Genomic DNA, 57671 nt, shown 5'->3' on the forward strand with positions numbered 1-57671 from the left:
TTTGCGGTGGACAGCCTGAACGCTGATTGGAACGAGCAGGCGGCGAAGTCCGCAGCACAGTACCTCAGCATCCAGGGCTTCTCGTGCAAGGGCTTGATCGAGCAGCTTTCCTCGAGCGCCGGTGACAAGTACACCGTGAGCGAGGCGACCTCTGGCGCACACAAGGCCGGCGCTTGCAGCTGATCTGAAGAAACAGAGTCAATGACGAGAAAGGGTCAGAGCCGGATTTCCGCTCTGGCCCTTTTCTTTCCCGCGAGTAAAAGCCCCGTCGCCTTGCTCGTCGCAGAGACATCCTGGTCCGTGCCCGCTGGTTACAATCCTGCTCCCCGACGCGCGCCACATCCGCGAAGAATCGGGACATCGCATGGGTTGATCAGGACAGGGAATGAAGCGTCGAATTGTTGGTGTATCTGTGTTGGCACTTCTGCTTGCGGGGTGCGAGCAGGTATCTGATGCGCGCGGAGATACGGCTGCGGTGCCTGCGGCGGCCGTCGAGGCAGCAGCGGAGCCCGCGTCCGCAATGGCGACCACGGTCCCGGACGATGTGGAGGCCGGCGTGGACCCATCCGTGTGGGACAACGAGGGCGAGCCGGAGGGGGAAACGCCCGGCGCTGAGATCAGCTGTGAACAGGAGCCGCTGGCGACGCACTTCTTCACCCTGGTGGGCGGGAACTCGGTGGACAACTGCGGTCGTGCTGATCCCAAGGCGCTTGCTGCGTTTGATGCATTGATGGCCGGGACATCAAAGGCCGAATCGCCGGATACGGAAGTTCCACCGTTGCGCGATCGCCTGCTCAGTGGCCCCAGCGCGCCGGGCCAGCCGATGGAAGTGGATGGAAAGACGTGGTGGTACTACTCCGCGTGCCAGGCCCATCAGTGCAATACGAACCAGTTGGTGATGCTCTACGAGCCGACGCAGTCGAAGATGGTGGGCCGCCTGCTGACGCAGTGCAAAGTGTGGTGGCTGGGTGAGCCGACCGCCGCGCAACGCGCTTTGCTGGATACCCGATCGCCGGTCGATCCTGCGCTGCTGAGTGACGCATTGCCCTGCGAATGAAGGGCTGGGCTGAGCCGAGCCGGATTTCCCCCGGCTTGCATCGAAATCCAGACGTTGAAGTGATCGAGAAAGGCTGAGCGGATGCTCGGCCTTTCTGTTTTAGCTCCCCTGCATTCGCCGAGGCTGGCATTTCGGGTCAAACATCGAGCGCTTATCATTCGCGCTTAGAGACAAGGAAGTGCAGCGTGATCAAACCGAAATCAGGCTTCTCCCTGTCGAGGAGCAACACGCCATGAAGGGGATTGTGGTCTTGGTTCTTCTGCTTGCCCAGATGGTGGGCAACGCGTTCGCTGGCACCCCGGATAATGTCGGCGGTGCGCCGGTGAATGTCCTGCAAACCCCGTTGCGCGTGGCAACCATCGTTGTGCCGCCGGAAGACGCCGCGACACTCTTCGAGCAGGAAATGCACCGGGCGGAGGAAAAGAACGCCAGCCTTTTGATCCTGGGTCTTGTGGTGGTGCTCCTGCTTATCTTCTTTCTGCTCGGATGGCTGACAAAGCGCTCATCGCGAAGCAAGCAGCTCGCGCAGCCGAAGGCACTGCCGCGTGTGCCGGTACAGATGCATTGGTATGACGGCACCCAGCTGCCCATCGCCGACTGGGAACGGATCAGCCAGGACGCACCGGCAGAAATGAATGCCGAGGCGGTGCATGTCTACCGGACGTCGGCGGCGCGGGAGTGGCTGGAAGCGCTCAATCAGCAGCTCGGCGAGCATTACCGGATCAACGAGTCCGCCGATTTCCTGCTGCTGTCGAACCTGCAGGATCGGCCTGCCGTGGTGGTGCTGGAAACCTGCCAGCGCATGCTGTCGCGCATCAGCCGCAGCCTCGGTGAGCTTGCCGTTGAACAGGGCATGGGCAAGTACGTGGTGATGGTGTTCGCGGACACTGAGGATTACTACGCCTATGTGTCGCACTACTACCCCGAAGACGGCGAGTACGCGATGTCTTCGGGCATGTTCATCAAGGCCGGGTATGGTCACTTCGTGATGCCACTGGAAATCCTCGATGCGATGGAACCGGTGATCGCACACGAACTCACGCATTGCCTGCTGCAGCATCTGCCGATTCCGGCCTGGTTGAACGAGGGCTTGGCGGTGAATACCGAACACACCCTGTTTCCGCAGTTGGCCGCACCCAGCGCGCAGATGTACTTCCCACATGAGATTGCCGCCCAGCATGCGGCTTATTGGAATGAGGAAAGCATCCAGACGTTCTGGTCAGGCAAGTCATTCCTGGCGATGGACGATGGCAACCGACTCTCCTACGATCTGGCCAAGAAGATCACCTCGCTGGCAGCGGGGGATGAGCGTGCGTTCCGCGCATTCGTGGCAGCGGCACAGATGAGCGACGGTGGCCTGTCTGCGGAACAGAACCTTGGCTTTCCCCTCCACAACCTGCTTGAAGCGGTGCTCGGTGAAGGTGAGTGGACGCCGCGACCGGATGCCTGGATGCAGGGCACAGAGCGCGGTCAGTTCTGAGTTCAGCAGGACGCCGAATGCCTGCGATGATCGAGGCAACGTTGTCGCCGCCAGTCTCACTTGAGGTAACCGAATCATGATGGATGCCAACGGAGCGGAGCGATGAGTCGTTACCCCTGGTCGGTGATCGTCCGCGCGCTTGTGTTCTTCCTGCCGCTGCTGGTGTTGTATCTGTTCTCGCGTTGGTCAGCGCTGCAAGCGGCCGGCCAGGCACATCGCGGGGATGGTGCGTTGGGCATCGCGGTACTGCTCGGTGCGATGACACTGCTGATGTTGCTGGGCTTCTGTGTTGATTTCGTTGTGCAGCTTGCACGACGACGGACATTCAACTGGCTGATGGATGGTTTGCTGATTGCCTTGTTGATGACGCCATTCGGGTGGTTTGCCTGCAACTGGTTCGGCGGCAGGGACTACGGGGTTTGCCAGATACCGATGGCGCTGTTTGGAAGAGTGCTTGAAGGACTGGGCCTGTGATCTGAAGTGACGGGCGGCGCCGCTGTCCCGCAGGCCGCTCCCACGGCCAGGACTCACAGAGGTTTCACCAGAACGGAGGCAGGCTGACGCCGAATCGGACGTCGGGTGTGCCCGTACCGTATCAACAGGATCAAGCCAGTTGCACTTGAGCGGAGGGATGCATACGTGAAAATGTTGCTTATGGGTCTGGTAGCGGCCTCGTTGGTCGGCTGCGCCACGCAGCCGTCAGACGGGGCGGTCACCGAACGTCGGGTCAGTTACAGCTGCGAAGGCGGGCCGGATCTGACCGTTGTCTATGCCGGGAATGTGGCGCGGGTCGTGCAGCCCGATGGCAGCACGGTGGAGCTGCCTGAGCAGGTCACCGGTTCTGGCTTTGCCTATGGAACACCGATGCACAGCTTGCGCGGCAAGGGTAGCGAGCTGACCTATACGGTCGGTCGAATGGTGCCGCGGCAATGCCGCGAGAAGTAAGGGGCCGGGGCCAGAGTGGGTTTTGCGCTCTGGCTCTTTTTCTGCAGAAACAGGTTGAGCAGGTCCGCGGGTAACAACGGGAGGCGCAGAGTCGGTAAGGGCGTCGTCGGCTTGCCCCGCTGCTGCAAGGACGTGGTCGGATTGCCCGGCTTTCACACGCTGATGCTGCTTCTTAACAGCGCCGCGCGCATTGTGCTGGTGACGCATCCACGATGAAGGGAGTCGGCCATGAAGCGCAATCGCATTCTTTCCAAACGCGGAATCATCATCATCGGCGCGTTGGTGATCGCGCTGGCGTTGATCGTCAGCTTTGCGCCTTGGTGATGACCGAAGCCGATCTGTCCTGACCATGGAAACCCGGGTGTGCTCGCGGCCACCCGGGCTGCCGATCCGCCGTTGAGCGCGCTCAGGCCTGCGCCAGCTTGCGCAGACGTTTGCGTTCCTTGCGCCGGCCACGCCAACTGCGCCAGTGCTGCTGCAGGCACGAGAAGATCACGTACAGCGCCGGCGTGCTCAACAAGGTCAGGCTTTGCGAGATCAGCAGGCCGCCGATCATCGCGATGCCGAGCGGGCGGCGCAGCTCCGAACCTTCGCCCAGGCCGATGGCCAGCGGCAGTGCCGCGAGAATGGCCACCATCGTGGTCATCATGATCGGACGGAAACGTACGATGCAGGCCTCGCGTACAGCATCCGCCGGCGACTTGCCATGTTCGCGCTGCGCCACCAGCGCGAAGTCGATCATCATGATCGCGTTCTTCTTGACGATGCCGATCAGCAATACCAGCGCAATCATCGAGATCACCGATAGATCGGTGTTGGTCATCCACAACGCCAGCAATGCACCCATGCCCGCCGCTGGCAGTGTCGACAGGATGGTGACCGGGTGCACCAGGTTTTCGTACAGCATGCCCAGCACGATGTAGACCGTGGCGATGGCGGCGATGACCAGCATCAGCATCGCGCTCGGGTCCATGGCACGGCCGAAACCACCACGCTCGGCCTGGCGGATGTCACCGGGCATGCGCAGGCCGTTGATCGCCGCCTGCACGATGGCATCGCCTTCTCCGCTGCTGACGCCCGGCGCCAGGTTGTAGCTCAGGTCCATCACCGTGTACTGGTTCTGGTGCGTCACCTGTGACGGTGCCAGCCCCGGTTCCTGATGCGCGATGGCGGTGAGCGGAATCATCTGCCCGCTGCTGGAGCGCACGTACAGGTCTTCGATGGCGGCCGGGCTGGCGGTCTGCCCGGGCAATGCATTGACCACAACGCCATACTGGTTGAGGTCGGCGTAGATGGTGGAGATCTGGCGTTGGCCGAAGGCGCCGTACAGCGCACCGTCGATGGCGCCGATGCTGACGCCCAGGCGCGAGGCCTTGTCGCGGTCGATGACGATCTTCTGCATCAGGCCGCCCTTGTCCACGTCCGAGCCCACGTCACGCAGCTTGGGATTCTGCTTGAGCACTTCCACCAGTCTGGGCAGCCATTCGGCCAGTTGCCCGGCATCGTTGCCCTGCAGGGTCACGCGGTTCTGCGCGCCCTGCGAGCCACCACCGCCGCCATCGGAGGGCAGATCCTGGATGGCACGCAGGCGGACATCCAGATCCGGGAACTGCGCGGCTTTGGCACTGAGGCGGGTGACAACGACATTGGTCGGCTCCTTGCGGCCTTCCTGCTGCGTGCGCAACTCGATGTTGAACTGCGCGCTGCTGCCCTGGCGGCTGGAACCCAGGCGCGAGCCAACCATCTTCACCGCCGGGTCGGCCAGGAACATGTCACTGAGGCGACGCTGGCGCTCGCTCATTTCCTGGAACGACACCGTCGCGCTGGAACTGGCGCGTCCCCACACCAGGCCGGTGTCCTGTTCGGGGAAGGAACCCTTGCTCACCGAACCGGCCAGATAGAAGGTAGCGACGATCAACAGCAACGGTGTCAGTGACAGGATCAGGCAATGGCGCAGCGAGAAATCCAGTGCCACCGTATAGAACCGCAGCATGCCGGCATGCATCCGATCCAGCAGTGGGCCAATGGGCGAAGGCTTCACCTGCACCGAATGCGGTTGCAGGAAGCGTGCGCACAGCGCGGGCGTCAGCGTCAGCGAGACGATCGCCGAGACCACGATCGCCGCCACCAGGGTCAGGGTGAACTCTCGGAAGAACGCACCGATCATGCCCTGCGCGAAAATGATCGGCAGGAACACCGCGATCAACGAGGCGGTGATCGAGACGATGGTGAAGCCGATCTCGCGCGCACCGGCCATGGCTGCCTGTTTGCGTGGCACGCCCTCGTCGAGGTGCCGCATGATGTTCTCGATCACCACGATGGCATCGTCAACGACAAAACCAATCGCCACCACCAGCGCCAGCAGGGTGAGGTTGTTGAGGGTGAAGCCCAGCATGGTCATCACCACGGCGGCACCGGCCAGCGACAGCGGTACCGTCACTGCGGCGATCAAGGTCGGTGCCAGGCGGCGCAGGAACAGCGCCATGGTCAGGATCACCATCGCCAGGCTGATCATCAACGTGATCTGTACCTCGGCCAGCGAGGCGCGGATGGTCGGGGTGCGGTCGAAGTAGGGCGTCAGCGTGGTGCCGGCGTCCAGGTAATTGGACAACGCGGGGACGGCGTCCTTCACGCGGTCCACGGTGGCCACCAGGTTGGCGCCGCTGCGCAGGTACACATACATCAGCACGCCGCGCTTGCCGTTGAACCAGGCCGCTTGATAGGCGTCCTGCTGGCCGTCATAGACGGTGGCGATGTCCTTCAGCCGCACCACCGCACCGTCATGGGTGGAGATGGCGACGTTGGCGAAATCCGGCGCCTTGCGGATCTGGTCGTTGAGCACGATGGCGGTCTGGCTGCTGCCGTCGCTCAGAAAGCCCAGTGGCGAGGCCACGTTGGCCGCACGCATCGCATTGCGCAGGTCATCCGGGCTCAGCCCTAGCGCGTTCATCGCACGCAGGTTGAGGTCGATACGCACCGCCGGTGTGGACGCACCGGCGATATCCACCTGGGATACGCCGGGCAGCTGACGCAGCCGCTGTGCCAGCAGCGAGTCCGCCATGTTGTACAGCTCGGCCACCGACTGGGTGTCGGATGTCAGCGCCAGCGCGATCACCGGATCGTCGTTGGGGTTGGCTTTCTGGTAAGTCGGTGTACCGATGCCTGCCGGCAGGTCGGCCATGGCGGCGTTGATCGCGGCCTGCACGTCCTGCGCTGCCGAGTCGATGTCGCGGCTGGTGTTGAACATCAAGAACACCATGCTGCGGCCGTCGCTGCTGCTCGAACGCATGGTGTCGATGCCCGGCACCTGGCCAAGATGGCGTTCCAGTGGCGCGGTCACCGTTGCGGCCATGGTGTTGGCGTCGGCGCCGATGTTCGACGCCTGCACGAAGATCACCGGGATGGTCAGGTTGGGCAGGGCGGCAACGCCCAGCCGCAGGTAGCAGACCAGTCCGGCGAAGAACAGGCCGATGGCCAGCAGGCCGATGCCGATGGGGCGTTTGATGAAAGGCGCGGAGATATTCATGCCGGTGCGTTACCGGGCCGTCTGCAGGCGTGCGGCCGCGCGTTGTTCACGACGCTTGGCGGCCCATTCGGACAGGCGCTCGAAATACAGGTAGATCACCGGCGTGGTGTACAGCGTGACCAGCTGCGACAGCAGCAGGCCGCCGACGATGGCCACGCCCAGTGGCCGCCGCAGTTCCGAGCCGATGCCGGTGCCCAGCGCCAGTGGCAGCGCGCCGAGCATGGCCGCTGCCGTGGTCATCATGATCGGGCGGAAGCGCAGCAGGCAGGCACGGCGGATGGCGTCGTAGGCGTTGGCACCGGAACGCTGCGCGTCGAGTGCGAAGTCGATCATCATGATCGCGTTCTTCTTGACGATGCCGATCAGCAGGATGATGCCGACAATGCCGTCCACCGACAGGCTCATGCCGCACAGGTACAGTGCCAGCAGCGCGCCGACACCGGCCGGCGGCAAGGTGGAGATGATGGTCAACGGGTGGATGTAGCTTTCGTACAGCACACCCAGCACGATGTAGATCACCGCGATGGCGGCCAGCAGCAACAGCACCACGTCGGTCTGGCTGCTGGAGAACTCCGCGGCGGTACCGACGAACTGCGCCTGCATCTGCTGCGGCAGTTCCAGTTTGGCGACGGCAGCGTTGATCGCATCCACGCCTTCGGACAACGAATAGCCCGGTGCCAGATTGAACGAGATGGTGGCCGACGGCAGTTGCTGCTGGTGGCTGACGATCAACGGCGCGGTGCCCGGGATGGCGGTGGCGATGGCCGACAACGGAATGCTGCCGCCGGCGCCCAGCGCGATGCCGGTGTTGCTGTTGCCGATGCCGGTGGCGGTGGATGAGTTGCTCGATGTCACCTGGCCCAGCGAGGTGGCGTTGCTGCCGGTCAGCGTGCCGCTGCCGTTGCTGCCAATGGCCAGCTGGTTCATCAGCGCATCGCTGTTGCGGAACTCCGGCGCCACTTCCAGCACCACGCGGTACTGGTTGAGCTGGGTGAAGATGGTGGAGATCTGGCGCTGGCCGTACGCGTCGTACAGCGTGTCGTCGATGGTCTGCATCGGCACGCCGTAGCGGGCCGCCTTGTCGCGATCCACTTCCACATGCAGGGCGCGGCCGTGATTGGCCAGGTTGTTGTCGACGTCGGCCAGTTCCGGCAGATGGCGCAGTGCCTCGGTGACGCGCTCGGTCTGCGCGGCCAGCTCTTTGCTGTCCATGTCCGACAACGAGAACTGGTAGGCGGTGGCGGCCACGCGCGTATCCAGGGTCACGTCCTGCACCGGCTTGAGATACAGCGCCACGCCCGGGATATGCGCGGCGGCGGCCTGCAGGCGCGGCAGCAGCACATCCAGTCCGTCACGATCGCCACGGTCCTTGAGCACGATGCTCAGCTGGCCCTGGTTGAGCGTGGGGTTCATGGTGCCGGCGCCGATGTAGGCGGCCACGCCGCTCACCGCTTCGTCCTTCTGCAATGCCGCTGCCACCGCCTGGGTGCGCTGCTGCATCTGGTCGAAGGCCACATTCTGGTCGGCCAGCACCACGCCGGTGATCATGCCGGTGTCCTGGTCGGGCAGCAGGCCCTTGGGGATTACCATGTACAGCAGCACCGTCAGCGCGACCGAGGCCAGCGCGATGCCCAGCGTCAGCGGCTGGTGGCGCAGCACCCAGTCCAGGCTGCGCTCGTAGGCGTGCACCAGCCGCGACCAGGCGGTGACCTTGCCTTCGGCGGCCGCACGCTCGTGTGCGTCGTCACCTTCGGGCAGCGCATCCGGCTTGAGCAGGTAGGCGCACATCATCGGTGTCAGCGTCAGTGAGATCAGCATCGAGATCGACACCGCGATCGTCAGCACCCACGCAAATTCATGGAACAGGCGCCCGGTGACGCCGGGCATCAGGATCAACGGTAGGAACACCGCCACCAGCGACACGGTCAGCGACAGCACGGTGAAGCCGATTTCCTTGGAGCCAACCTCCGCCGCCTCCTGGCCGTCCTTGCCTTGTTCGATGTAACGCACGATGTTTTCGATCATCACGATCGCATCGTCGACCACGAAGCCGGTGGCCACGGTCAGTGCCATCAGCGACAGGTTGTCCAGCGACATGCCGGCAAATGCCATCACGCCGAACGTGCCCATCAACGAAAGCGGTACCGCCACCGAGGGAATCACCGTGGCCCACAGGCGGCGCAGGAACACGAAGATCACCGCCACCACCAGGCAGATGGTGAGGATGAGGGTGAACTGCACGTCATGCACCGAGGCGCGGATGGTGACGGTACGGTCGGAGAACACGTCCAGCTTCACGTCGGCGGGCAGCATGGCCTGCAGGCTGGGCAGGATCTGGCGGATGTTCTCCACCGTCTTGACGATGTTGGCGCCGGGCTGACGGCGCACTTCCAGCAGCACCGCCGGCTTGCCGTCGGCCCACGCGGCGATCTGGTCGTTCTCCACGCCATCGACCACCTTGGCCACGTCGCGCAGATGCACCGGCGCGCCGTTCTGGTAGCGGATGATGATGTCGTTGTAGTCGGCCGCGTCGCTGAGCTGGTCGTTGGTGGACAGCGTGTAGCTCTGCGTCTTGCCGTTGAGCGAGCCCTTGGGCGCATTGACGTTGGCCTGCGTCAGCGCGCTGCGCAGGTCCTCCATGGTCATGCCCATGTTGGCCAACTGCGCCGGGTTGGCCTGGATGCGCACCGCAGGGCGCACGTTGCCGGCAATGGACACCAGGCCCACGCCGTCGACCTGCGACATGCGCTGGGCCAGCACCGAATCGGCCAGGTCGTTGACCTCGCGCAGCGGTCGCGTGTCGGAGGCGAGCTTGAGGGTGAGGATCGGCGCGTCGGCCGGGTTTACCCGGTTGTAGACCGGTTGGTAGGGCAGCGAGCTGGGCAGGGTGGCCTGGCGGATCGCGGCCTGCACATCCTGCGCGGCGGTGTTGATGTCCCGTTCCATCGAGAACTGCAGCACGATGCTGGACAGACCGGCCGAGGAGTCGGAGGTCATCATGTCCAGGCCGGAAATCTGGCCCAGCTGCCGCTCCAGCGGCGTGGTCACCAGCGACGCCATGGTCTGCGCGCTGGCACCGGGGTACTGCGTGGTCACCACCAGGCTGGGGGCTTCGATCTCGGGCAATGCGGCTACCGGCAGGCGTTGGTAGCCGAGGATGCCCAGCAGCATCAGGCCGACCATCAACAACGAAGTAGCGATCGGACGGCGGATGAAAATAGTCGAGAAGCCCACGGGCGATTCCTGGTGCGGGGGAAGAGGGCGGGGTGGCGTGCGGCGCGTCAGCGCGGCGGGCCACTCCGTCCACCACGGCCCTTCTGGCTGGCCGCCTTGAGCTGATCTTCAGTGGGTTCCGGCGGCGCCTGGCCCGGTGCCAGCTGGGTGACCTTGCTGCCTTCCTTGAGCCGGAACTGGCCTTCGGTGACCACCTTGTCGCCCGCCTGCAGGCCCTTGCTGATGACCACGTGGCTGTCGTCGACCTGACCGCCCTGCACCACATCGCGCAGGGTGACCGTGCTGTCGGGTTTGATCAGGTAGACGAAATCACTGGAGCTGCTGCGTTGCACGGCTTCGGCCGGCACTACCACCGCGTCGGGCAGCTCGTTGAGCTGCATGCGCACGTTGACGAACTGGCCCGGCCACAACGCGCTTTGGGCATTGGGGAACTCGGCGCGCAGGCGGAAGGTGCCGCTGTTGCTGCTGATCTGGTTGTCCACCACCTGCAGCTTGCCGTCGGCATTGACCACCGCACCGCCTTCACGGTCGAGCGTGGAGGTCTGCAGCGGGCCTTCCTGCTGCGCGGTGCGCACGGCATCGAGCTGCTGCTCGGGCAGGTTGAACATCACATAGACCGGCTGCAGCTGGGTCACGGTGACGATCTGGGTGCCGGCACTGACCACGTTGCCCGGGTCCACCGCGCGGATGCCGGTGACGCCGCTGATCGGCGAGAGGATGCGGGTGTAGTCCAGCTGCACCTTGGCCTGGTCGGCCGAGGCCTGCGAGGCAGCCACGGCGGCCTGGTACTGCGCCACCTGGTTGCGCAACGTGGTCAGGTCGGTCTGGGCGACGAACTGGCGGTACTCCGGTGAATTGGAGCGCTCGAAGTTGGACTGCGCGGTTGCCAGCAGGGCCTGGTTCTGGCGCTTGCTGGCGACAGCCTGATCGTACTGGGCCTGGAAGGTGCGTGGATCAATCTGCGCCAGCAAGTCGCCTTTCTTGACCGGCTGGCCTTCGCGGAAATTCACGCTCAGCAGCTCTCCGCCCACCTGCGGGCTCACCGCCACGGTGTTGTAGGCGGCCACGGTGCCCTGGGCGGTCACGTAGACCGGCACGTTCTTGCGCTCGGCGGTGACCACGGTGACCGGCACCGGGGCGCTGTCCCGGCCGTCGCCACTGCCCTGTCCCATGCCTGCTTCCGCGGCCGGTGCCTTCTGCTTGCCGCCGCCCATCACCCGGTAGCCGATACCGACCACGAGCAGCACTGCGATGACCAGCAGCACAATCTTCCAGAAACGCGACATGCGAAAACTCCTGAGGAACCGGTAGGGGAAGTGGAACGGCGAAGCTACAGAGGATACCGCTGGGGTGTGCCGGACTGGTTCGTGACCGATGGGCCACGCGTTCAGACCGCGATAAGTGATGAACGTTCCACGGCGGGATTGGTTGACGTGGGTTTAGTGGGGTTCGGGAGAGGGGAAAGGTGCCCGTGGTGCCGAGCCATGCTCGGCAGAGGCGTTGCCGGCAATGCTCCAGCGGAGCATGGCTTTGCTCTACCGCCAGCAGTCGCAGGCATCCCCCTGACATCCGCTCCGCTCCCAACTGGCCTACAGTCAACGCATCACCCCGTCCCAAGGAGAGTTGCCGATGGCCCGCAAGACCGTGTTGTTGTCCGCGCTGTTATGCGCGCTGTCACCGTTGGTTGCCCACGCAGACGTAGCGCAGCGCCCGGAAGTGGCCGCTGCCGCCAAGCGCCTGCAACAGCAGGTGGTGGACTGGCGCCGTGACTTCCATGCGCACCCGGAGCTGTCCAACCGCGAGGAGCGCACCGCCGCCAAGGTCGCCGAGCGACTGCGCGCGATGGGCCTGCAGCCGCAGACCGGCGTGGCCGTGCATGGCGTCGTGGCGATCATCAAGGGCGGCTTGCCCGGCCCGAAGATCGCCCTGCGCGCGGACATGGACGCGCTGCCGGTCACCGAACAAACGGGGCTGCCGTTCGCCTCCAAGGTCAAGGCCGAGTATCGCGGCGAGCAGGTGGGGGTGATGCATGCCTGCGGTCACGACGCCCACACCGCCACCCTGCTGGGCGTGGCCGATGCGCTGGTGGCGATGCGCGACACGCTGCCCGGCGAAGTCATGCTGATCTTCCAGCCGGCCGAGGAAGGCGCGCCGCCGCCGGAGCAGGGCGGCGCCGACCTGATGCTCAAGGAAGGCCTGTTCAAGGACTTCAAGCCCGAGGCGGTGTTCGGCCTGCATGTGTTCTCCAGCGTCCAGGCCGGGCAGATCGCAGTGCGCGGTGGCCCGCTGATGGCGGCCTCGGATCGTTTCTCGATCACCGTCAATGGCCGCCAGACCCATGGCTCGGCACCGTGGAACGGCATCGATCCGATTGTCGCGGCGTCGGACCTGATCGGCACCGCGCAGACCATCGTCAGCCGCCGCACCAACCTGTCCAAGCAGCCGGCTGTGGTCACCTTCGGCGCGATCAAGGGTGGCATCCGTTACAACATCATTCCCGACTCGGTGGAGATGGTCGGCACCATCCGCACCTTCGATCCGGACATGCGCCAGCAGATCTTCGCCGACCTGCGCAACGTTGCCGAACACACCGCCGCCGCGCACGGTGCCACCGCCACCACGGACATCTATGAGAAGGATGGCAACCCGGCCACGGTCAACAACCCGGCGCTGACCGCACGCATGCTGCCCAGCCTGCAGGCAGTGGTGGGCAGCAGCAACGTCTATGAGCCGCCGCTGCAGATGGGTTCGGAGGATTTCTCGTTGTATGCGTTGCAGGTGCCGTCGATGTTCTTCTTCGTCGGTTCCACCTCGGAGGGCATCGATCCGGCTACCGCGCCGAGCAACCACTCGCCCAAATTCCTGCTCGATGAAAAGGCGCTGGACGTGGGCCTGCGCGCGCTGTTGCAGGTGTCGTTGGATTACCTGCACGGCGGCACTCAGCAATAACGTCAACGCCGAGTCATGCTCGGCACAAGCGCTGTCGACGACGCCACAGTACGTACGGCTGCGCTCTGCAGCAACAAAAAACCCGGCAATCATGCCGGGTTTTCTGTTTGCAGCGTTCCGGCGTTTTAGGCCTTCATGCTGCCGGTGTCGATGTAGCGCTGGTGCCAGGACAAGGCTTCCGGCAACAGGTGCGGCGTGTGCTTGCCATAGCTGTCGCGGCATGCGCGGTCGAAGTAGTCGTTGAGCTGGTCGCGGAAATCCGGGTGCGCGCAGTTGTCGATCACGACGCGTGCGCGGGCACGCGGCGGCAGGCCGCGTAGATCGGCTAGGCCCTGCTCGGTGACGATGATCGCCACGTCGTGTTCGGTGTGATCCACGTGGCTGACCATCGGCACGATCGAGGAGATGGCGCCGTTCTTGGCGGTGGACGGGCTCAGGAAGGTGGACAGGAAACCGTTGCGGGTGAAGTCACCCGAACCGCCGATGCCGTTCATGATGCGGCTGCCCATCACGTGCGTGGAATTGACGTTGCCGTAGAGGTCCACTTCCAGCATGCCGTTCATGCCGATGCAGCCCAGGCGACGCACCAGCTCCGGATGATTGGAGATCTCCTGGGTGCGCATGATGATGCGCTCGCGGTAGAACGCGATGTCGCGCTTGAACGTCTCGTTGGCCTCCGGGCTCAGCGCGAAACCGGTGCACGAGGCGTACTCCAGCACGCCGGACTTGAGCAGATCCAGCATGCCGTCCTGGATCACTTCGGTGAAGGAGGTCAGCCCGCGCAGGCCGCTTTCGGCCAGACCGGCAAGCACCGCATTTGGAATGTTGCCCACGCCCGACTGCAGCGGCAGCAGGTTCGGCGGCAGGCGGCCCTTGCCGATTTCATGCTTGAAGAACTCGATCAGATGGCCGGCGATGAGCTTGCTTTCATCGTCGATCGGCTTGAACGGGCTGTTGCGGTCCGGGCCATTGGTGCGCACCACCGCAACGATCTTGTCCGGATCGACGTTGAGCGTGGTCTGGCCAATGCGGTCGTTGGCATGGATCAGCGGGATCGGCTTGCGGTGCGGCGGCAAGGCGGTGCCGTAGTAGATGTCGTGCATGCCCTCGATGCCTTCGGGCTGCCACTCATTGACCTCGATGATCACCTTCTTGGCAAGGTCGAGCCAGGTCTTGTTGTTGCCCACCGACGTGGACGGCACCAGCGCGCCATCTTCGCGGATGGCCGACACCTCGATCACCGCGGTGTCGATGTCGCCGTAAAAACCGAACCAGACGTGCTGCGCGACGTGGGAAAGGTGGATGTCGATGTAATCCAGCTTGCCTTCGTTGATGCGCTTGCGTGCATCCGGGTCACTCTGGAACGGCATGCGCATCGCGATGCCGTCGGCCTTGGCCAACGCGCCATCCAGCTCCGGTGCGGTGGAGGCACCGGTCAGCAACTTGATCTGGAATGGCAAGCCCTGTTCATGCACCTGCTCGATGCGCTGCGCCAGCGCCAGCGGCACCGCCTTGGGATAGCCGGAACCGGTGAAACCGCTCATGGCGACGGTTTCGCCCGGCTGGATGAAAGCTGCCGCTTGTTCGGCGGAAACGATGCGGTCGCGCAGGCGCGGGTCCAGGATGCGTTCGACAGACATGACGACCAGGAATTCTTGTGGGGATGGCCGATTATCGCGGATCACCGTGAACACGGGTGTTCTACCTTGGTGGGATGGTCTTTGCTGATCAGGGGCTCTTGTACCGGCAAGTACTGTTTTGCACTGCAGCGTGCAAGTTGTTCGCGCACCCCGCAGGATCGCCCTGCATCCCGACGTGGGGGAGGGAGCAAAGCCCGCTGACAGTTCGCTGTCAGCGGGCTTTTTTAATGCCCGTTCGCCGGACATGGCGACCGCGGCCATGGCCAGATGCCAGAATCGGCAGCATGAATCTGCCCGCCCCCGCCTTTCCTGAATCTGTCGCGCCGGTCGTCGACCGGGCCATTGCCCGCCTCAAGTTGGCCGTGCCGGACCCGGCACACTGGCCGCAGACCCCCGATTTCGAGGCAGGCCTGCGTCAGCTGGCCGTGACCAGCGATTTCGCCATCGACACCCTGTGCCGGCAGCCGGAGCTGCTGGCATTGCTGGGCCAGCCGGACCCGGCTCCGGTAACTGCGCCTGAGCTCGACCCGCTGCAGCCCAGCGCCTGGCCGACCCAACTGCGCCGCTATCGCGCGGCGGCCTCCACCCGGCTGATCTGGCGCGACCTCAGTGGCGCCGACGACGTCGATGCGACCCTGGCCGGGGCCACGGCGCTGGCCGAGGACTGCCTGCAGCTGGCGTTGGTCGCGCTGGAGCAGGAATTCGCCAGTCGCCACGGCGTGGTGCGTGATGCCGAAGGCGAAGCCCAGCGGCTGGTGGTGTTTGGACTGGGCAAGCTGGGCGGCGGCGAGCTGAACTTCTCCTCCGACATCGACCTGGTCTACGCCTACCCGAACGGTGGCGGCTTTCAACAACCGGATGGCTGGTCCTCCGACGGCGCCCGCCCGTTGGCCGCGGAGGAGTACTTCGCCCGGCTCGGCCAGCGCCTGGCGCGGCTGCTCGATGAAACCACCGCCGAAGGCTTCTGCCACCGCGTCGATCTGCGCCTGCGCCCGTTCGGTACGGCCGGGCGGGTGGCGCTGTCCTTCGCCGGCATGGACCAGTACTTCCAGCGCGAGGGCCGCGACTGGGAGCGCTATGCGTGGATCAAGGCGCGCGCCGTGGCGGGCGACATCACCGCCGGTGAAGCGTGGCTGGAGACCTTGCGGCCGTTCGTCTACCGCCGCTACCTGGATTTCACCGCGCTGGACGGCCTGCGCGAGATGAAGGCGGCCATCACTGCCGAGGTCGCCCGCAAGGACCGGCTGGACGACATCAAGCGTGGCCCCGGTGGTATCCGCGAGATCGAATTCCTTGCACAGGCCTTGCAGCTGATCCGCGGCGGCCGCGAGGCTGCGCTGCGCGAACGCCGCCTGCTGCCGGCGCTGCGCGCGCTGGTCGAGGCCGGGCAGATGGCTGCCACCGATGGTGATGACCTGACCACCGCCTATCGTTTCCTGCGCCGGGTGGAAAACCGCCTGCAGATGCTGCGTGACGCGCAGACCCACTGCCTGCCGACCGATCCGCTGGATCGCGCACGCATCGCACTGGGCCTGGGCTACACCGACTGGGATGCGCTGCTGCATGCCCTCGATGAGCAGCGCCACCGCGTGAGCACTGAATTCGGTGCGCTGCTGGCGCCCCGGCAGGGCCAGGCCGCCCCCGACGCGTTGGCCAGTTACTGGCGCGGGCTGCCAGCCAGCGGCAATGCCGAGGTGCTGGCCGAGGCCGGGTTCGCCGACGCCAACGGTGCCGACCAGGCGCTGCGGGAGTTTGCCCAGTCGCTGGGCGTGAAGTCGCTGTCGGACAACGCCCGTGCGCGGCTGGACCGGGTGCTGCCGGCCCTGCTGCTGGCCGCCACCCGCTCACCGCAACCGGACGCGGCGCTGCGCCGGGTGCTGGGGCTGCTGCAGGCGATCCTGCGCCGCACCAGCTACCTTGCCCTGCTCGACGAACAACCCAGCGCGCTTACCCGTCTGGTCAACGTGCTGGCGCGCAGTGCGCTGTTGTCCGAACGGCTGGTCGCGTTCCCGTTGCTGCTGGACGAGCTGCTGGACACGCGTGTGGCCGGGCCCATGCCTGAAGCGCAGGAAATGCACGACGCCTGTGCCACCGCGCTGGCCATCGATGATCCGGAAGTGGCGCTGCGCGCGCTCAACGAAGTGCGTCTGGCGCTGAGTTTCCGCATGGCGTTGGCCTTCCACGACGGTCGCCAACGTGCGGTGGACTGCACCCAGCAACTTGCCCAGCTCGCCGACGCGGTGGTGGTGACCGTGCTTGAAATGGCGCGTGCGGACATGGTCCGCGCGCATGGCGAAGTCGCTGGGGGACGTTTTGCAATCATCGGCTACGGCAGCCTGGGCGGATTGGAACTGGGCTTCGGTTCCGACCTGGATCTGGTGTTCCTGTACGCACATCCGCCCGAAGCCGAGGCCAGCGATGGCCCGCGGCCGCTGGAAAGCGGCCGCTGGTTCGCGCGCCTGGCGCAGAAGGTGATGGCATTGCTGGCGGCGGTCACTGCTGCCGGTCGCCTGTACGACATCGACGTGCGCCTGCGCCCGGATGGCGGCAAGGGCGCGCTGGTGTCGTCGCTGGCCAGTTACACCGAATACCAGCGTGAGCGCGCCTGGACCTGGGAACACCAGGCGCTGGTGCGCGCACGCGGCGTGGCCGGTGATCCGTCGTTGCTGGCCGATTTCGAGCAGGTACGCACCGCCACCCTGGGCCGCGAACGCGATCACGACACGCTGTTTGGCGACGTATTGAAGATGCGTGCCCGCATGCGCGCCGAGCTGGACCGCAGCGATGCGGCGCGGCTGGATCTCAAGCAGGGTGCCGGTGGTCTGGTTGACCTGGAGTTCGTGCTGCAGACCGGTGTGCTGGCTGGCGCCTCGCGGAACCCGGCACTGTCCGAGCCTCGCGAAACACCGCGGCTGATCGCCGCACTGACAGCCTCGGGTTGGCTGCCCAACGACACCGCGATCGCACTGCACGACGCACATGCCACGCTGCTGGATGCCGGACTGTCCTGCACGTTGGACCGACGCGCGCGCATGGCCGTACCGACGCCGGAGATCGAAGCGGCCTGCGCGGCGATCACCGCGGCGGCCATCGCCAAGGAGTTGCCTTTTGAACCCGGCAAGCATGCCTAGCCGTCAGGGGAGCATCCCGCGCCGCAGGCGGCGCTGAGAAGGGTCAGCGCGCAGGCGCCATCTTCCACAACAGGGCGCGGAACGGTGCCAGCAGGCAGACACCGATGGCCAGCTTCACGGCCAGATCGCCCAGTGCCCAGCTGACCCATGGCAGTGACGAACCGGCGAAGGCGATGGACCAGAAAATCGCGGTGTCCACGGTGGCACTGCAGGTGGTGGCCACCATCGGCGCACGCCACCAGTTGCCAGCGCGCAGCCGGTCGAACACGGTGATGTCGAGCAGCTGCGCGACGATGAACGCCGAGCATGACGCCACCGCGATACGCGGTGTGGCGATCCAGATCGACAGCACCACCGCCACCGCGAAACCGGCCCAGGCCACGCGCCGCGCGGCTTGCGGGCCGAAACGACGGTTGATCAGATTGCTGACCAGGAACGCGATGGGATAACTGAAGGCACCCCAGGTCAGCCAGTCGTTGATCGGATACTGCACCAGCACGTTCGAGCCGAGCACGACGGCACCCATCGCCAGCACGGCGAGCAGCAGCGAGGTGGGGGTAAGCGGTGCGAAGCGAATGGACGGATGCGAAGACATGAATGGCATTGGCAGCACCGCAAGGCGCTACAGAAAAAGAGAGAAAGAAGGGCAGCCAAGCCGGAACCGGCAGGCGCGCAGGGCGAGATTGTACCTGTCCAAGCCCGCTGGGCATGTCAACGCGGGGGAACAGCGCGTTCCGTGAGCACCGTGATGTGGGCGCAATGCCCCCTGATCCGCCCTTTGGATACCTGTATCCGGTACATCTGTGCCTCACCCTTCGGGCGGCTTGGTCATGCAACCCGGCAGTCCTGCCAAGTTGTCGCCGCGCAGGCGGGAGCAGGGAGCAATGAGCTCTCTGCGATCTCAAAGCCCCTCTCCCCTAGCAGCAGAGGGATTGGGGAGAGGGGGGCGTGCGAAGTCTCATGGACAAACCGCAGTGAGGGCTTCCGCCCCGAATCCTCATCAGCCCTGCGGGCACCTTCTCCCCGGGGAAGAAGGGAGCAATCAGCCTCGCGGGTGATCTCACAACGTCGAGGTACGGCTCTCGTCGATTGCCTCGGCCGTCGGCACGAACGTCAGCACCGCGCCGTCCTCGGCGCGCAGCATCCAGCCTGCACCCTGCGGGCTGGGCGTGAAGGCCACGGTCTGGCCCACAACGAAGTTCGCTGCCGGATTGTCCTCACGCTGCGGCCACTGCAGCTGGGCGGTGTTCTCGGCATTGGCCGGATCTTCCAGCGCCACGCTGCGGCCACCTTCGGCGGTATTGCTGATCGACTTCACCTGCATGTCCGGCAGCGGGCCAGCGCTGATCCGGCGCCGCTTGTCGTCCCGGCGCTCGGTCGATGCCTTGGAGGCATCGACGGTCTTGCCCACGCCGGCCGCCGACAGGAACAACGGGCCGGAGACCACCATGGCGACGCTTGCGCTGGTCACCAGTACCGAAATTTCCGAACCATTGAGGTTGCCTTCGCCGGCGTGCGCATCGCGTGGCGCCAGGGACACGCCAAGACAGGCGGTGAGCGCCAGTGCCAGGGCGCCGTGGTGGAGGAACTGTTTCATGGTCTGACTCCTTTCATTGAACAGGGGGTTGCACGCCCGTAGCTGCGACTGCGGGTACCGGCGTTTGATGGGGAATGGACAGCTCACGCTCCAGTGCACCACTGCGATGCAGGAAATCGAATACCGACTCCACCGTCACCACTGAATAGTTGCCGGAAATGCGCTCACTGGCGGGGTGGTCGGTAACGGCCACGTTGTCGGCGAAGAAGCGTGCACCCAGCCGTTTGCCGATGCCGATATGCATGCGGGTAGGCGTGTAACCCTGCTGCTTGAGCCAATCCAGCGCGGCGGTGCGGTTCGCCAGCGCAGTGCCACCGGCCGACTGCACCATCGCAGCGGCAGCGACTTCCAGTATCCATTGGTTGGAGTTCTGGTATTCGGTGCTGCCCGGGTAGGCGAGCATGCTGTAGCGCGGCTCGTGCAGGGCGCGGGCCTGCGTCGCGGCGCCATTGAGCATGGTTTTCAACGCGCCGCGCACCGCCGGGGTGGGAATGCCCACGCGCAGGTCGGTGGTGATCGAGCTTTCACCTACCAGGTTCACCAGGCCCTCGCGGTACAGGTCCGATGCATCGGTCTTGCAGCGGTTGAGCAGGTGCACCACGTCCCAGCCGCCCTGGTCATTGCGGACCAGGAACGCGAGGTGGCTGTGACGCAGGCCGTATCTGCTCAGGTCCTGGCCACCGCGCGCAGCGATGGCCACATCCACGTCGGGCAGGGCATCGAGCGTATCGGCGGTGATGGCGGCCATGTCGAACATTGCTGCAACGGTGGTCGGCGGTGGATACCGCGGCGCACACACCGGTTGCGCGAAGGCGGGCATCGCCAAGGACAGTAGTGCGGTGAGCAGTAGTGTTTTGCGGCGTTTCATCGGCGCGCATCCTTGCATGGAGATGGAAAGGAATCGTTAGGTAGAGGGCTTCGGCCTTTGCTATTGCCCTTGTTCTTGTTCCGCGCCTGGTTCTGTTTCCGCTTCTGTGCCGTCACTTCCATTCATGCGGGAATGACGGTCCGGCAGACAACCAGGGAACGCTCCCTGGCCGCGCTTTGTCCCTACAGCCCCAAGCGCAGCTTGACCTCGGCGGCAATGCGCTCGGTTTCGCGCAGTGGCTCGATGGCCTGCGACGGACCGGCATCCAACACCGCCAGCCCATCAAGCAGTCGACCACGCGCCCGCAGCGCGGCCTGGAAATGCGCCATCCGGGCCTGCGCGCGCTGACCCAGCAACACACCGACCGGCACCCGCGTGGCGCAGGCTTCGGACAACAGGTTCACGGAGTCGGGGGTGCAGATGATGCGGTCCGCCCAACCGAGCAGCCCCGCATAGGGATTGGAGCCGTCACCGCCATCACTCCAGATCACACCCGGCACATCATCAAAGGCACGCAGCAGTGCCTCGGTGACCGGGCGCGGGGTGCGTCGCGAGGTGGTGGCCAGCACACTGCCGCCGTCGGCACGGATGCGCGCGGCCAGTTGTCGCAGCAACACCTGCATGTCCTGCTCCTGCCACGGGGCGTGGTCGGTGGGGCCGCCCACCAGCAGGGCGGTGCGTGGCCCCGGCAGTTGTTCGAAACTGGAGAATGCCGCGCGGCCCAGGGCCAGCCAGTCGTCGCTGACCGGATTCAAGCTGCCCAGCAAGCTGAGCACGTTGTCGCCGCGCAGGCGGTCGTGTTCGGGCACAACCAGCAGGTCCCAGTAACGGGCGCCGATACGCGGGTCGAGGATCTGTACCGTGCGGGTGCCGCGCTGCCCCAGCAACCGCAATGCCCCGGCGGCCTGGCGGCCGCAGCCGATGGCCAGGCCCGGCGGGCTGCCGGCCAACTGCGCGAAAGCCTGGCCAAACCCCTGCGTCGCACCCGGGATCAAGCGCGGCGTCAGCCAGCGCCACGGTGCCCGGGGCTGCAACTGCAGGCGCTGCTGGCCGCCCAGACGCAGCGCAGAAGCCAACGCCACGGCCTGCCGCACATTGCCGGCGCGGCCGTCAGTGATCGTCCAGGGAAGCGTCGATCGTTTCGCGTATGGCATTAATTCGTTTCAAAAAGTCTGGGTGTTGCAACAGTCGCTGGCGCCTACACTGCGCTCTGCACTTTGGCGCCGCCATTGTCCGGGGCTTCCCGAGGGAATGCCACGACCGTAGCCCACTCATCACGGAGTTTCCATGTCCGACATCTTCACCGATGCCGCGCTTGACCAGCTGTTCCGCACCGCCCGTACCCAGAATTCGTTCCAGGATCGCCCGGTCGAGGACAGCCAGTTGCGCGCGTTGTACGACCTGCTGAAGTGGGCCCCGACCTCGGCCAACTCGAGCCCGGCCCGCTTTGTGTTCGTCAAATCGGCTGACGCCAAGCAGAAGCTGGCACCGGCGCTGTCAGAAGGCAATCTGGCCAAGACCCTGGCTGCACCGGTCACGGTGATCGTTGCGTTCGACCAGGATTTCCACGAGAAGCTGCCGTACCTGTTCCCGCATACCGACGCCAAGTCGTGGTTCGACGGTCCGCGCGAAAGCCGCCACGAGGCTGCCTTCCGCAATGGCACCCTGCAGGGCGCCTATCTGATCCTCGCCGCACGCACGCTGGGTCTGGATGCCGGCCCGATGTCGGGTTTCGATGCGGCCAAGGTGGATGAAGCGTTCTTTGCCGGCACCGCCATCAAGTCCAATTTCCTCGTCAATCTGGGCTATGGCGATCCTGCTGGTGTTTTCCCGCGTCTGCCGCGTCTGTCCTTCGACGAAGCCGCGCGCATCGCGTAAGTGCTCCAACCGGCGCCGTCCATCACATTGGCCGAAGCCGGTTCCATTGAAACTGCCTGTGTTTCCCTTCCGAATTCTCAAGGAGAGTCCCATGTCCAATCTGTCCAAGTTGCTGCTCCCGCTGGCGCTGGCCGCCGCCATCACCGCCTGCTCCAAGCCGGCCGACCAGGCTGCTGCCCCGGCCGCCGCTCCGGCTGAAACTGCTGCTCCGGCCGAAGCCGCTGCGGCTGCCCCGGCCGCGCCGGAAGCGGCCGCCATCCAGGTCGCTGCCGGCACCTACAAGCTCGACCCGACCCACACCGACGTGCTGGTGCAGTGGAACCACCTGGGCTTCTCCAACCCGACCGCCCACTTCGGCAACGCTGACGGCACCCTGGTGTACGACGCTGCCGACGTGACCAAGTCGACCGTGGAAGTGACCCTGCCGCTGTCCGGCCTGAACAGCTTCACCGCGAAGTTCGACGAGCACCTGCGCAGCGCCGATTTCTTCGACGCCGCCAAGTTCCCGACCGCCACGTTCAAGAGCACCAAGGTGGAAGCGGCCGGTACCAACAAGCTCACCGTCACCGGTGACCTGACCGTCAAGGGCGTCACCAAGCCGGTTGTGCTGGACGTGACCATCAACGGTGCCGGTGAGCACCCGATGATGAAGGTGCCGTCGGTGGGCTTTGACGCCACCACCACCTTCAAGCGCAGCGAGTTCGGCATTGGCGCCTACGCTCCGAACGTCAGCGATGACGTCAAGGTGCGCATCACCACCGAAGCCACCATCCCGAAGGCAGAAGAAGCCAAGGCCGAGTAATCGCCCTGGCCGGCAACCGCCGGCAACGCCTGTAACAAACAAAGGCCCGCCAGCAAAGGCGGGCCTTTGCGTTGCCGCGCCGGGGGAGGGCGGATCGCCGCATCCCATAAATCCGGCGCTCAACAATGCCCACTTACAATGGCGCCAATGAATACCCCACAAGACTCCAGCCTCGGCCGCGAGGTCGACTACCCGCGCCAGTACGACGCCAGCCTGCTCTTCCCGATTCCCCGTGCCGCCGCGCGCGCCGAGATCGGGCTGTCCGGCGATGCCTTGCCCTTTGAGGGTGAAGACCGCTGGCATGCCTACGAAGTGGGCTGGCTGGATGCGCGCGGCAAGCCCTGCGTGGAAACCGCCACCTTGTGGGTGCCGGGCAGCTCGCCGAACCTGGTCGAGTCCAAGTCGCTCAAGCTGTACCTGAATTCGCTCAACAGCGCCCGCTTCAACCGTGCCGAAGCGGTGCGCGAGCGCATCGCCACTGATCTGTCCGCCTGCGCCGGGGCCGATGTACGGGTCGAGTTCGGCCTGCCAGCGTTTGCCAACGCCCCGGGCGAGACCATCGACCACCTGGACGTGGACATCGACTGCTACGGCCCGCCACGCGAGGCATATCTGACCGCCAATGCCGACGAGGTGGTCAGCGAGACCCTGACCTCGGCGCTGCTCAAGTCCAACTGCCCGGTGACCGGCCAGCCGGACTGGGCCAGCGTCAGCATCCGCTACCACGGCCCGCGTATCGATCGCGAAGGGCTGCTGCGTTATCTGATCAGCTACCGCGACCATGCCGAGTTCCACGAACAATGCGTGGAGCGCATCTTCCTGGAAGTCATGCGCCGCTGTGCTCCGGCCTGGCTGGACGTGGAAGCGCGCTATACCCGCCGTGGTGGTCTGGACATCAACCCGCGCCGTTTCACCCCGGGACATGCCGGCCCGATGGCCGCAATCCGCGACCTGCGTCAATAAACCCAACTGAAGCTGTCTCCGCACGCTGGCTTTACGCCAGCGCGATGAATCCTTAACAGGCGACGTGCAATCGTGGTCGCCAGTCAAGAAGCGGAGTGGCTTGGATGGGTACCGATAAGAAGGCCGATTTTTCCGACGTCAGTTCCACTGTTTCAAGCACCGAGCAGGTCGTGCAGAAGGCGGATTTCTCCGATGTGAGCGCGACGGTGACCAGCACCGAACAGATCGTGGGCGAGCAGCAGTACACGGTGCAGAAAGACGACAACCTTTCCAAGATCGCCAAGCATCTGCTGGGTGATGCGAATGCGTGGAAGAAGATCTTCGACGCCAACCGTGACGTCCTCGACAACCCGGACAAGATCAAACCCGGCCAAGTCCTGAAGATTCCGCCGCGCCAAGGCTGAGGCCCTGCGCCGTTGTGCCGTTAATTCCCAAACCCGTTTCGGAGCAATCCATGAAGAAGACTTCGCTCAGCAGTGCCCTGATGATCGCCGTGGTCGGTACCGTCGCTTTGGTTGGTTGCAAGAAGAAAGAAGCCGAAGTCGTTCCGCCGCCTGCAGCAAGCACGCCGGCACCGGCTCCCATGGTGGAGGCCGCACCGGCCGCCGTCAGCGTCACCTCGGTGACGGTGGGTAATACCGTTGGCGCCGATCAGTCGGTGGCGCCGGTAGCGATCCTGGGTGCCAAGGACAAGATCGTTGTTTCGGTCAAGACCAGCGGCACCGCCAGCAACGTCAATGTGGCTGCCAAGCTGACCTATCAGGATGGCCAGGTGGCCGGTGAGCAGAACGCATCACTCAACACCACCGATGCCGGCACCACCAACATCGAGTTCACCAAACCCAGCGGCTGGCCGGCCGGCAAGTACACCGCCGAGGTTACTGTCGATGGCAAGGCGGCTGGCATGCCGCAGCAGTTCGAGGTGAAGTGAGGCACGGCGTTCGCCGACGACTCTCTCCCGTCGGCAAACGCGTGGGCGCAGCCAATCGGCTGCGCCTTTTTTGTTTCCGGGTGACCTGAAGGCAGAGCCGTGCTTCGCGGGGTTCCTGTGGCGAATCACAGCCCACGAGCAGGGGCCGGGTACGCGCCGCAACGGGTGGGTTCGGCCCCGATTGCGCAGCAACGGGGTCTGTCCTGCGACAGGTACATCGGTTGCAGCTGAGACCAGCGTCCTGCTGCCGCTCGCCGGACAAGGCAGCACAAGGCCTGCGCACGATCACCGGGCGAAGGCAGGATTCATCCCTACGATTGCGTATGGCGTGCTTTTGCCCGACCCGGTTGAAAACGCGACAATGCAAAGGTTTCCCCACGGCGGTCGCCACGTCGGGGGCGGGTGCCTGCCCTCGCAGCGAAGCCCGCACCACGGCACGGTTCCCCCGTCCCATACGCAACGCATCCGTCAGCAAGAGAGTTCCTGCCCCCATGTCGAATACGCCGAAGATCATCTACACGCTCACCGACGAAGCTCCGTTCCTGGCCACCCAGTCGCTGCTGCCGATCATCGATGCCTATACCGCCACTGCCGGTATCAGCGTCGAAACCCGTGACATCTCGCTGTCCGGCCGCATCCTGTCGCAGTTCCCGGATTACCTGGAAGAAGGGCAGAAGATCAGCGACGACCTGGCCGAGCTGGGCGCGCTGGCTACCCAGCCGGAAGCCAACATCATCAAGCTGCCGAACGTCTCCGCGTCGGTGCCGCAGCTGAAAGCTGCGATCAAGGAACTGCAGGACCAGGGCTTCATCCTGCCGAACTACCCGGACGCGCCCACCGACGACGTCTCGCGCGACATCAAGGCGCGCTACGACAAGATCAAGGGCAGCGCGGTGAACCCGGTGCTGCGCGAAGGCAACTCCGACCGCCGCGCACCGCTGTCGGTGAAGAACTACGCTCGCAAGCACCCGCACCGCATGGGCGCGTGGAGCAGCGATTCCAAGTCGCACGTCGCGCACATGGACGGCGGTGATTTCTACGGCAGTGAAAAGTCGGCCACCATCGCCAATGCTGGCAGCCTGAAGATCGAGCTGGTCCAGAACGACGGCAAGACCGTCGTGCTGAAGGAAAAGACCGCCGTGAAGGTCGGTGAGATCGTCGATGCCTCGGTGATGAGCCGCAAGGCGCTGGCCAGCTTCATCGATGCGCAGGTGGCCGATGCCAAGGCGCAGGGCGTGCTGTTCTCGTTGCACTTGAAGGCGACGATGATGAAGGTCTCCGACCCGATCATGTTCGGCGTCGTGGTCGAGGAGTTCTACAAGGACGTGCTGGCCAAGCACGCCGCCGCGCTGAAGGAAGTGGGCTTTGATGCCAACAACGGCATCGGTGACCTGTACGCGCGTCTGCCGCAGCTGCCTGAAGCCACCCAGGAAGCCATCAAGGCCGACATCGCCGCCGAGTACGCCAAGCGTCCGGCCGTGGCCATGGTCAACTCGGACAAGGGCATCACCAACCTGCACGTGCCGTCGGACGTGATCGTCGACGCCTCGATGCCGGCGATGATCCGTGATTCCGGCAAGATGTGGAACGCCGAAGGCAAGCTGCAGGACACCAAGGCCGTCATTCCGGACCGTTGCTACGCCGGCGTTTACCAGGCCGTGATCGACGACTGCAAACTGCACGGTGCGTTCAACCCGTCCACCATGGGTTCGGTGCCGAACGTCGGCCTGATGGCACAGAAGGCCGAGGAATACGGTTCGCACGACAAGACCTTCCAGATCACCGCCGATGGCGTGGTCAAGGTGAGCGACGACGCCGGCAACGTGGTGTTCGAGCACAACGTGGAAGCCGGTGACATCTGGCGCATGTGCCAGACCAAGGATGCGCCGATCCAGGATTGGGTGAAGCTGGCCGTGTCCCGCGCGCGCCTGAGCAGCACCCCGGCCGTGTTCTGGTTGGACGCTGCCCGTGCCCACGATGCGCAGGTGATTGCCAAGGTCGAGGCCTACCTCAAGGACCACGACACCAACGGCCTGGACATCCGCATCCTGTCGCCGGTGGAAGCCACCGCCGTGTCGCTGGAGCGCATCCGCAAGGGCCAGGACACCATCTCGGTGACCGGCAACGTGCTGCGTGACTACCTCACCGACCTGTTCCCGATCCTGGAGCTGGGCACCAGCGCCAAGATGCTGTCGATCGTGCCGCTGATGGCCGGTGGTGGCCTGTTCGAGACCGGCGCCGGTGGTTCGGCTCCGAAGCACGTGCAGCAGTTTGTCGAAGAGGATTACCTGCGTTGGGATTCGCTGGGTGAGTTCCTGGCCCTGGCCGCGTCGCTGGAGCACCTGGGCCAGCGTTACGACAACAAGGCCGCTGCGGTGCTGGCCAACGCGCTGGACGAAGCCAATGGCAAGTTCCTGGACAACGACCGCTCGCCGGGCCGCAAGCTCGGCACCATCGACAACCGCGGCAGCCACTTCTACCTGGCCATGTACTGGGCGCAGGCGCTGGCCGAACAGAACGACGATGCCGCACTGAAGGCCAGGTTCGCACCGCTGGCCGAAGCGCTGACCAGCAACGAACAGAAGATCGTCGACGAGCTGGTCGCCGTGCAGGGCAAGGCCGTGGACATCGGCGGTTACTACCGCCCGGATGTGGCCAAGGCCAGCAATGCGATGCGTCCGAGTGCCACGCTCAACGCGGCCATTGCCAGCCTGAAGGGCTGATCGCGACAACCTGCCAGGCAGGCTTGCAGCAACAATGAAACCTGCGCCTTCATCGGCGCAGGTTTTTTTATGGAAAGAACGGCGAGAAATTTTCTGGCGGCGTTTGCAGTGGCGGCCAAGCGTAAGAGTTGCCTCCATCACTGCCAGCGTTGCAGTGGTAACCAACGCGCACTCATGCGCGTGACGCGGTCGCCGTTAGTCGCGCATTTTCACTTGCCCTGCACATCGATGCGGCGGTGAAGCGCGCGACATCACTACCCCTGGTGGGCAATGGATCACGCAGGCAATTACAGGCCGATTGAACTGTGTGTCCAATCACCCTTTCACATGCAGCATCTGGCATAGCCTGATCGAACAGACGCGGTACCGCTGGGATGCATCATCGTCGAGAGGGGAAAGGAGCATGACCAGGGTGCTGGTAGTGGGCTCGGACACCCGTGAGGAGCGCGCATTGCTTGGGCGATTGCTGCAGGTGGCGGGATTGCCACCGGAGGCGCTGCAACGCTGTGCCGATCTGGATCAATGCGACCTGCTGTTGGTGCGGGATACGCCCGCGCTGCGTAGCGCGGCGATGCACATGGCCAGTAAACGGCCCGCCATGCGTCTATGGATGCACGACGATGCAGGCGTCGTCCATGACGGTCGATCCAGTTCACCCTGTCATCTGGACGATGCGCAGATACAACGCGCGCTGGCCCCGTCACCACCACCGCCGGCTCCGGACAACGGCGAAGGTCTGTTCCTTGCCAACGGTGCCAAGCAGATGACCCGGCTGCTGCGGCAGCGGCTACAGGAACGGACGGGTTACGCCTTGTTGTCCGTGCGAAGCGAGCCCCTGTTGCTGATCGACTTCGAGCATGACCTCGCGGTGCCGTTGAATGCCGGCGCTTCGGCGGGATCGAATCTTGCGCGGCAGTTGGGCGATCTGTTCGATCTGCTGACATTGCAGGAGTTGTCGGCGCAGCGCTTCCAGACCCTGGCCGGCAGCATGTCGCGACAACCACTGCGGCCGCTGCTGTGGCAGATGGCACAACACAGCGACAACTGGACCGATTTTGAACGTCGCCTGCAACAGCATGCGCAGGTCAGCCTGCTGCGCTGGCCGGATTTCCGGGTGCTTGCACATCAGCACGATGGCTTCCGGTTGTGTTCGCTGCTGCTGAAAAAGCCCTGCAGCCTGCACGAGTGCACGCGCCTGCTGGAGCTGGACATCGATGCCACCCGCGCGTTCATGCGTTCGGCTTATCTGTGTGGCTATGCCGAGGTGAAAGTCCCCGAAGTGGCATCGGCGCCACCGCCGCCGACCCGGCAGGGAGCCAGTGCGTTGCTCGCACGCATGTGGCGCAGCGTCCGCAACCGCACAGGAAGCTTTGCATGATCGAACACAAGATTGTCGTGCTGGGCGCGATGGGCGCCGGCAAATCGACCCTGGTGCGTGCGGTGGCTGGCGGCACCGTCATCGACACCGACGTGCTCAATACCGACACCAGCTCGTCCAAGCTGGCCACCACCGTGGCGATGGACTATGGCGACGTGAACCTGCCCAACGGCGACCGGTTGCGTCTGTATGGCACGCCGGGGCAGGAGCGCTTTTCTTTCATCTGGCCGGTGCTGCTGCAGGGCGCGCGGGGCGTGGTGATCCTGGCCGATGCTTCCAGTCCCGATGTGGTGAACGAATTGGACTGCTACCTGCGGGTGCTGCGCGAGCATGCGCACAACGTACCTGCCGTGGTGGGGGTGTCCAAGTTCGACCTGACACCGGAGGTGGATCTGGATGGTTGCCAGATACGCGTGCAGGCCTTGGCCGGCCGGCCGTTGCCGGTGGTGCCTTTCGATGCCCGCTCCGAGGATGCGGTGATGATGTTGATGGATGTGCTGATGGGGGAAGTGGAAGCGGCCGCATTCGTGGAAGAGCATGTCTGAGACAGGGAGGAACACGGTGCTTGAGGACTGGGAAGTGACGTTGGTGGAGCGCAAGTTGCAGGAGTTCTCCGAATCCGTGGATGGCGTGAGCGCGGTGGTCATCGCCAGCGTGGACGGTTTCGCGCTGGCGCAGGCGGCCACGCAACCCTCCAGCGGCGAACGTCTGGCGGCCATGACCAGTGCGATGCTGGCGCTGGCCAGCGCCGTGGGAAGGGAGCTGTCGCTGGGGACGATGGACGTGTTGATGCTGGAAGCCAGCGAAGGCAAGGTGCTGATGCAGTCGGTGATCCTGCCGCGCGGCTCGCTGTTGCTGATGGCGGCCTGCGGGCAACGCAGCGTGATCGGCCATGTGCTGTGGAGCGCCCGCGAATGTGGCCGCAAGATACAGGCGGAACTGGCCGGGTAAATGGAATGGGGGAGTAGCTGCCCGACGACGGGCAACCTGCTTCCGCAACCCGGTCGACAGTCAGGTGCCAGCGAAGGCCGGACCGATCCGCGCATGCCGGGGGCTGTGCCGACCCACGGTCTCTGGCGTATGGTCACCCAAACCCCCCGCCAGCTGCCCGCATGCGCCCGCCCTGCCTTTGCACCGTTACTGCACGCCCTGCGCACCATCCGGAGCCGCGCCGATGAGCGTGCCGATTGCAGGCCCAGCGTTGGCCGGACGCATCGCCGTCTGCATTGCTGAAGGCTTCGAACGCTATCACCAGGGCTTTGCCGAGATCACCCGGCGCGCACGTGTGCGCTTCCAGGTACGCGACTGGGCCGGTGCCAAAAGCGACGCGGTGGAACGCACCGAACTTTATGACGCATGCGTCGCACGCTGCAGTCAGCAGTTGCAGGCATTGCTCGGGGAGCAGCGGCCCTCGCAGACGCTGTGGGCTGAAGTGAAAGCAGGCTTTGATGATCTGGTCGCAAGCCGCATCGATTGCGAGTTGTACAAAACCTTCTACAACACGCTGACGCGACGCTTGTTCCGCACCCATGGCGTTGACGATGGCATCGAGTTCATGGCGCTGGATATCGAGCCATCCGATGCCATCACCCATCCGGTCGCACGGCATGTCTATGCGATATCGGAAGCGCGGCCGGCGGATGCGTTCTCACGCTTGTTGTCCGACTACGCTTTCGACGTTCCTTACCGGCACCAGCTGCGTTGCGCCGCAGCCATCGCAGTGCGCCTGCAGGATGACCTCGCGCATTGGGGCGCCTATCCGGTGCGCGCCATCGAACTGCTGGAAACCGTGTTCTATCGCGAACGCCGTGCCTATCTGGTCGGGCGGGTGTTCGGCGAGCACCGCTTTTCACCGTGTGTGATTGCATTGGTCAATGAGGGCGACGGCATCCGCGTCGAAGCGGTGCTGAGCCGGCGTCGTGATGTGGCGCATCTGTTCGGCGTATCGCGCAGCTATTTCCAGGCCGACTTGCCCACGGTGGCGGATGCGGTGGTGTTCCTGCGCAGCATCCTGCCCGGCAAGCCGGTGGATGAGATCTACACCGTGCTGGGCCGGGCCAAGCAGGGCAAGACCGAGCGCTACCGCACTTTCTTCAGCCACTTCCAGCAGCATGTGAACGAGCGCCTCGTACATGCCGATGGCACGCCGGGCATGGTGATGGCGGTGTTCACCCTGCCCAGCTATCCGCTGGTGTTCAAACTCATCCGTGACCGCTTCGCCTGGCCCAAGACCATGAGCCGCCAGGACGTGGAGGAAAAGTATGCGCTGGTGTTCAACCTCGATCGCATCGGCCGCCTGCTCGACGCGCAGCCGTACCGCTACCTGCGCTTCCCGGTCGACCGCTTCTCCCCCGAGCTGCTGGACGAGCTGGTCAATCATTGCAGCCAGAGCGTGCGTATCGAAGATGACGATGTGGTGATCTCGCTGTGCTACGTGCAGCGCCGCTTCCGTCCACTGAACCTGTACCTGCGCGAGCAGGGGGCGGAGGCCGCGCGCTCGGCGGCGCTGGACTACGCGCAGGCGATCCGCGACATGGCCTGCAACAACATCTTCCCCGGCGACATGCTGCTGAAGAACTTCGGTGTCTCGCGGCACGGCCGTGCGGTGTTCTACGACTATGACGAACTGTGTCTGGTTACCGATTGCAACTTCCGTGCATGGCCGCAGCCGCGCAGCGAAGAGGAGGCCATGGCGGCCGAGCCCTGGTTCCACGTTGCTGCCAATGATGTGTTTCCCGAACGCTTTGGCCTGTTCATGGGGCTGCCCAAAGCGCTGCAGGATCTCGTGCGCGAGAAGTACGGCGAGCTGTTCGACCCGCAGTGGTGGCAGGAGCTGCAACAAGGCTTCCGGTACGGGGAATTTCCGGACACGCCTCCGTATTCGCGCAAACTGCGCTTGGCTTGAGCAGCTTGGCGCGGTGATGGTTGTCGGTACGTTGCAGCGGGGAATGGAACCTGGACATTCCGCGTCTTCTCGTGGAATCGCAAGGTAGCCGCGTCGTGACAACCGCCAAGCCACGTACACGCAGGGCCTGGCGGTTGCAAGTCGGGGAGGGCGGTTGTACTCAGAACGTATAGGTCACCATGACCATCGCCGAGGGAACGTGTTTGCGGTGAACGATGGGGCTGTCAGCGGCTTTGCCAAGCAGCTTCTCGCCACCCACCGAGGTATGGACGCCCCAGTTCTGGTTGAGTTGGTAGGCCCAGTCCACGCTGCTGCTGACGGCATAGAAGCCAGCCTTCGGCGTGTGTACTCGGAAGCCGGAGGTAGCGGACTGCGCTGCGGTGACGCCGTAGTAGGTCTGCATGTAATCGCGGTCGCCGGCATGTCCGGCCAGGTTGACGCTGATTTCATGGCGGTCGCTGGAATAGACCGTGGAGCCCAGGCCCAGATGGTAGGCACGCCCGGTCTCGGTGTTGGATAACGGAGCCTCCACGGTCAACGATACCCCGAGCCAACGCGAAGGCACCCACGCGGCGCTGGCCAAGGCCAGTACTGAGCCATCAATCCTGCCCATACCACGCAGCTCGTCACCGCCGCTGCTGCCAAAGCCGCCGAAGAAACTGTCGCCGTCGTCCTTGTCCACACGCTCATCCCGGTAGGCCAGTGCAGCGCTGTAAGTGAAGGAACCGACATCACTCCCCCAGCCGAGGCCGCGCAGAGTGCTGGCAAAAAAGCCGTTGGCCATGCTGTAGTCCACGGCAATGGCGGCACTGGCGCGATCACGCTTCGAGCCGGGGTACTTGGTCTCCAGTGCGACACCGGCGCCCAGCAGCAGCGTGTTGCCGTCTTCCTCGTCACCCTCCGCGTAGGCGATGACTGGCATGGACAGGGTGGACAACGCCAGCAGCATGCAGGGCGTTGTCAGCACGCGGTGTTGCCTCAGGCTGGCGGTGCGGGGGAATCCAATCATCAATCGTCCTTTTTGTTTCCCAGCAGGAAAGGGCAAGGGCCCGGCGCTGGGTACCGGGCTGTGTGCTATTTCCGACTGGAGGTGATTTCTGGCAGTGGCAGGCAGAGCACCAGCTGCAGCTGCGGCCCCTGCCGTGATGTGCCGGCACTTCGATGCATGGCCAGCCGCCTTTGGCCTGTAGTGGGCATGCAGTTCAGGCGCACAAGCCAGCTGATCGTCAGCGTGTCCGTTGCATGCGACATACGCGCATCCGCAGCGGCGATGGGCATACTGCGGGGCATGGATGCTGCCTGCGCGCTGTACAGCGACAAGGACAACATTCCGGCGATGGCAACGGTGGGGAGCAGCTTCAACGGCGGGATCTCGGTACGGAGCAGGGCCGCGTTGCCTGGCAACCGCGGCGCGAAGCGGCGGGTCCAGCAGGGCGTCGTATCAGTTTCGGCGCTGTTCCTTAAGTCATCCTTAGAGCTTTCTTAAGAGTTGCTTAAGGCAGGGGGCAGCAATCGTCTTGCGCTTGTATTAGCGTTGCGCAGCCTTGGACTGTGCCGCGACCTGATGAACCTGCTGCTCGTTGAAGATGATCTGGAACTCGGTAACGGGGTCCGCCTGGCCCTGACAGAGCAGGGCATGGATGTGGTGTGGGTGCGCCGCGTGGCCGATGCGGCCAGGCAACTGGAGCAGCATGCTTACGACATGGTGCTGCTCGACATCGGCCTTCCGGATGGGTCGGGTCTGGACCTGCTGTTGCGCCTGCGCAGGGAGCGCACGCAGCTGCCGATCCTGATTCTCAGTGCCCGCGACAGTGTGAACGACCGCTTGTACGGCCTGGACAATGGTGCCGACGACTATCTGGTCAAACCCTTTCATCTGGCCGAACTGCTCTCCCGTACGCGTGCGCTTGCACGGCGTAGTTATGGTCTTGAGGATCGTGTCATCGTCCGCGGTGGGTTGGCGTTGAACGAACAAACCCGGCGGGTTGCAGTCGAGGACCGGCAGGTGGAGCTTTCACCATGCGAATTTGAATTACTGGCGCTGTTGCTCAAGCGCGCTGGCCGGGTGATTACGCGGCACGTTCTGGAGGAGCAGGTGCTGCCCGGCGGACAGTCAGCCGGCAGCAATACCCTGGAGGTTCATGTCTCCAACCTCCGACGGAAAATAGGCACCCACTACATCCGCACCATCCGTGGCATTGGCTATGTGCTTGAGTTGCCCGGCAACGAAGACGCGGGCAACACATGAGCAGGGCCGGCGGGGTGATCCGCAGTCTGCTCGAGCCCTCGTTGCTGCGGCGCATGTTGTTGGTACAGGTGCTGCTGGTGACATTGCTGTGGACGGCGATTCTCGGCTTCGTCATCGCCGAAGGCCGCGAGCTGCCCGAGTTGTTCCACAACCAGGCGTTGTACGAGGTTGCCTTTGCTGCTACCGAAAGCCCCGCCGACTCACCCCAGGGCCAGGAGCACGTCCTGCAGATGATGGGCAACGCGTTGGCTGCGTCTTTCAGCGATGGCGACACGGGCACCAGCTTCAGTCCCATCATGTACGTGCGTTCGGATGGCCGCCTGCTGTACAAGTCCAATCCCGACGCGCCACTGCTGCGCAACCGGCAGTTCGGCGTGGTGGAAACCCTTGAAGCCGATGGCAAGGCATGGCGCGCGCTCAGTCGGGTATCGCCGGGTGGCACGGTGGTGACCATGGCACTGCCAGACACCTGGGGCCTGATGATGACCATCGGCACCCGCGGGTACTACCTGGGGCCGCTCGTGATCAGCCTGCCTTTTCTGCTGTTGCCGGCCTGGCTTTCAATCCATCTGGCGCTCCGCCCATGGCGGAAGCTGAGCCATGAGATCGAAGTGCGTGCACCCTCGAACCTGCAGCCGCTGGATTTCCAGCCGCGTCACCGCGAATTGCGGCCGCTGGTCAGCAGCATCAACACATTGTTGCAGCGGGTTTCAGAAGTCACCCAGCGCGAGCGCACCTTCATCGCCGACGCGGCACATGAAATGCGCACGCCGCTGGCGGCGCTGCGCATCAACGCCGAAGCCTTGCGCCAACCGCGCGACGAGGCCGCACGGCTGGAGCTGCTGGGCAACCTGCTGCGCAGCAGCGACCGGGCGACACGCATGGTTGGTCAGTTGTTGAAGCTGATGCGCAGCGATGCGGCCTGTGCAGCGCCGCAGGCCATGGCATTGGAACAGCTGGTCCAGGACAGGATGGCGGTACTGGATGCACTGGCTGCGCAACGTGGCGTGGAGTTGGAGCTGCTGTTCAACGAGGCCGCACCCGTTCGCATCTGCGGTGAGCGCGAAAGCCTGACGTCGTTGATCGACAACCTGGTGGAAAACGCCATCAAGTACAGCCCGCCACAGGGCCTGGTCATGGTGCAGGTGAGCAAGCGCGGCGAGTGGGCGCAGCTGCAGGTGCTGGATAGTGGTCCTGGTATTGCGGCGGAATATCGGGAACAGGTGTTCCAGCGTTTTTATCGGATTGCCGACCAGCCCCAATCCGGCAGCGGTCTGGGCCTTTCGATTGCCCGGTCGGCAGTGGAACGGCACGGTGGCAGCATCAGTCTGCACGACGGCCCGAGTGGCGGACTGCGTGTGACGGTGTACATGCCGCTTTGCTGAGGCGTGATGCATGCGGCTTGGTTGCCAACCGACAGGCCTGGCCGCTTCGACTGCCTGATTGAATCCATGCTCGCTGCACACACGGCCAAAGCAGTGTGCGCACGGCTTTGGTCATTGCAATCACGCAAGCAAGGTGGCGCGTGCAGAACCACCAACCAACACTGAACTGCACTGGCGCAACGCCTTTGCCTTAAGTCTTTCCTAAGCCTGCGCGTCGAGCATGTCGGCATCTAATGGATGCGCGCATGTTTGTCGAGAGGCGCTCCATTACCGATGCCGGATGCCTGCAGCAACGTCGCTGCGGGGGCGTACATGTTCTGGAGCCATCTTGAATTCCGCAGAGTTTCCGCCTGACCGACAACCGCATTGGCTGCGCAGCAATCTCACCTGGGCCTCGTACTTCTGGCTGGTAAATGCCGTGCTTCTCACCGTCATCGGCATGGCTTACTGGCCGTGGATAGACGTGCCGGAAAGCACGCCGCTTGCAGGTATCTATCTGCTCACAACGCACCTCGGATTGTTTGGTCTTCTCGCAGTTCTGTCTGCCTGCATACACGTATTGTTTGCTTGGTTGCCGTCGATTGCGTTCCGCCCGCTTGGTGGACTGATCGCCGTCTGCATGGCATCGCTGCTGCTGGTCGATGCCATGGTGTTCAACCAGTACCGTTTCCATCTCGATGGCTTTGTGATCGACCTGCTGCTGGAAGGCGCTGACATCATCGCCCTCTCATGGGTGAGCTGGTTGTATGTGGCCGGCGTCATTGGCGTACTGCTCATGCTGCAATATTCCTTCAACAGCGCAGCCAGGTGGTTGGCAGTGAGCGCAACGTCGCGGCGATACCGGCGTCGTGGCGTTGGCTTGGTTGCGGCCTGTCTGCTGGTTTCGCAGGGCCTGCACATGTGGGAAGACGCGCATCACCGGCCCTTGATACCGGGTTACACCCATGTGTTCCCGTTGTATCAGCCAGTGACCGCCAAGCGGCAGCTGCACCGGCTTGGCATTGGAGCTCCCTACGTCGAAGGCACCCGCTTGGATGTTCCTGCAGCGAAGCACAGTGCGCTGCGTTACCCGCTGCAACCACTGCATGGTGCATGCGATACATGTCGTCCCAACGTACTGGTCGTGGTCATCGACAGCTGGCGTCACGATGAGATGAACGCTGGCGTCACTCCCCACATTGCTGCCTTTGCCGAAGGCGCGCAGCGCTATCGCGACCACATCAGTGGAGGCAACGCCACCCAGCCCGGCATATTCAGTCTTTTTTACAGCCTGCCGGTCACCTACTGGCCGTTGGTGCGCGGCGGCGGTGTAGCACCCGTGCTGATGGAGACGATGCATGACAAGGGCTACGCTTTTTCCATCCAGTCATCGGCGCCATTGAACCAGCCGCCCTTCGATAGAACCGTGTTCTCGCGGGTTCCGGAGCTGCCGCCGCGTGCCGAAGGCGATTCGCCGGCACAGCGTGACCAGCACATCACCCGCCGCTTCCAGCACTTTCTGCAGCAGCGTGATCCGAAGACGCCGTTTTTTGGTTTCCTGTTCTACGACGGTGTGCATGGCTACAGCATGCCTGATGCCGGTACTTTGCCTTTCCAGCCATCGTGGACAAGGGTTGATCATGTGCGCTTGAACCAGCGCACCGACCCCACCGGGTATCGCAACCTGTACCGCAACGCCTTGCATCATGTGGATGCGTTGGTTGGGCAGGTGCTGGGGACATTGCAGCAACAGGGCCTGGACGACAACACCATCGTCATCATCACCTCGGATCACGGCGAGGAATTCAACGACAACGGCCAGAATTATTGGGGCCATGGCAGCAATTTCAGCGATGTGCAGATCAAGGTTCCGTTGCTGATCCGCTGGCCCGGAATGCCGGGTAGGGATGTCCACCACCGTACCAGCCATTTCGATGTTGCTCCCACGCTGCTTGCCGATGCCTTTGCCAGCACGACCCCGTTCCGTGCGTACAGTGTGGGTGCGCATCTGCTGGATGCCTCGGCATCGCGCCAGGCATTGATCGTAGGCAGTTACTACAACCATGCCGTGGTTTCCGGAGATGAGATCAGCGTTGTGCAGCCCGGTGGTTATGTCCGTACGCTGGCGCCTGATCTCAGCCCGCGTGCGGATCGCAGGCTGCCCAACAACCAACTGGTGGCAATGCTGGAGCAGATGTCGCGTTTTCATTACACCTCGCGGTCATCGCGTGACGACGTCCCGCAAGCTCTGGTGTCCGGCATTCTGCCCCGCATCCATCGCGCTGAAGATGCCAACCGCAACCCCGATGCCAACGCGCGTGGCACGGAGCTGATCAGGCCGCTGCAATGGAAGAATGCCCGGTGATCACGCACCTGCTGGCGGCATCATCAACATGTTGGCTCGGTGCGTACCCCCGGGTACACCGTCTTATCCGCGCACCTTGTTATTGGCGTGATTGATGCTTTCAAGCGGTTGCGGTGTAATCGCCGCAATTCAATCGCATGGATGTGAGCATGAACGTTCGATTCGGTGCACTCGGCGTTGCAGGTGTGCTGCTGCTGGCAGCGCCGGTGTGGGCGTCAGCGGCGGTCTCCAATGGCAGCGTGGCGTCGGTGCGGCAGCAGGTGGAAAGCAGCATGCTGGTAGGGGGCGACGTCCACATCGAACAGGATGGGACGGTATCGGGGGTGGTCCTCCGTCAGGAGGAAAAGCTGCCCGAGGGCGTGGTGAAGCTGGTGCGCGACACCGCGTTGCAGTGGCGCTTCGAGCCGATCGTGGTGGATGGCAGGACAGTCAAGGCGATCGCGCCGATGAGCCTGCGTGTGGTGGCACGGAAGGTCGAAGGTGGCAGTTATGAGGTCAGCCTGCGCGGCGTGAGTTTCCAGAAGAGCGAAACCACCGATCCGCATGCGGTCACCGCCATGGAGATGGCACCGCCGCGCTATCCGGAGCTGGCCTACCAATCCGGTGCCACCGGGGATGTCTACCTGCTGGTGAAGGTCGGCAGTGACGGCAAGGTCGAAGACGCATTCGCCGAACAGGTGAACCTGACCTTCCTCAGCCGCGAAGCCGATCAACGGCGCTTCCGCGAAGTGTTGGCCAAGAGTGCGGTGTCCGCCGCAAAGCGCTGGACATTCCGTGTCCCCACGGCAGGGGAGGAAGCCACGCAGCCGTACTGGAACGTGCGTGTGCCGGTCAGCTACGCCATCCAGCTGGCTGGCGGATCGCAGCGCCCCGAAACATATGGACGCTGGCGCAGCTATGTTGCCGGCCCCCGCGAGCGGGCACCCTGGCGTAGTGAATCGCAGGAAGCGGGCTCGGCACCGGATACGCTGGCCGAAGGTGGTGTCTACATGGCCGACCGCAACACCGGACCACGACTGCTGACCCCGTTGCAGGGCGGCTGATGGCGCAACCACTTCCACAGCGGCACCAGCAAACAAAAAGCCCCGCATTTGCGGGGCTTTCTGGTGAAGCGGATTCCGGTGGAGGAATCAGCGCTTCATCGAACCGAAGAACTCGTCGTTGGACTTGGTGTTCTTCATCTTGTCGAGCAGGAACTCCATCGCGGCGATTTCGTCCATCGGGTGCAGCAGCTTGCGCAGGATCCAGATCTTCTGCAGCAGCTCCGGTTCGATCAGCAGGTCTTCGCGGCGGGTGCCGGAACGGTTGATGTCGATGGCCGGGTACACGCGTTTCTCGGTGATGCGGCGGTTCAAATGCACTTCGCTGTTGCCGGTGCCCTTGAATTCCTCGTAGATCACCTCGTCCATCTTCGAGCCGGTTTCAACCAGCGCGGTGGCGATGATGGTCAGCGAGCCACCTTCTTCAACGTTGCGTGCCGCACCGAAGAAACGCTTCGGGCGGTGCAGGGCGTTGGCGTCGACACCACCGGTCAGCACCTTGCCGGAGCTGGGCACCACGTTGTTGTAGGCGCGGGCCAGGCGGGTGATCGAGTCGAGCAGGATCACCACGTCCTTCTTGTGCTCGACCAGGCGCTTGGCACGCTCGATCACCATTTCGGCGACCTGCACGTGGCGCGCGGCGGGCTCGTCGAAGGTCGAGGAGACCACTTCGCCGCGCACGGTGCGCTGCATTTCGGTCACTTCTTCCGGGCGCTCATCCACCAGCAGCACGATCATGTGCACTTCCGGATGGTTGGTGGTGATGGCAGTCGCGATCTGCTGCATCATCATCGTCTTGCCGGCCTTCGGCGGCGAGACGATCAGTGCGCGCTGGCCCTTACCCTGCGGTGCCATCAGGTCGAGGATACGGCCGGTGATGTCTTCCGAGGAGCCGTTGCCGCGCTCAAGCGTGAAGCGCTTGCGCGGGAACAGCGGGGTCAGGTTTTCGAACAGCACCTTGTTCTTCGACGCTTCGATCGGCTCACCGTTGATGGTGTCCACGATCGACAGCGCGAAGTAGCGCTCGCCATCCTTCGGGAAGCGGATGCGGCCGGACAGGTGGTCGCCGGTACGCAGGTTGAAACGGCGGATCTGGCTGGGCGAGATGTAGGTGTCGTCCGGGCCGGCCAGGTAGCTGGCTTCAAATGCGCGCAGGAAGCCGAAACCGTCCGGCAGGATTTCCAGTACACCGTCGGCGGCGACGCCGTCACCATGACGGGTCAGCACCTTCAGCAGCGCGAAGATCACGTCCTGCTTGCGGGCGCGGGCCACGCCTTCGGAAATCTGCAGCTGCTCGGCGATTTCCAGCAGCTTCTGTGCCGGCATGCGCTTGAGGTCGCTCAGCGAGTAGACCGGGAAGCCTTCCGGGACGCCCGGCATGACGCGGGGCACGTGGGTTTCGTTGCCGCCGTCGTTGGGCATGCCGTTGTCGTCGCGGGGGCGGCCGTTGCGGTCGCGGTCGCGGCGATTACGGAAGCGATCACGGCGGTTGCCCTGGCCTTGACCTTGACCTTGACCCTGACCTTGGCCTTGATTCTGTTGGTTGTGACGCTGCTGGTTGCCGCCCTCAGCGCGCCCTTCACCGCCTTCCTGCTGGCCTTCATAGGCGTTGCCGGAAGCGGCCGGGGCATCATTGCCACCCGACGAAGCGGGGGCCTGGGCTGCCGGCGCCGCACTTTCAGCGGCAGGAGCGGGGGCAGGAGCGGGAGCTGCGGCCTGCAAAGGCAGCGACGGCTGGGCCGGTGCGCTGGCGGTGCTGCTGTCAGCGACCTCTGCGGTCTTGGCAACGCGCGGCTTGCGCACGCGCTTCTCGACGGGCGCGTCGGCGCTCCCGATTTCGGAAGGAGTGTTCTCGGACAAGTGCTTGATTCCTCTCGCTAAGACGTGCGAGCGCCCTGTGGGCGGCGAACTGGTTGGGAATGATCCGGTCGAGAACCCGGCCGGAGGGTGCGGCAGGCGAAAGCTGCCGGATGCAGCGACACTAACACCGCCACGCGCGGGGCCGCAAGATGGCGGGGGAACCTTGTTGGGCCGCCGTATGGCGGGCCCGGAAGGGCCGGCGGCAGAGTGGCCGCCGGACCATGCCAGTCGATCAGGCCAGGGCCTTGTCGATCATCTGGCTCAGCTGACCCTTGCCGACAGCACCGATCTGGGTGGCCTGGATCTGGCCATCCTTGAACAGCAGCAGCATCGGAATCGAGCGCACGTGGTACTTCACCGCGGTGGCGCGGTTCTCGTCCACATTGAGCTTGGCGATCTTCAGCTTGCCCTGGTAGGCCTCGGCCAATTCGTCCAGAACGGGGGAGATCATCTTGCACGGGCCGCACCATTCAGCCCAGAAATCCACCAGGACCGGTTCGCCGGACTGCAGGACGGCGCTATCGAAGTCGGCGTCGCCGACGTGTAAAACCTTATCGCTCACTTGGAGTCTCCTGGTGCAATGCGACTGCCCATGCCGGGTTGACGGCCGCATTGCGGTAAACTGGGGCATTGCGCGGACAAAAGGGTACAGCCCAACGTCGCGCGACCCGGCGCAGGGGCCGCAGTGTGCGACGGTGCCCGTATCGATGCAAGCCGCCCGGCCACTCTGGCTGCCCGGCACTACAAAGACAGAATAAATGAGCGACAAACCGCTGACTGATGTGACCTTTTCCTCCTTCGAACTGCAGCCAAGTCTGGTGGCAGGCCTTGAAGGAGCCGGTTTCACCCGCTGTACCCCGATCCAGGCGCTGACCCTGCCGGTGGCGTTGCCGGGTGGCGATGTTGCCGGCCAGGCGCAGACCGGTACCGGCAAGACGCTGGCGTTCCTGGTGGCGGTGGTCAACCGACTGCTGACCCGCCCGGCGCTGGCCGACCGCAAGCCGGAAGATCCGCGCGCCCTGATCCTGGCGCCCACCCGTGAGCTGGCCATCCAGATCCACAAGGATGCGATGAAGTTCACCTCCGAGACCGGCCTGCGTTTTGCGCTGGTCTACGGTGGCGTGGATTACGACAAGCAGCGCGAGATCCTGCAGCAGGGCGTGGACGTGATCATCGCCACGCCGGGCCGCCTGATCGACTACGTCAAGCAGCACAAGGTGGTTTCGCTGCATGCCTGCGAAATCTGCGTGCTGGACGAAGCCGACCGCATGTTCGACCTGGGCTTCATCAAGGACATCCGCTTCCTGCTGCGTCGCATGCCCGAGCGCGGCACGCGTCAGACGCTGCTGTTCAGCGCCACCCTCAGCCACCGCGTGCTGGAGCTGGCCTACGAGCACATGAACGAGCCGCAGAAGCTGGTGGTGGAGACCGAAAACATCACCGCCGACCGTGTGCGCCAGCGCATCTACTTCCCGGCTGACGAAGAGAAGCTGCCGCTGCTGCTGGGCCTGCTGTCGCGCAGCGAAGGCGCCCGCACCATGGTGTTCGTCAATACCAAGGTGTTCGTCGAGCGCGTTGCACGTGCGCTGGAAAGGGCTGGTTACCGGGTTGGCGTGCTGTCCGGCGACGTGCCGCAGAAGAAGCGCGAGAGCCTGCTCAACCGCTTCCAGAAGGGCCAGCTGGAAGTGCTGGTCGCCACCGATGTGGCCGCCCGCGGCCTGCACATCGACGGCATCAAGTACGTCTACAACTACGACCTGCCGTTCGACGCCGAAGACTACGTGCACCGCATCGGTCGTACCGCGCGTCTGGGCGAAGAAGGTGATGCGATCAGCTTCGCCTGCGAACGCTACGCGATGAGCCTGCCGGACATCGAGGCCTACATCGAACAGAAGATCCCGGTGGAGCCGGTGACCGCCGAACTGCTGACCTCGCTGCCGCGTGCAGAGCGCGCGCCGGTGGAAGGCGACGACGTGGATGAAGACGCCGGCGAAAGCGTGGGCACGATCTTCCGCGAAGCACGTGAGCAGAAGGCCGCCGATGAGGCGCGTCGTGGCGGTGGCCGCGGTGGCAAGCCGGGCGCAAGCCGCAGCGGCGAACGCGGTGCCGATGGCAAGCCGCGTCGTGAGCGCAAGCCGCGTGTGGAAGGCGAGCATGCCGCTACTCCTGCCGCGCCGAAGCCGCCGCGTCCTGCCGCCGATGCCCCGTCTGCCGCTGGCAGCGCGGCCGTCGAAGGCGAGCGCGCACCGCGCAAGCGTCGCCGTCGTCGTCATGGCCGCCCGGTGGAAGGCGCCGAAGGCACAACCGCAACGGCGGTGAACAACGCACCGGTGCAGGTACAGGCCAAGTCGATGCGCGGCAACGACAACGACTCGTTCCTGACCCGTCTGGGCCGCAAGATCCGCCGGATGCTTTCCGGTAGCTGATCGGCTTTCGAGCCAAAGCCGGGTCTGCTTCTGAAGTACCCTTCTCCCGCATTGCGGGAGAAGGGGGCCCGCAGGGGCGGATGCGAGGGCTTTGAGCCCTTGTTCCTGGCGGTTCTCCCTCGCGCATCAAGGTGCGCTTCGATGGTGTGAGGGACGGTTCTCACGGCATGCGCCGTAACGCGGTGAAGCGGTAAAGCGGTAAAGCCCCCTCGTCCGTCTCTTTGGGGCACTTCGCTCCGCGCCCCCGGTCACGCACCGCGTGCGGGGCGTTCAGTGAGGGATGCGCCAATGGCTCGTGAGCTGCATGCCTTTACCCCGCAGGCGAGAGCCGCCGCCGGTTTGGTCTCGGCGAACGCATCTCCCCGCACCCCGCTCGCGCTCCGGCATAATCGGCGGCATGAGCGTCCTGCGTTTTGACAATGTCAGCAAACAATATGCCGGTGGCCATCAGGCACTGGTGGATGTCAGCTTTGAGGTGGCCGCGGGCGAGATGCTGTTCGTCACCGGCCATTCGGGGGCGGGTAAAAGCACGCTGCTGAAGCTGATCCACCTGAGCGAGCGCCCCACCCGAGGCGCCGTCATGTTCGGGGAACGCAACCTGCTCAAGGTGCGTGGCGGCAAGGTCGCCCTGCATCGCCGCGAGGTCGGCGCCGTCTATCAGGATCATCGTCTGCTGGTGGATCGCACCATCGGCGAGAACGTCGCGCTGCCGCTGATCCTGCGTGGCGACCGCCGCGCCGATACCGGCAAGCGCGTGCGTTCGGTGCTGGAACGGGTCGGGCTGGGCCACCGCGAGAAGGCGCTGCCCACGGAGTTGTCAGCCGGTGAGCAGCAGCGCGTCGGCATTGCCCGTGCGATCGTGGCCGAGCCCAGGCTGCTGGTGGCCGACGAGCCAACCGGCAACCTCGATCCGACCCTGGCGGCGGAGATCATGTCGCTGTTCGCCGAGCTGCCTTCGCGCGGCACCAGCGTGCTGGTGGTCAGCCACGACCTCGCGCTGATCAAGCAGATGCGCAAGCGCGTGTTGATCCTGGATCACGGCAAGTTGGCCGATGACATCTCGCCACACGAACTGGCCGAGTGAGCGAGCACGATGAGTAAAACCGCAAATACCGAAGCCGCTACGCCGTCGCGCCTGGGCACCTGGATCAACCATCACCTGCACAGCGTGGTCTTCAGCCTCGGCCGCGCGCTGCGCAAGCCGTGGGCGACCGTGTTGACCGTGGCGGTGATGGCGCTGGCGCTGGCATTGCCGCTGGGTTTGTCCATCGCGTTGGACAACCTCAAGCATTTCGCCGGCAGCGTGCAGCAGTCGCGTGACATCAACCTGTTCCTGAAGCCGGAGCTGGATGCCGCCGCCGCGCAGGACATCGCCACCACCCTGCGTGCCCGCGCCGACATCGCCGAGGTGGTGCTGCGTACGCCGGAAGAAGGGTTGGCCGAGCTGCGTCAGAGCGCCGGGTTGGGCGAGGCCATCGATGCGTTGGGTGACAACCCGCTGCCCACCCTGTTGATCGTCACCCCGGCCGACGGCGATGACGCCGCGCTGGCAGCGTCGCTCGAAGCCCTGCCGCAAACCGATCTGGTGCAGCACGACGCACTGTGGCGCAAACGCCTGGATGGCTGGCTGGCCTTCGGGGCGCGCCTGGTGCAGGTGCTGTCGGTGCTGCTGGGCCTGGGGGCCGCGCTGGTGGTTGGCAACACCGTTCGCCTGGATATCCAGGCCCGTCGCGAAGAAATCGGTGTGCTGCAGCTGCTGGGCGCCAGCGACGGCTTCATCCGTCGTCCGTTCATCTACCTTGGTGCGTGGTACGGCCTGGCGGCGGGCGCATTGGCGCTGGGCCTGATCGGCATCTGCGGGTTTGCGTTGCGGCCGCCGTTGGCCACGTTGTCCCAGAGTTATGGCAGCCCGTTCGTCCTGCACGGGCTCGATCTGTTTCATTCTTCGATGGTGCTGGTTGCCACGACGATCCTGGGTTGGTTGGGGGCATGGCTGGTGACGGGCCATTTCCTCCGGCAGACTCGCCCGACCGAAACCTGAGGCCGGCATGTCCACGCAAGAGCTCAAGCATCTGATCAGCGACGCACCCCGTGTGATGGTGGTCGATGGTTCCAAACTGGTGCGCCGCCTGATCAACGACGTGCTCAAGCGCGAACTGCCCGACGTGGAAGTGGTCGGCTGCGCCAGCATCGAAGAAGCCCGGGAAGCACTCGCCGCTGGTCCGGTGCATCTGGTCACCACCTCGTTGGCATTGCCCGATGGGGATGGTCTGGCCCTGGCGCGCAGCGTGCGCGAGGCTGCCGGGCAGGCCTATGTCCCGGTGATCGTGGTGTCCGGCGATGCCCAGCAGCACCTGGAGCAGCGCCGCTTCACCGAGTACGTCACTGATTATTTCGACAAGGCACTGGGCCACGAGGCACTGGCTGCCTTCATCCGTGGCTATGTGCAGCCTGAGCCGGTGACCGACGCCACCGTGTTGTATGTCGAGGACAGCCGCGTGGTGGCTGAAGCCACCAAGCGCATGCTGGAGCGGCACAATCTGCATGTCGTGCATGTGCTCACCGCCGAGGATGCGTTCTCGCTGCTCACCGCCGAATCGCTGGGGCGCACTACGCGCGAAGTGGATCTGGTGCTGACCGACGTGACCTTGAAAGGCGAGTTGAGCGGTCGTGACGTGGTTGAACGCATCCGCATTGATTTCGGCTACGGCAAGCGCCGCCTGCCGGTGCTGGTGATGACCGGTGACGGCAACCCGCACAACCAGTCTGCGTTGCTGCAGGCCGGCGCCAATGATCTGGTGCAGAAGCCCATCGAAGAACGCCTGCTGGTGACCAAGGTGCTGTTCCAGCTGCGGCTGGCACGCCTGTCACAGCCGGCGGTCACGCTGTGACTCGGGACGACGTACCGCAGATCCAGCTGGAACCCAGTTGGAAGGCCCACATCGGCGATTGGCTGTTGCGCCAGGACATGCGTGAGCTGTCGGCGTTCCTGCGCCAGCGCAAGGCTGCCGGTGCGCAGGTGTTCCCGCCCGGGCCGCAGATTTTTGCCGCGTTCGACGCGACGCCGTTCGAGCAGGTGAAGGTGGTGATCCTGGGCCAGGACCCGTACCACGGCCAAGGCCAGGCACATGGTTTGAGTTTCTCGGTGCCGCCGGGTGTAGCGGTGCCACCGTCGCTGCTCAACATCTACAAAGAGATGGAAACCGACCTGGGCATCCCGCGTGCGGACCACGGTTGTCTGATTCCCTGGGCCCGGCAAGGTGTGCTGCTGCTCAACGCGGTGCTGACCGTGGAAGAGGGCAAGGCTGGCGCCCATCAGGGCCGGGGCTGGGAAGGCTTCACCGACCATGTGGTGGATGTGCTCAACCGTGAGCGCGAAGGCTTGGTGTTCCTGCTGTGGGGTGCTTATGCCCAGCAGAAGGGCAAGGTCATCGACACCCGCCGCCACCGCGTGCTGAAAGCCCCGCATCCATCGCCGTTGTCGGCGCACCGGGGCTTCATGGGCTGCCGTCATTTTTCGCAGGTCAACGACTACCTGCAGCGGCGAGGGCAGGCCCCCATCGACTGGCGGCTGCCTGGGCGTGCGGCGCTGGCTACCGGCGGCTGAACCCGGTTGATCCTTGTCATATGCGTGCGACACGGGGTTTGCTACGTTAGGGGTTCTGATTGAGTGTCATTGTTTCTGTCGCCCATTCATATTCAAAAGCGGGTTTTGCGACAAAAACAGAACACTGGAACTTTTTCTGTACTGGTCAGTCCAATAGCCCGGACTGCTAAGATGAGATCCTATGAACCTGAACACCTCTACTGCCCTTGTGGCAAACAATCTCCCGATTCCCAGCGCGCTTGGCTCGCTGGATGCCTATATCGGTGCCGTGCACCAGATCCCGGTGTTGTCGGTCGATGAGGAGCAGGAGCTGGCGCGCCGATTCCGCGATGAGCTGGATCTGGATGCCGCCCGTGAACTGGTGCATTCGCACCTGCGCTTCGTCGTGCATGTGGCCCGCGGCTACAACGGCTACGGCCTGCAGCTGGGTGACCTGATCCAGGAGGGCAATATCGGCCTGATGAAGGCGGTCAAGCGCTTCGACCCGGAAATGGGCGTGCGCCTGGTGTCCTTCGCGGTGCATTGGATCCGTGCCGAGATGCATGAGTTCATCCTCAAGAACTGGCGCATCGTCAAGGTTGCAACGACCAAGGCGCAGCGCAAGCTGTTCTTCAACCTGCGCAAGTCCAAGACCCGTCTGGGCTGGATGAACGCGGCCGAAGTCAGCGCGGTGGCCAAGGATCTGAACGTCTCCGAGCGTGAAGTGATGGAGATGGAGTCGCGTCTGTCCGGTCGCGATATCGGCTTTGATGCCTCGTCTGATGACGACGACGATCATGCGCCGCCGTCGCCGGCGGCCTACCTGGTCGCACGCGATGAAGATCCGTCGCAGGCCTATGAGCGTGAAGACAGCCAGGACAACCAGATGCAGCTGCTGCGCGAAGGGCTGGCCAAGCTGGATCAGCGTTCGCGTGACATCATCGCCCGCCGTTGGTTGGATGCCGACAGCAAGGTGACGCTGCAGGAGCTGGCTGATGAGTACGGTGTGTCGGCCGAGCGGATCCGTCAGATTGAAGCCAACGCGCTGAAGAAGATGAAGGCGCTGTTCGCTGCCTGATCAAGGCGCGGTGCTGGTGATATGCAGAGGCCCGGGGAAACCCGGGCCTTTTTGTATGTGTGGTATTGCCGCCGACACCTGCAGTGCCCGGGCCGTGCCCGCTGGAACGCTTGCGAGGCATGGCTGTGCGCCGCGGCTGGGTGTAGATTTTCCCGCATCCGCGACGTGGAGACGACGATGAAAGGCAGCTGTCTGTGTGGTGCGATTGAAGTGGTAGCCGGTGAGCATTCCGAGATCGGGTTGTGTCACTGCAGCATGTGCCGGCGCTGGTCCGGTGGCCCGCTGTTTGCCGTGCATTGTGATGACAAGGTGCAGGTCAGCGGCGACACGCTCAAGGCCTACCGCTCATCGGAGTGGGCGGAACGGGCGTTCTGCAGCGAATGCGGTACGCATCTGTATTACCGGCTGGTGCCGGACGGTGAGTACTACGTCTCCGCCGGCTTGTTCCAGGGCCACGAGTTCAAACTGGCCAGCCAGATCTTCATTGATGAAAAGCCGCCGTTCTACGCGTTGGCCAACGACACGCCGACGATGACCGGCAAGCAGGTGTTCGAGCAGTTTGCCGTCGGCGACAACTGAGCCGCCGACGGCGAGGGAGTCACGATGCCGGCGTCACTGGGTCGACTCGGGTGCAACCGGCTTGCGTGATTCGTAAGGGCTGCCAAGGATGATGCGTGCGCTGCGTTGGTAGCTCCAATACGCCACGCCCCAGTTGAGCAGCACCACCAGCCGGTTGCGGAAGCCGATCAGGAAGAACACGTGCGCGGCCAGCCAGAACCACCAGGCGAGCAGGCCTGACAGCTGCAGTTTGCCGACATGCACGATGGCGGCCATGCGGCCGATGGTCGCCAGGTTGCCCTGGTCGTTATAACGGAACGGCGGTGGCGCGGGTTTGCCGTGCAGGCGTGCACGGATGCTGTCTGCGATGTGCGCGCCCATCTGCTTGGCCGCCGGTGCCACGCCGGGAACCGGGCGACCGTCGTCCTGCATCAGCGAGGCCAGGTCGCCGGCGACGAAGATCTCCGGATGGCCGGGGACGGTGAGGTCGGGCAGCACCTGCACACGCCCGGCACGGTCCAGCGGCACCTCCAGCGTGCGTCCCAGCGGGGAGGCGGCAACACCTGCGGCCCACACCACGGTGCGTGCCGGCACGAAGGTATCGCCGAGCTGGAAGCCCTGCGCGTCGATGTTGTTTACCGGCGTGCCGGTCAGCACTTCCACGCCCAGTCTTTCCAGCTGCTGGCGGGCCTTGAGCGAGAGCGTGTCCGGGAACGAGGAGAGCACGCGCGGGCCGGCCTCCACCAGCCGCACCTTGGCCGAGGCCGGGTCGATATGGCGGAATTCGTTTTTCAGCGTATGCCGGGCGATCTCGGCCAGGGTGCCGGCCAGTTCCACGCCGGTAGGGCCGCCGCCGACCACGGCAAAGCTGAGCCAGGCGGCTTTCTTGTCGGGGTCGGATTCGGCTTCGGCGCGCTCGAAGGCGAGCAGCAGTTTGCGGCGCAGGAGCAGGGCGTCGTCCAGGGTCTTCAGGCCGGGGGCATCCTTGGCCCATTCGTCGTGACCGAAGTAGGCATGGGTGGCGCCGCTGGCGACCACCAGCAGGTCGTAGTCCACGTAAGTGGCGTCGCCCAGCAGCACGCGACGTTGCTGCTTGTCGATGGAGACCACTTCACCCAGCCGCACATCGACGTTGTGTTGCCTGCGCAGGATGTGGCGCAGCGGTGCGGCGATATCCGGCGAGGACAGGCCGGCGGTGGCGACCTGGTAGAGCAGTGGCTGGAACAGATGGTGATTGCGCCGGTCGATCAGGGTGATGCGCAGCGGGGCATTGGCGAGGGCGCGGGTGGCCCACAGGCCGGCAAAACCGCCGCCGACGATGACCAGGTGGGGAACTGGGTCGTGTGGCATGGAGTCTCCTTGAGGGCCGGCAAGCCGGCCAATGGCAACAACGGGCACCGACGATGATTGCATGTGACATGGCGTGAACACGAGTTGGCGATACTGGTGCCCAGCCCTTTGTCATGGAGCACCACGTGTCCGAGCCCGAAAAGCGAATCGCACTGTTGATTGACGCCGACAACGCCCCGGCATCGAAGATCGACGAAATCCTGGTTGAAGTGGCCGGCTATGGCGTGGCCAACGTGCGCCGGGCCTATGGCGACTGGAAGAACCCACGTTTGAAGGGCTGGGAAAGCGTGCTGCACGAATTCGCGATCCGGCCCATCCAGCAATTTGCGTATTCCAAAGGGAAAAATGCCTCGGACATGGCCATGGTGGTGGATGGCATGGACCTGCTGTATGCACGGAATCTGGACGCTTTTGCCATCGTCTCCAGTGATGCGGATTTCACGCCGCTGGTGATGCGGCTGCTGACTGACGGACTGAAGGTCTACGGCTTTGGCGAGCAGAAAACGCCGTTGGCCTTCGTCAATGCCTGCTCCAAGTTCATCTACCTGGAAGCCTTGGGGAATGAACGCGTTGATCCGCATGAGGTCAATGCTGAACCACAGGCGGCGGCGCCTGCAGCTGCGACACCGGCCGCGACCGAAGGTGCAGCGGCAGCAACTCCGCCGGCTGCCGCATCACTGATCACGCCGCGCTCCAAGAGTGAGCTGCGCAGTGATACGCGGCTGATCAACTTGTTGCATGGTGCAGTGGAAGCGGCGGCTGACGAACAGGGCTGGGCGATGCTCAGCGCGGTTGGCAACCAGATCGCCAACCGGGCCTCGTTCGATTCGCGCAACTACGGTTATCGAAAGCTGAGTGACCTGATGAAGGCCACGGGCCTGTTCGAGGTGAAGAAGGTCGGCAAGCTGTCCACGGTGCGGGCGGCGCCGCGCAAGGCCGGGACGAAGCGCGCTGCGGCGAAGGCATGAGCCGGTGGATGGCTTTGTTCGAGCTGCCGGTTGTTTTCCAGGCCGTCATTGCCGCCGGCGCGGCAACTATGATGTGAAAGACGGCTGTACTACGGCATGCAACGGGCAGCATCATTCACGCCAGCCAAGCGAATCGTTTCCAATGGAGCAAGCGAATGTTGAAGATCTGGGGCCGGCGCAACTCAAGCAACGTGCGCAAGGTGTTGTGGTGTGCCGAGGAGATCGGCCTGCCCTATGAATCCATTGAAGTGGGCGGGGCGTTCGGCGGCACGCAGTCGCCGGAGTATCGCGCGATGAATCCCAATGGGCTGGTGCCGGTGATCGAGGATCACGGTCTGCCGCTGTGGGAGTCCAATACGATCGTGCGCTACCTGAGCGCGCGTTATGCGCTGGGCAGGCTGTATCCAGAAGACGTGGTGCAACGCGCGCAGAGCGAGAAGTGGATGGACTGGACCACGTCCACGTTTGCGGTACCGTTCCGTGATCTGTTCTGGGGCACGTTGCGTACCGCACCGGCCGACCGCGACGAGGTGCGCATTGCCGCGGCCCTGCAGCGTTGTGGCGAGTTGTTGATGCTGGCCGATGCCGAACTGGAGCGGCAGCCCTGGTTGTCGGGCGAGACGTTTGCGATGGGCGACATTCCGCTGGGCGCGTTTGCCTATGCGTGGTTCGAGATGCCGATCCAACGCCCGGAGTTGCCGCATCTTGCGGCGTGGTATGAACGGCTGAAACAACGGGCGGCGTATCGCAAAGCGGTGATGACGGCGTTGACGTGAGGGTTTCCAGGGCGAGTTTGGTGGTTTGCTCGAGGCTTTCCGATGCTTTTCTAGGCTTTGCTTGGAGCTTTGTTTGAAGCCCCTCTCCCGCTTGCGGGAGAGGGGTTGGGGTGAGGGCAGCTTTGGCTTTGGTTGAAGAGCAGTAGCAGCACATCAGCAACAGCAACAGCAACAGCAACAGCAACAGCAACAGCAACAGCAACAGCAACAGCACCCCCCTCCGCCCTTCGGATACCTCCCCCAGCAAGCGGGAGAAGGGACGATCAAATGTGGCTGTCAGCTGAAGCCCGCAGCCCAAAGCAACCAGCAACCAGCAACAGCGCTTTCATCCGCTTCAGGCACCGCCGTCTTCGCGGGGGCAGGCCCTTTGTTCTCCGGCAGGCGGGGGAAGGGAAAGCAATCTCCGTCCAGCCTTATGAAAAAAAAGCCGCGCTGTTGCCAGCGCGGCTGTTCATCACCGTCGTGCGTTGGGCACGGTTACAACGGTCTTAGAACTTCCAGTTCATTCCGAAGTACATCACACGGCCCGCGTAACCGTTGGAGTAGAAGCGGGCCTTGGTGTCGTTGCCAAGATGCGTGCGGGTCTCTTCCTTGGTCAGGTTCAACACCGAGGCAGTCAAGCTCAGTGCCGGGGTGATGTTGTAGGCGGCGTTCAGGTCGATCTGCTGGTAGGGCTCCTGGTAGAGGTTCAGGCCGCTGACCAGGCCCTGCACCACTTCGCCGCGACGGTTCCAGGAGGCACGCAGCAGCAGTTTTTCCACTTCATAGAACACGGTGAAGTTGGCCTGGTTCTCGGCGCTGCCAACCAGCGGTGACTTGCCGATCGCCGTACCGTCTTCCAGGGTGATTGCTGCTTCGTTGGTGTCGTTCCAGGTGTAGTTCGCCTGGAAGCCCAGGCCGAAATCCAGCGTATGCTGCGCGTAGAACTCCACACCCTGCGACACCGCATCACGACCACCGGCGGTGGTGGAGTAGTTCTGCACGACCACGCTCTGGCCGCCGACGTTCTGCGTCACGTCCTGCACCACCGGTACCGAGAAGTTGCTGACGTCCTTGCGGAACAGGCCCAGGCCCAGCACCGAGCCAGGCTGGAAGTACCACTCCACGCCGATGTCGTATTGGGTGGCTTTGTAGGCTTCCAGATTCTTGTTGCTGCCCGAGCCGTACCAGCCCTGCTCGCTGGCACCACCGGTGAGGCGGCGGTCGTTGACGTATTCGGGGCTGAAGTATTCCAGGCTGCCCGGTGCGGCGATGTTGCTGTAGCTCGGGCGTGAGATCACCTTGGAGGCGGCAGCGCGCAGCAGCAGGTTGTCGGTCAGGTCGTAGGCCAGGTTGAAGCTGGGCAGCACGTCGGTGTAGTTGCGGTCCAGGCCGCTGACCGCGAACGACTCTTCGCGCTGCTGGTCGTCCGAGAGCCGCCAGTACCCTTCGGTGCCGCAATAGGTATCGGCGGGTGCGCCACCGGGTACCGTGGCGCCGGCCTGGCAGGCCAGCGGGTTGCCGTTGGCGTCATCGTAGAAGTAGTCGTTGTACGAGGTCACCTTGTCGGTGGAATCAGCGTGTTGGCGGGTGCTGACCACGCGCACGCCGACGTTGCCGCGCAGGCGCTCGGTGCGGAAGTTGGCCTGCAGGTAGGTGGAGTAGATCTTTTCGTCCACGTTGTAGACGAAGTTGTCCTCGTTGCGGGTCTGCATCGGCCCGTAGGTCTTGTTCAGATGGGCGATGTAGGCCGGGTAGTTGATGGCCGGGAACGCGCTTGCATTGATGCCGCCGGCGAGGTTGCCCATGCCGTACACGAAGTCCGGCGAGAACTGCTGGGCGATGTCGTTGCAGCGGCCGTTCCAGTAGCGGTTGCCGTAGTCGCTCGGGTCGGTGCCGGGACAGGCCCAGTAGCTGTTGCCGGTGCTGCGGTGGATGCCACCGTCACGGTACTTGACGCCGAACTGCAGCGATTCCAGGAAGCCTGAGTCGTTGTGCCAGGTGGTATCGATCTGGGCGAACTTTTGCTGGTTGGTGTTACGGGTCCAGGACGAGCCGGTGGAGCCGAGGTCAACCTGCAGGATGCCGTTCTTCAGGTTCTGCATCAGTTCCGGCGAGAACGCCATCGACGGCGTGCCGGTCAGGCTCCAGGAGCTGGCCAGGTTGCCCAGGTTCCAACTGCCGTCCGCATTCTGGCTGCGCGGCTTGAGCGGCACCGAGAACTGCAGCGACGGGCCGCCCTCGGCCCAGGTGCGTCCGCCCTTGAAGGCGATGTCGACCGATTCACCGATCCATTCGGCGGAGAAATCGACGGTCTGCGACAGTGCTTCTTCGAGGTTGTAGCTGCCGGTGATCTGCGGGGTCGGCACGGTGCAGTCGTCAGAACCCCAACCGCCCGGCGCCATGCCGCCGGCGGCGGCTTGGTCTTCGCTGCAGTAGTAGGTCTTGCCCGGGTGCTTGCTGTAGTTGGCGCCGGTAACGATGGTGCCACTCGGGTCCATGGTCAGCCCATCGAGCAGGCGCCCGCCGGCCCAGTTGCCGTCGCCCCAATAGCGGGCGATGTTCCATTCCGGCACCTTGATGGTGTGGGTCTGGGAGTTCTGCGACAGGTCGAAGCGGAAGTAGTTCGCGGTCAGGGTGAGGTTGTCCACCGGCTTGAATTGCAGGGTGATCTGGCCGCCCTTGCGCTCGCGTTCCTCGTCCTTGACGTCGAGGTTCACCGAGGTCGGCATCATGAAGCCGGTGTAGTACTTGCCGTTCTGGTCGTAGAAGCCGGTACCGCCCCACCAGTTGGAGTTGAAGTCGGAGGGGTTGCCGTTGACGTCAACCGCGGTGCCACCTTCGTCACGGCCATACCAGGACCAGCCTTCGGTGCTGGCGCCCATGGTGCGGGTGGTGCGCTTCTGGTTGGTATAACCGACGAACACGCCGAAGCGGTCGTCCTTGTCATGCCACGAATATGAGGCCGAGAGCTGGCCGTCGGTCTTCTTGGTGGTGTCGGCCCAGGTGCCTTCGACGGAGACGAAGCCGGTGTTGGATTCCATGTCCAGCGGGCGGCGCGTGTGCAGGATCACCGTGCCGCCGATGCCGCCTTCGTCGATGCGCGCTTCCGGCGACTTGAACAGTTCGGCGCTGCCCAGCATGTTCGCCGGCAGCAGGGTGTAGTTGAACGAACGGGTCGGGTCGCCGTTGGATTCGGCGGTGGCCACGTAGTTGCCGTTCAACTCGGTCAGGGTCAGCTCCGAGGACAGGCCGCGCACGCTGACGTTCTTACCTTCGCCACCGCTGCGGGTGATGATCACGCCCGGCACGCGCTGCAGCGCGTCGGCCACGTTCTTGTCGGGGAACTTGCCCACGTCTTCGGCGGTGATCACTTCGACCACGGCATTGGCGTCGCGCTTCTGCTCAAGGCTTTTTTCGATGGCGTAGCGGTAGCCGGTGACGTTGACGCTGTCGAGCGTGGTGGCGCTGGGCGACGGCGTTGCGGTGGTGGCTTGCTGTGCGAAAGCGCTGGCCGGCAGCAGGGCGGCTGACAGTGCGATGGCGATGGCAGCTGACAGTGTGTCGCGGCCGTGTGTGCGTGCGTTGTGTTTCATTCCCCTCTCCTGGATTGAATACGTGGCTGATGCGGAAACTTGAATCGATCTAATTATTGGAGCCGACTTCATATGTGAGCGCAGGGTGCCTGGTGCATGGCGTTCCGGCCATGGGTGGCCAGGCCCCCGCATCTTCCTCATTCCCGGCAATCGTGGTCATTCGATTTGGATCGATCTAAACGATTGGCGCGGATTTTTTAACACAGGCCGCTGGCCGACGCATGCTGCTACGCAATATGGCGGGGCGGGGTTGGCGGGAGTGCCGGGCTGGCCTGCGCAGCCTGACTGCGCTCTACCCGATGGGTGGGTGTGCGTTGGGTAGTGCCGAGCCGTGCTCGGCAGGGGCGTGGCCGGGCAAGCCTCCAGCGCAGCGTGGCTGCACGCTGCAGCGGCCAGGGGCACTTTTCCGGCGCCTGATGCTGCGCCGCAGAATGCATCAGCGGAAATTGTCATGCTTTACTTGGATCGATCTAAATTCACAGGGGCGGGATCCGGGGCGGTGCAAAGGGGGCTGCGCAGCCACGCGCCACCGTCGCATTGGCCCGGCCTTCAACTCACCAAGGTGTCGTGACCATGCTCAGGTTTTTCCCCGATCGTTGCCTTGCCGACCCGCTATTTGGGCTTCGGTTCTCCCCTGTCCAATGCCAGCCAGTTTCCTGATCCCGGCACTCTCTCCCCCATCCCTCAGCGGATGGGCCGGGCATCAGCGGCCCGGCTTCGGCCGGGCCACCCTCTCGCCATACCGACATCGACCCACAGGATCCAGCACATGAGCCGCATGCCGTCCGCTACCTTGCTTCCCCTCGCGCGCCGCCCGTTGGCGGGCCTGGCCTGTCTGCTGGCGCTGTCGTTCGCGCCGCTGCTGCAGGCTGCGTCGGCCGGACTGGAGCGCGAGGTCAACACCTTCATTGGTAGCAAGGACGACGGCAACACTTATCCGGGTGCTTCGGCGCCGTTCGGGTTGATCCAGGTCAGCCCCATCGGCAGCCATTACGCCGGCTGGCGCTATGACGATGAAAAGATCCGTGGCTTCGGACATTCCTTCATTTCCGGCGCCGGTTGCTGGGAGCAGGGTGGCCAGGTGTCGGTGTTGCCGGTGACCGGCAGCATTGGCCCGGGCGGTGATTTCGATACCAAGGACGCCAAGCGCTTCGATCACAAGAACTACGCCTCGGCCTACAGCCACGACGGTGAAATCGGCCAGGCCGGCTACTACAAGGTGCGCCTGACCAACTACGGCGGCATCGACGTGGAAACCACTGCGCGCACCCGCGCTGCGAGCGAGCGTTACACCTTCAGTGCCGACAACGGCCAGGGCCATGTGCTGATCAACGTGGGCCAGGCCAATGAGCGGCATTCGGTAATCGGCAGCGTCGTTGATGTGGTTGGCGACCGTGCGGTGGAAGGCAAGCTGGTGACCAAGAGCTTCTGCGGTGGCCACCAGTACACCACGTGGTTCCGCATCGAATTCGATCGTCCGTTCAAGGCGTTTGGTACCTGGGGCGAGGGCGGCGGCCTGCCCAATGCACGTCACAGCATGGAAGGCGAACTCAAGCCCAATGGCGCTTGGCTGAGTTTTGATCTGGCCGATGGCCGTGCGGTGACCGCCACCAGTGCGATCTCGCACGTGGATGCCGACGGTGCACGCAACAACCTGCGCGTCGATGGCATGCAGGGCGATACGCTGCTGGGCTTTGACCGCATGCGCACGCTGGCGCAGCAGGCCTGGCGCAAGGAGCTGGAGGCGGTGCGTGTACAGGGCGGCAATGCCGACGATCGCACCGTGCTGTACACCGCGCTGTATCACGCGCTGCTGCAGCCGATGACCGGCAGTGATGCCGATGGTCGCTATCGCGGCTATGACGATGCCATCCACCGTGCCGACGGTTGGACCTACTACGAATACTTCTCGCTGTGGGATACCTATCGCACGCAGAACCAATGGCTGGCGATGACCCGCCCGGAAGTGGCGCGCGATATCGGCCGCAGCGTACTGGCCATCGACGAACAGGGGGGCTGGTTGCCGCGCTGGGGCTATGCGAATTTCGAAACCAACATCATGACCGGCGACCCGGTGACGCCGTTCCTGGTGGACCTGTGGCGTTTTGGTGCGCTGACAGGGCGGGAGTCCGATGCGTGGAATGCGCTGCGTCGCAATGCATTCTCGATGCCGCCGATGAACTCGCGCTTTGCCGGCCGTTCCGGCAACGCCAGCTACCTCGCCAACGGCTATGTGGCCTATGACCGTGCGTTCCCATCGAAAGGCATGGATGTCGATCCGCATCATGGTGGCTCGGCCACGCTCGAATACGCACTGGCCGATTGCGCATTGGCGCAGATGGCTGATGGTCTGGGCCATGCCGATGACGCAAGGACGCTGCGCGATCGTGGCGGCAACTGGCACAAGGTATGGGACGCGGACGTGCGCGATGCCGAAACCGGCTTCAGCGGCTTCCCGCGTCCGCGCGCT

Annotated in this window: 45 protein-coding genes (2 of these 45 cut by a window edge); 32 read left to right on the plus strand and 13 right to left on the minus strand. The window is 64.2% G+C overall.

Annotation, left to right across the window (positions count from 1 at the left end; translation table 11 throughout):
• The 5 genes from ABB26_RS03185 to ABB26_RS03205 all read left to right on the plus strand — a co-directional run.
• On the plus strand, positions 1-183 hold the end of the coding sequence (locus ABB26_RS03185) for an Ltp family lipoprotein (RefSeq protein ID WP_057632130.1). The gene continues 381 nt to the left of window position 1, outside the view; the window shows 183 of its 564 coding nt (coding positions 382-564); its start codon lies beyond the left edge, outside the window; it ends in the stop codon at positions 181-183.
• Positions 184-520: 337 nt separating this feature from the next.
• On the plus strand, positions 521-1057 hold the full coding sequence (locus ABB26_RS03190) for an Ivy family c-type lysozyme inhibitor (protein ID WP_245626123.1): 537 nt from the start codon (positions 521-523) through the stop codon (positions 1055-1057).
• 250 nt (positions 1058-1307) lie between these two features.
• Complete coding sequence (locus ABB26_RS03195; protein ID WP_152982524.1) at positions 1308-2537, plus strand: hypothetical protein; 1230 nt, start codon at positions 1308-1310, stop codon at positions 2535-2537.
• Between the two features lie 102 nt (positions 2538-2639).
• Positions 2640-3011, plus strand: a complete 372-nt coding sequence (locus ABB26_RS03200) for a hypothetical protein (RefSeq protein WP_057632133.1) — start codon at positions 2640-2642, stop codon at positions 3009-3011.
• 171 nt (positions 3012-3182) lie between these two features.
• Positions 3183-3482 (plus strand): MliC family protein, encoded by a 300-nt coding sequence (locus ABB26_RS03205; protein ID WP_083490661.1) that lies wholly within the window; start codon positions 3183-3185, stop codon positions 3480-3482.
• A gap of 406 nt (positions 3483-3888) precedes the next feature.
• Here the strand turns inward: ABB26_RS03205 and ABB26_RS03210 are convergent, their stop codons facing one another.
• Genes ABB26_RS03210 through ABB26_RS03220 form a run of 3 tightly spaced genes read right to left on the minus strand, consistent with a single transcriptional unit; the run spans position 3889 to position 11528 of the window.
• Positions 3889-7008: an efflux RND transporter permease subunit gene (locus ABB26_RS03210; protein WP_057632135.1), complete on the minus strand. Its 3120-nt coding sequence runs from the start codon at positions 7006-7008 to the stop codon at positions 3889-3891.
• A gap of 9 nt (positions 7009-7017) precedes the next feature.
• The gene (locus tag ABB26_RS03215) at positions 7018-10242 is read right to left on the minus strand and encodes an efflux RND transporter permease subunit (protein ID WP_057632136.1); all 3225 of its coding nucleotides are present in this window, start codon (positions 10240-10242) and stop codon (positions 7018-7020) included.
• A gap of 47 nt (positions 10243-10289) precedes the next feature.
• Positions 10290-11528, minus strand: a complete 1239-nt coding sequence (locus tag ABB26_RS03220) for an efflux RND transporter periplasmic adaptor subunit (protein WP_057632137.1) — start codon at positions 11526-11528, stop codon at positions 10290-10292.
• A 343-nt stretch (positions 11529-11871) separates the two neighbouring features.
• Between ABB26_RS03220 and ABB26_RS03225 the strand changes: the two genes are divergently transcribed.
• Positions 11872-13191: an amidohydrolase gene (locus ABB26_RS03225; RefSeq protein ID WP_057632138.1), complete on the plus strand. Its 1320-nt coding sequence runs from the start codon at positions 11872-11874 to the stop codon at positions 13189-13191.
• Positions 13192-13316: 125 nt separating this feature from the next.
• Here ABB26_RS03225 and scpC read toward each other — a convergent pair whose 3' ends face one another.
• Positions 13317-14831, minus strand: a complete 1515-nt coding sequence (gene scpC / locus ABB26_RS03230) for a succinyl-CoA:acetate CoA-transferase ScpC (RefSeq protein WP_057632139.1) — start codon at positions 14829-14831, stop codon at positions 13317-13319.
• 284 nt (positions 14832-15115) lie between these two features.
• Here scpC and glnE point away from each other — a divergent pair, with 284 nt between their 5' ends.
• Positions 15116-17962, plus strand: coding sequence for a bifunctional [glutamate--ammonia ligase]-adenylyl-L-tyrosine phosphorylase/[glutamate--ammonia-ligase] adenylyltransferase (glnE, locus tag ABB26_RS03235; protein WP_057632140.1), 2847 nt, complete (start codon positions 15116-15118; stop codon positions 17960-17962).
• A 43-nt stretch (positions 17963-18005) separates the two neighbouring features.
• Here glnE and ABB26_RS03240 read toward each other — a convergent pair whose 3' ends face one another.
• The 4 genes from ABB26_RS03240 to ABB26_RS03255 form a co-directional block, all read right to left on the minus strand.
• Positions 18006-18557, minus strand: coding sequence for a queuosine precursor transporter (locus ABB26_RS03240; protein ID WP_211261935.1), 552 nt, complete (start codon positions 18555-18557; stop codon positions 18006-18008).
• 465 nt (positions 18558-19022) lie between these two features.
• Positions 19023-19559 carry a hypothetical protein gene (locus ABB26_RS03245; protein WP_057632142.1) on the minus strand — a complete coding sequence of 179 codons (537 nt, stop codon included), beginning with the start codon at positions 19557-19559 and terminating at the stop codon, positions 19023-19025.
• 13 nt (positions 19560-19572) lie between these two features.
• Positions 19573-20427 carry a DUF2145 domain-containing protein gene (locus tag ABB26_RS03250; protein WP_425477236.1) on the minus strand — a complete coding sequence of 285 codons (855 nt, stop codon included), beginning with the start codon at positions 20425-20427 and terminating at the stop codon, positions 19573-19575.
• A 182-nt stretch (positions 20428-20609) separates the two neighbouring features.
• Positions 20610-21581, minus strand: coding sequence for a mitochondrial fission ELM1 family protein (locus tag ABB26_RS03255; RefSeq protein ID WP_057632144.1), 972 nt, complete (start codon positions 21579-21581; stop codon positions 20610-20612).
• Positions 21582-21714: 133 nt separating this feature from the next.
• On the opposite strand from ABB26_RS03255, the gene ABB26_RS03260 reads away from it, so the two are divergent.
• From ABB26_RS03260 to aceK, 10 genes are all read left to right on the plus strand, one after another.
• The gene (locus tag ABB26_RS03260) at positions 21715-22305 is read left to right on the plus strand and encodes a malonic semialdehyde reductase (protein WP_057632145.1); all 591 of its coding nucleotides are present in this window, start codon (positions 21715-21717) and stop codon (positions 22303-22305) included.
• A 91-nt stretch (positions 22306-22396) separates the two neighbouring features.
• Complete coding sequence (locus ABB26_RS03265; protein WP_083490662.1) at positions 22397-23107, plus strand: YceI family protein; 711 nt, start codon at positions 22397-22399, stop codon at positions 23105-23107.
• 147 nt (positions 23108-23254) lie between these two features.
• Positions 23255-24070 carry an NADPH-dependent 7-cyano-7-deazaguanine reductase QueF gene (queF, locus tag ABB26_RS03270; protein WP_057632146.1) on the plus strand — a complete coding sequence of 272 codons (816 nt, stop codon included), beginning with the start codon at positions 23255-23257 and terminating at the stop codon, positions 24068-24070.
• Between the two features lie 104 nt (positions 24071-24174).
• Positions 24175-24474 (plus strand): LysM peptidoglycan-binding domain-containing protein, encoded by a 300-nt coding sequence (locus tag ABB26_RS03275; RefSeq protein WP_057632147.1) that lies wholly within the window; start codon positions 24175-24177, stop codon positions 24472-24474.
• Positions 24475-24524: 50 nt separating this feature from the next.
• On the plus strand, positions 24525-25001 hold the full coding sequence (locus ABB26_RS03280; RefSeq protein ID WP_057632148.1) for a hypothetical protein: 477 nt from the start codon (positions 24525-24527) through the stop codon (positions 24999-25001).
• A 491-nt stretch (positions 25002-25492) separates the two neighbouring features.
• Entirely contained in the window at positions 25493-27724 is a 2232-nt protein-coding gene (locus ABB26_RS03285; protein ID WP_057632149.1) for an NADP-dependent isocitrate dehydrogenase, read from the plus strand.
• 403 nt (positions 27725-28127) lie between these two features.
• Positions 28128-29102, plus strand: coding sequence for a hypothetical protein (locus ABB26_RS03290; protein ID WP_057632150.1), 975 nt, complete (start codon positions 28128-28130; stop codon positions 29100-29102).
• Positions 29099-29647: a GTP-binding protein gene (locus ABB26_RS03295; protein ID WP_057632151.1), complete on the plus strand. Its 549-nt coding sequence runs from the start codon at positions 29099-29101 to the stop codon at positions 29645-29647. Before ABB26_RS03290 ends, ABB26_RS03295 begins: the two co-directional genes overlap by 4 nt.
• Positions 29640-30053: a roadblock/LC7 domain-containing protein gene (locus ABB26_RS03300; protein ID WP_057632152.1), complete on the plus strand. Its 414-nt coding sequence runs from the start codon at positions 29640-29642 to the stop codon at positions 30051-30053. Before ABB26_RS03295 ends, ABB26_RS03300 begins: the two co-directional genes overlap by 8 nt.
• Positions 30054-30276: 223 nt before the next feature.
• Entirely contained in the window at positions 30277-32007 is a 1731-nt protein-coding gene (gene aceK, locus ABB26_RS03305) for a bifunctional isocitrate dehydrogenase kinase/phosphatase (protein WP_057632153.1), read from the plus strand.
• A 160-nt stretch (positions 32008-32167) separates the two neighbouring features.
• Here aceK and ABB26_RS03310 read toward each other — a convergent pair whose 3' ends face one another.
• On the minus strand, positions 32168-33016 hold the full coding sequence (locus ABB26_RS03310) for a MipA/OmpV family protein (RefSeq protein WP_083490663.1): 849 nt from the start codon (positions 33014-33016) through the stop codon (positions 32168-32170).
• Between the two features lie 156 nt (positions 33017-33172).
• Here ABB26_RS03310 and ABB26_RS03315 point away from each other — a divergent pair, with 156 nt between their 5' ends.
• The 5 genes from ABB26_RS03315 to ABB26_RS03335 all read left to right on the plus strand — a co-directional run bounded on the left by ABB26_RS03315 (position 33173) and on the right by ABB26_RS03335 (position 39027).
• Complete coding sequence (locus tag ABB26_RS03315) at positions 33173-33493, plus strand: hypothetical protein (protein WP_152982526.1); 321 nt, start codon at positions 33173-33175, stop codon at positions 33491-33493.
• 78 nt (positions 33494-33571) lie between these two features.
• Positions 33572-34255 (plus strand): response regulator, encoded by a 684-nt coding sequence (locus ABB26_RS03320; RefSeq protein ID WP_057632156.1) that lies wholly within the window; start codon positions 33572-33574, stop codon positions 34253-34255.
• Positions 34252-35640, plus strand: a complete 1389-nt coding sequence (locus ABB26_RS03325; protein ID WP_057632157.1) for an ATP-binding protein — start codon at positions 34252-34254, stop codon at positions 35638-35640. The genes ABB26_RS03320 and ABB26_RS03325 overlap by 4 nt, the downstream gene beginning before the upstream one ends.
• Positions 35641-35968: 328 nt before the next feature.
• Positions 35969-37984 carry a DUF3413 domain-containing protein gene (locus tag ABB26_RS03330; protein WP_161809004.1) on the plus strand — a complete coding sequence of 672 codons (2016 nt, stop codon included), beginning with the start codon at positions 35969-35971 and terminating at the stop codon, positions 37982-37984.
• Between the two features lie 149 nt (positions 37985-38133).
• Positions 38134-39027, plus strand: coding sequence for an energy transducer TonB (locus ABB26_RS03335; RefSeq protein WP_245626124.1), 894 nt, complete (start codon positions 38134-38136; stop codon positions 39025-39027).
• A gap of 87 nt (positions 39028-39114) precedes the next feature.
• Here ABB26_RS03335 and rho read toward each other — a convergent pair whose 3' ends face one another.
• Both rho and trxA read right to left on the minus strand, forming a co-directional pair.
• The gene (gene rho / locus ABB26_RS03340; protein WP_057632159.1) at positions 39115-40884 is read right to left on the minus strand and encodes a transcription termination factor Rho; all 1770 of its coding nucleotides are present in this window, start codon (positions 40882-40884) and stop codon (positions 39115-39117) included.
• A gap of 232 nt (positions 40885-41116) precedes the next feature.
• Positions 41117-41446, minus strand: coding sequence for a thioredoxin TrxA (gene trxA / locus ABB26_RS03345; RefSeq protein ID WP_057632160.1), 330 nt, complete (start codon positions 41444-41446; stop codon positions 41117-41119).
• A 196-nt stretch (positions 41447-41642) separates the two neighbouring features.
• Here trxA and rhlB point away from each other — a divergent pair, with 196 nt between their 5' ends.
• The 7 genes from rhlB to ABB26_RS03380 all read left to right on the plus strand — a co-directional run bounded on the left by rhlB (position 41643) and on the right by ABB26_RS03380 (position 48553).
• A complete protein-coding gene (gene rhlB / locus ABB26_RS03350; RefSeq protein ID WP_057632161.1) occupies positions 41643-43310 on the plus strand; it encodes an ATP-dependent RNA helicase RhlB in 1668 nt (555 codons plus the stop codon).
• 397 nt (positions 43311-43707) lie between these two features.
• Positions 43708-44394: a cell division ATP-binding protein FtsE gene (gene ftsE / locus ABB26_RS03355; protein WP_057632162.1), complete on the plus strand. Its 687-nt coding sequence runs from the start codon at positions 43708-43710 to the stop codon at positions 44392-44394.
• A gap of 9 nt (positions 44395-44403) precedes the next feature.
• A complete protein-coding gene (gene ftsX / locus ABB26_RS03360) occupies positions 44404-45351 on the plus strand; it encodes a permease-like cell division protein FtsX (RefSeq protein WP_057632163.1) in 948 nt (315 codons plus the stop codon).
• 7 nt (positions 45352-45358) lie between these two features.
• Entirely contained in the window at positions 45359-46201 is an 843-nt protein-coding gene (locus ABB26_RS03365) for a response regulator (RefSeq protein ID WP_057632164.1), read from the plus strand.
• Positions 46198-46917 (plus strand): uracil-DNA glycosylase, encoded by a 720-nt coding sequence (gene ung / locus ABB26_RS03370; RefSeq protein WP_057632165.1) that lies wholly within the window; start codon positions 46198-46200, stop codon positions 46915-46917. Before ABB26_RS03365 ends, ung begins: the two co-directional genes overlap by 4 nt.
• Before the next feature lie 181 nt (positions 46918-47098).
• A complete protein-coding gene (gene rpoH, locus ABB26_RS03375) occupies positions 47099-47974 on the plus strand; it encodes an RNA polymerase sigma factor RpoH (RefSeq protein WP_057632166.1) in 876 nt (291 codons plus the stop codon).
• 177 nt (positions 47975-48151) lie between these two features.
• Positions 48152-48553, plus strand: coding sequence for a GFA family protein (locus tag ABB26_RS03380; RefSeq protein ID WP_057632167.1), 402 nt, complete (start codon positions 48152-48154; stop codon positions 48551-48553).
• Between the two features lie 33 nt (positions 48554-48586).
• Here the strand turns inward: ABB26_RS03380 and ABB26_RS03385 are convergent, their stop codons facing one another.
• Positions 48587-49882, minus strand: a complete 1296-nt coding sequence (locus ABB26_RS03385) for an NAD(P)/FAD-dependent oxidoreductase (protein ID WP_057632168.1) — start codon at positions 49880-49882, stop codon at positions 48587-48589.
• 113 nt (positions 49883-49995) lie between these two features.
• Between ABB26_RS03385 and ABB26_RS03390 the strand changes: the two genes are divergently transcribed.
• Positions 49996-50850, plus strand: coding sequence for an NYN domain-containing protein (locus tag ABB26_RS03390; RefSeq protein ID WP_211261934.1), 855 nt, complete (start codon positions 49996-49998; stop codon positions 50848-50850).
• Between the two features lie 155 nt (positions 50851-51005).
• Entirely contained in the window at positions 51006-51626 is a 621-nt protein-coding gene (locus tag ABB26_RS03395; protein ID WP_057632169.1) for a glutathione S-transferase family protein, read from the plus strand.
• Positions 51627-52114: 488 nt separating this feature from the next.
• Here ABB26_RS03395 and ABB26_RS03400 read toward each other — a convergent pair whose 3' ends face one another.
• Entirely contained in the window at positions 52115-55201 is a 3087-nt protein-coding gene (locus ABB26_RS03400; protein WP_057632170.1) for a TonB-dependent receptor, read from the minus strand.
• Positions 55202-55970: 769 nt separating this feature from the next.
• On the opposite strand from ABB26_RS03400, the gene ABB26_RS03405 reads away from it, so the two are divergent.
• A protein-coding gene (locus tag ABB26_RS03405; protein ID WP_057632171.1) for a GH92 family glycosyl hydrolase crosses the window boundary here: on the plus strand, positions 55971-57671 show its 5' portion. It continues 762 nt past the right edge of the window; 1701 of the gene's 2463 nt are visible here — the first part of the coding sequence; its start codon is at positions 55971-55973; its stop codon lies beyond the right edge, outside the window.

Origin of the sequence: Stenotrophomonas humi (genome assembly GCF_001431415.1) — a bacterium.
GTDB lineage: Bacteria > Pseudomonadota > Gammaproteobacteria > Xanthomonadales > Xanthomonadaceae > Stenotrophomonas > Stenotrophomonas humi.

Coding starts and splice junctions, on each gene's coding strand:
- ABB26_RS03290 (WP_057632150.1), top strand. CDS start 28,128: ATGACCAGGGTGCTGGTAGTGGGCTCGGACACCCGTGAGGAGCGCGCA.
- ABB26_RS03265 (WP_083490662.1), top strand. CDS start 22,397: ATGTCCAATCTGTCCAAGTTGCTGCTCCCGCTGGCGCTGGCCGCCGCC.
- queF (WP_057632146.1), top strand. CDS start 23,255: ATGAATACCCCACAAGACTCCAGCCTCGGCCGCGAGGTCGACTACCCG.
- ABB26_RS03200 (WP_057632133.1), top strand. CDS start 2,640: ATGAGTCGTTACCCCTGGTCGGTGATCGTCCGCGCGCTTGTGTTCTTC.
- scpC (WP_057632139.1), bottom strand. CDS start 14,831: ATGTCTGTCGAACGCATCCTGGACCCGCGCCTGCGCGACCGCATCGTT.
- ABB26_RS03205 (WP_083490661.1), top strand. CDS start 3,183: ATGTTGCTTATGGGTCTGGTAGCGGCCTCGTTGGTCGGCTGCGCCACG.
- ABB26_RS03400 (WP_057632170.1), bottom strand. CDS start 55,201: ATGAAACACAACGCACGCACACACGGCCGCGACACACTGTCAGCTGCC.
- ABB26_RS03280 (WP_057632148.1), top strand. CDS start 24,525: ATGAAGAAGACTTCGCTCAGCAGTGCCCTGATGATCGCCGTGGTCGGT.
- ABB26_RS03240 (WP_211261935.1), bottom strand. CDS start 18,557: ATGTCTTCGCATCCGTCCATTCGCTTCGCACCGCTTACCCCCACCTCG.
- ABB26_RS03310 (WP_083490663.1), bottom strand. CDS start 33,016: ATGATTGGATTCCCCCGCACCGCCAGCCTGAGGCAACACCGCGTGCTG.
- ABB26_RS03300 (WP_057632152.1), top strand. CDS start 29,640: ATGTCTGAGACAGGGAGGAACACGGTGCTTGAGGACTGGGAAGTGACG.
- ABB26_RS03365 (WP_057632164.1), top strand. CDS start 45,359: ATGTCCACGCAAGAGCTCAAGCATCTGATCAGCGACGCACCCCGTGTG.
- ABB26_RS03315 (WP_152982526.1), top strand. CDS start 33,173: ATGGCCAGCCGCCTTTGGCCTGTAGTGGGCATGCAGTTCAGGCGCACA.
- ABB26_RS03380 (WP_057632167.1), top strand. CDS start 48,152: ATGAAAGGCAGCTGTCTGTGTGGTGCGATTGAAGTGGTAGCCGGTGAG.
- ABB26_RS03255 (WP_057632144.1), bottom strand. CDS start 21,581: ATGCCATACGCGAAACGATCGACGCTTCCCTGGACGATCACTGACGGC.
- ABB26_RS03285 (WP_057632149.1), top strand. CDS start 25,493: ATGTCGAATACGCCGAAGATCATCTACACGCTCACCGACGAAGCTCCG.
- ABB26_RS03325 (WP_057632157.1), top strand. CDS start 34,252: ATGAGCAGGGCCGGCGGGGTGATCCGCAGTCTGCTCGAGCCCTCGTTG.
- ABB26_RS03390 (WP_211261934.1), top strand. CDS start 49,996: ATGGAGCACCACGTGTCCGAGCCCGAAAAGCGAATCGCACTGTTGATT.
- ABB26_RS03385 (WP_057632168.1), bottom strand. CDS start 49,882: ATGCCACACGACCCAGTTCCCCACCTGGTCATCGTCGGCGGCGGTTTT.
- ABB26_RS03275 (WP_057632147.1), top strand. CDS start 24,175: ATGGGTACCGATAAGAAGGCCGATTTTTCCGACGTCAGTTCCACTGTT.
- ABB26_RS03260 (WP_057632145.1), top strand. CDS start 21,715: ATGTCCGACATCTTCACCGATGCCGCGCTTGACCAGCTGTTCCGCACC.
- ABB26_RS03210 (WP_057632135.1), bottom strand. CDS start 7,008: ATGAATATCTCCGCGCCTTTCATCAAACGCCCCATCGGCATCGGCCTG.
- ABB26_RS03220 (WP_057632137.1), bottom strand. CDS start 11,528: ATGTCGCGTTTCTGGAAGATTGTGCTGCTGGTCATCGCAGTGCTGCTC.
- ABB26_RS03335 (WP_245626124.1), top strand. CDS start 38,134: ATGAACGTTCGATTCGGTGCACTCGGCGTTGCAGGTGTGCTGCTGCTG.
- ftsX (WP_057632163.1), top strand. CDS start 44,404: ATGAGTAAAACCGCAAATACCGAAGCCGCTACGCCGTCGCGCCTGGGC.
- ABB26_RS03295 (WP_057632151.1), top strand. CDS start 29,099: ATGATCGAACACAAGATTGTCGTGCTGGGCGCGATGGGCGCCGGCAAA.
- ABB26_RS03395 (WP_057632169.1), top strand. CDS start 51,006: ATGTTGAAGATCTGGGGCCGGCGCAACTCAAGCAACGTGCGCAAGGTG.
- rpoH (WP_057632166.1), top strand. CDS start 47,099: ATGAACCTGAACACCTCTACTGCCCTTGTGGCAAACAATCTCCCGATT.
- ABB26_RS03250 (WP_425477236.1), bottom strand. CDS start 20,427: ATGAAACGCCGCAAAACACTACTGCTCACCGCACTACTGTCCTTGGCG.
- aceK (WP_057632153.1), top strand. CDS start 30,277: ATGAGCGTGCCGATTGCAGGCCCAGCGTTGGCCGGACGCATCGCCGTC.
- ABB26_RS03245 (WP_057632142.1), bottom strand. CDS start 19,559: ATGAAACAGTTCCTCCACCACGGCGCCCTGGCACTGGCGCTCACCGCC.
- ABB26_RS03320 (WP_057632156.1), top strand. CDS start 33,572: ATGAACCTGCTGCTCGTTGAAGATGATCTGGAACTCGGTAACGGGGTC.
- glnE (WP_057632140.1), top strand. CDS start 15,116: ATGAATCTGCCCGCCCCCGCCTTTCCTGAATCTGTCGCGCCGGTCGTC.
- ftsE (WP_057632162.1), top strand. CDS start 43,708: ATGAGCGTCCTGCGTTTTGACAATGTCAGCAAACAATATGCCGGTGGC.
- ABB26_RS03225 (WP_057632138.1), top strand. CDS start 11,872: ATGGCCCGCAAGACCGTGTTGTTGTCCGCGCTGTTATGCGCGCTGTCA.
- ABB26_RS03190 (WP_245626123.1), top strand. CDS start 521: ATGGCGACCACGGTCCCGGACGATGTGGAGGCCGGCGTGGACCCATCC.
- rhlB (WP_057632161.1), top strand. CDS start 41,643: ATGAGCGACAAACCGCTGACTGATGTGACCTTTTCCTCCTTCGAACTG.